A 57671-nucleotide genomic window follows, 5' to 3' on the forward strand; every position below is an offset into this window, starting at 1 on the left:
CCTTTACTTATACTGTTGACGATCAAAATGGAGCAACTTCTAATGTTGCTACCGTATTGGTTAACGTAACTGGGGTGAACGATTTACCCGTAGCTTTGGGTGACAGTGCGAGCTTGGATGAAGATGGCAGTGTAGAGGTGGATGTTCTAGCTAATGACTCCGATATAGATGGAACGATTGATCCCTCAACCGTGTCCGTTTTGAGCGACGCGAGTAACGGCGGAACAAGCGTAAATACCACCACTGGTGTAATTACATATACGCCTACAGCTAATTTTAATGGTAGCGATACTTTTACCTATGTTGTGCAAGACAATGATGGTGGTAGCTCGGCTGCAACAACAGTATCCGTTACCGTAGCAAGTATAAACGATGCGCCTAATGGCGTTGCGGATACTGCAGCTTTGATGGAAGACAACCCTACAACCATAAATGTACTCGGCAACGACAGTGATGTTGATGGCAGTATTGTTGTAACCAGTGTGCAAATTGTAACGGGCCCAGCAGACGGTACTGTTGAGGTGCTGGCAAACGGGTCGATTACCTACTCACCCGACACTAACTATTATGGCGATGATAGTTTTACTTACCAAGTACAAGATAACGAAGGTGCATGGTCGAGTGAAACCAGTGTAAACGTAACAGTGAGCAGCGTGAATGACGCACCGTTAGCCAATAACGACAGTGTTTCGACAGACGAAGATACCGCAGTGAGTATTGATCTAATAGCGAATGATAGCGATGCTGATGGATTGTTAGATAGTAGTTCTTTGGTAATCGTGTCAGCTCCAGCCAATGGGGCGCTTGTGGATAATCTCGACGGTACGGTTACCTACACACCCAGCGCGGATTACTTTGGAAGCGACAGCTTCACCTATCAAATCGATGATGACAGTGGTGATAGTTCAAACACGGCAGCAGTGACAATTACGATTAATCCTGTGAATGATGCTCCGCAAATATCTGGCACTCCTGCAGCATCTGTAAATGAAGATTCGGTGTATTCCTACACGCCTATTAGTTCAGATATAGAAGCTGACGACCTAAGCTTCAGTATTGAAAATATGCCTAGTTGGGCGAGCTTTGACACTTCAAATGGAGCACTTACTGGTACACCGAATAATGATGCTGTGGGTATCTATGGCGCTATTGTCATCAGTGTGAGCGACGGTGTAAGTACCACAAGTACTTCTGCATTTGAAATTGAAGTTATAAATACTAACGATCTACCTGTGTTAGGTGGTACTCCAACCCCTTCGGTTAGCCAAGATCAAGAGTTTAACTTTATTCCAACAGCCGTTGATGTGGACGCAGGAGATACACTTACCTTTAGCATTAATTCTTTACCAGGTTGGGCGAGCTTCGATCCGCTCACGGGGCAACTAAGTGGATCACCCAATAATGCAGCGGTAGGTTTTTACACTGGTATTGTTATAAGTGTAAGTGATGGCACGAGTACGGTTGCGCTTCCTGCTTTCGATATTACAGTCGATAACGTGAATGACGCACCTGTAGCAATTGCCGACCTTTATAGTGTTGCGGAAGGAGGGGTGCTAAATGGCGTAAATGTATTGGCTAACGATTTTGATATTGATGCAGACGGATTAACTGTTACTTTGATTTCTGGCCCAGATTCCGCAAATTCATTCAGCTTAAGTACGAGTGGTGCAGTAAGCTATATGCACGACGGATCGGAAAGTATATTTGATCAGTTCAGTTACCAAATTAGTGACGGGGCTTTGCTAAGCGCAGTAGTGACAGTGGATATTGATATTGATGCTGTGAATGATGCTCCCGTGTTCGTAACTGCGCCTAATGTATTGAGTTTGTCTCAAGGGCAGTCATATCTCTACGATATTGGCGTTGTCGATCCTGATAGTGTTACAAATTTACAATTGGTAAGTGGTCCATCGTGGTTAACTTTAAATGGCAGCGAGTTGAGCGGGGAGGTGCCTTTAGATGAGAGTGTAGGGCTTACAAGTGTTGTTCTACGTGCATCAGACAGCGAGTTTACTGTCGATCAAAATTTTGATTTGAGTGTTGTTGAGCGGGAAACCTCGGTTGTTAGTTTGTCTGCGTCGTGGATCGGGTTACCTTCAGTAGTGGATGAGTTACTTACTCTAAAAATTGCGCTTAACCACCAACAGGGCCCAGCTATAGCTGATGGAAACTTGTTTGTTGTATTAACGGGAAGCAATTTTGACGCTAGCATGAAAAACTGTACGGCGCTTGCCAGTAACGAGTTTGATTGCCCTGTTACGCTTAACTCGTCCGGTAACTTAAGCTTTAACCTGAAATTAACGCCGCATAGTGAGGGTGATGTGGTTGTTAACCTAGACGTAAGTGATTTTGCTGGAGATCTCGTTACTTCAAAAATAATAGATGTAAGCCCCAGCAGGCGTACAGTTAATCAAGGGGATAACGCCTTTCCGCTAGATAATGCTACCGCAATAGCGAGTATTGAAATGAAAGCCGATGGCAACAGGGAAATAGCCGCCGGCACGGGGCTTGGTGATACCGTCAAATTGCTAGATTACGAAACGGGTAGTGATGATGCAACAGTACTCGGCGAGATAGAAAACAGGGGGGCAACAAAAGCCCTTGGCGTGGCCGATATTGATCTTGATGGCTCGGAAGACTTACTCGTTGTTAATACAGCGGGTGACGCGACAGCAGTTTACTATCAACGTGGCGAGCTAAATTTCGTAGAAGATAGCGCAACAGTTTCGCTTCCGTATGCAAATCAAGGAGTACTACAAGATTTAAACTCAGATAACTACCCAGAGCTTATTCTTGGGGGAAGTGGGTTCAATTTATATATTTATGAAAATATTCTTGGCGTATATAGTCAATCGCCGTATGTATTTACTTCTCAAAAATCTATTAAGAAATTTGCCAAGTTAAAACAAAAACCAGATCAAGCCCCAATGAGTGGCACCTTAGTGCTGGCTAGTTCTGATGCGCTAGTGCTTATTGATTTTGCCATTGCCGCAGGTAAAGTCACTAAGGTTGGTGTAAAAGAATCTGGTGAAGTGCAATCGCGCAATAAGCTTCAAGGTTATCTGCGTTCTGAGCTTAGTATCCCTGGTATAACATCAATACGGGTTGCAGACTTAGATGGTGACGGCTTAGAAGAGTTAATTGTGAGTACTCGTCATGAGAACAATTCTTCTTCTAAATCTGGTGTAACAATTATCGAAGTAAGTGGTACCGGCCAGATGACAGAAGTGCGCAAGCTGGGCAATGCAAGTGCAGAAAATGTAGAGATTGCAGATTTCAATGGCGATGGTTTGCCGGATTTGCTCATTGCCAATGAGAATAACACCTACCAATTCTACCATGGCGATGGAACCGTCTCTGGTTTCAGTCTAAAAGACACTGTTATTTACAATGAATCAGATTTGGTTTTGCCTAATGACGTGAATGACGATGGGCTTTCAGATCTACTAATTTATGTTGCAGAAAGTGATAGGGTAGATTTATACATAAGTCACAGTGACGGTGATTTAGGCGCTAGAGCGGATTTAGCTATGAACTCACAAGTCGAAACCGTTAGCAGTACATCGTACGACATTCGTCAGCTGGTTAGCGTAACCAATAGTGGCAATCAGACGGCGCAGGATGTGATAGTGACTATTGATATCCCTCTCCATTTTAATGTCGTTTCACTGCCTGATGCATGTCTATTTGGCGATGCTCAAATTATCTGTGACTTAGGTGATTTGGCCGCAAATCAAAATGAAACACTTACGTTTGTGTTGAACGGAGATGCTGATGTAAATGATGAGGTACTTCAAAGTCGTGTTACTTCCGCAGCGCTAGAGGTCGCTCCAGAGAATAACAAGTCCACGAATTCATTGAATGGTTTATTTGAAAGTACGTCTGCTGGGGTTAAGGGTGGAGCAAGTGGCAGTGGCGCAATTAATTTTGGTTTACTTGGCCTGTTGCTTATTCTTGGCATGCAGCAAAAAATGAAGTATTGGAGGCAGCTTACGGTTGTCTCTTTATTGTTATTAATGTGTGGGCAAAGTCATGGTGAGCCCTTGCTGAACTCGGAACGTGTGTCCGTCGAAATGGGCATTGGCTCAACCAGTAGTAATTGGAGTGAGTCTTCATTTTTGGCCGAACTTCAAGCTGTTACACAAGATGTTGAAATTACACGAGTAAAAACAACTAGAACCTCTTGGCAATTAGTAGGCGGCTATGAACTTAATAACTGGTTGAGCGCAGAAGCCGGTTACCAGAGCTGGGGGGATGTAGATGTGGAGCTGTCGTTGACAACTAACGACCCAGACGGCGTAAGAGACGTACTGGCTAAAGACTATCCTGTTTCTGGGGCTGGCCCATATTTAGGCGCGCGGATTCAATATGATGTAAGCGAAGGAATAACTATATATGCGCGAGCTGGCGTACTTGCGTGGCAAGGTGAGTACGATGTTCGAGTTGGTGAAAGTGTGCAATCTATTAAGCGAGATGGTGTAGACTTGGCCGCCTCTTTTGGGGTGAATAAAAGTCTAACTGATAATGTAGCTTTTGGCTTGGGTTTAAACTTGGTCGAACTTGCAGGTGAAACTCAAACTCAAGTAGGCCTACAGGTACGTTATAAATTTTTAGGAAAGAAAGACTAGTTTTATTGTATCTGAATAAATGCATAGATTTTTATATAACTAACAAAGACAGCTCTATAAGCTGGCTTTGTTAGTAAGTGAGATGTAACCTCTCACATCTGTATTCGAATATCTATCTTACTGCTTGAGAAAAAATAAACGCTACCTTCACACACGAATTCGTCTAGTTGTATTAATTTTTTCGTCCGCAGTGGGATTGTTGCTCGCAATTACCGCGGCCGGTTGCTTCAAATTCGGCTGTTCGTCGCCAAAATAAATCGTGCATAACTTTGCTAACGCCACTATCTAAATTCACCGTGCGAATGAGTTTAATTCGCTCGTCTAAATTATCGATGGTGTCTGTTTTTTCGTGTGCGCTGTTGCTGCTGGCCATGCGCAGGCCTTTACATTGATAGCACACACCGTTTTTATTAACCAGCGAGCACAGGCTGTCAAATGCTGTTGTCATTGTTTTGCGGGCGGCGCTAAGGTGATGTTTGAAAACGGACTCTGTGAGCGCAAGAGCCTCGGCTGCTTCCTTGGCAGAAAGTTCGAGCACTTCGCGCAATACCAGTGCCGCTTGTTGCTCCGCGGGTAGTGAGCGGCCCACGCAGGCAAAGCAATAAGCAATATGTTCGTGTACATCAAAGGTAAAGCTCGGCTCCGAAAGCGTCGCCAGCACTTCTGCACCTAGGTCGGGGTCGGTTGCGCATTCATTGCCATAGGCTATTTGGGCGCGTTCTCGCCAAGGTTTTTGCGCCCGTAAAAAGTCGAGGGCTGTACGAGCGCCAATAGCGCAAAGCCATGTACTAAACGAAGCATCTGCGCGATAGCTGGCTATTTTTTGCCAAGCTTTTAGCAGGGTATCTTGGTAGAGCTCTTCGGTATCGTCTGGGTGACCAACCATGCGCCGAATAACCGCTCGCAAAGGGGTGGCACTTTCTGCAATAAGTTGGCTGAAGGCGGCTCGGTCACCCGCTTGCGCAGATGCGATTGTTTGGGCGTTACTCATCGTTCAATATCTCCATGTAGCCTGCTTTACCCTTGAGGGTATCCAGCCAATTATCCAAGTGTTTGAAGGGGCGTTCGCCATTACAGGGGGCCTGTTTCTCAATAAACGTAACCATAGGCAGAATAAATAAATCTGCCAAACTAAGTTCTGGGCCTGCAAGGTAGGGCGATACGCTTAATGTTTTTTCGAGTATGCCCAAAAGGTTGCCGCATTTGTCCATATCAACTGTGTTTTCTACTGCTGCAGTGACCAGCGCCGGGTAGTAATAGTCTATAGCAGCGCTCACCCAACTAAGCATATGGCACTTATATTCTAGCTTACCTGGTATAAGGCCATGGCTGGGCACTTGCTCGTTCAGGTAAGTGGCAATGGCCAAAGTCTCAAACAAGGTGATGTTACCGTGCTTCATGGCAGGCATCTTCATAAAAGGGTGCAGCTCAGCGTGGCTAGCTTGGCGAAACGCCAATGGGGCAAGTGTGATAGGAAGGTTTAGGGTAAGGGCTACAAGACGCACGGTTTGCACGTAAGTACTGCGGGGAAAGCCGAATATCTGGATATTGTTCATAATTTGCCTCTAAGTTTATGTTGCTTGTACTTAGTTAGACGTAAGTGCCTAGAAGGAAGGCCAAGCTAGCTACTGTCATTCTATTCAGCATGCTGGATTAGGTGTTGCCACCAATAAAATCTTATTGTAATATAATAGCAACTTAATCGAATTGTCCGTATGTATTGGTTTTGATGTAGTTGTTTCTTTGTTCCTCAGTGAGTTTAGGTCGGTTGGTTACCGTATTTATGCTCTGAATAATGCTGCCGATTTCGCAGCTTTTAGGTGGTCACCCTTCTATAGGTGCAGGTGGCCGCCTTTTTTTCTCCCTTCGCGCTTGTTCCTTTATTAGTTTGCTGATTACTTGTGGTTTATCTAAGCCAATGTAGATCTGTGTCTAACTTTTTATCAGCGTCATATTCTTTTCACTAAACCCGCAAAAAAACGCAACAGTTTGGTTCTAAGTTGAACGTCTCTTTAAACCATTCATCCAATGGAGTAGACGTAATGATAATAAACCCTTCCAAAATATTGAGCACGTGTGGTGTTGCTGTAGCGTTAGTTCTTGCCGCGCAGAGTTTCGCTGGTGGTAAAGATCACAAGCATCGCGATCACCACTCTTGGGGGAAGCACCACTCAAGTAATGTACAAGTTGGTCCGCGTCCTTATTTCTTAATTGATGATATGGATGAGTCTTGGCTTAAACGCAAGCTTCAGCGTTGCGAAAACAAACCGTTGCGTGCAAGCGACTTTTCTATTGGTCATCGCGGTGCGGCATTACAATTCCCCGAGCACACTAAAGAATCTTACGAAGCTGCTGCACGGATGGGGGCCGGTATTGTAGAGTGCGACGTTACTTTCACCCAAGATAAAGAACTAGTATGCCGTCACTCGCAGTGTGATTTGCACACAACCACCAATATTTTAGAAACGCCATTGGCAAGCAAATGCTCTACGCCTTTTACCCCAGCGGAGTACGATGAAGCAGGTAATATGGTTCGCCCAGCAAGTGCCCGTTGCTGCACAAGTGATATAACCGTAGCAGAATTTAAAACACTAAAAGGTAAAATGGACGCGGCCAACCCAAGAGCGACCAATGTGCAAGAGTATTTAGATGCAACTGCAAATTATCGCACCGATTTATACGCTAGCCGTGGTACTTTGCTTACCCATAAAGAAAGTATTGAGCTATTTAAAAAGCTTAATGTAAAAATGACCCCCGAACTAAAATCTGCCAGCGTTGCAATGCCTTTTGATGGATTTTCACAACAGGATTACGCGCAAAAAATGGTAGACGAATATAAGCAAGCGGGCGTACCTGCACGCAAGGTGTGGGCACAATCTTTTAATATAGAAGATGTAAGATATTGGGTGGCAAACGAACCGCGCTTTGGCCGCCAAGCGGTATATTTAGATGGCCGTTACGACGACTCAAGCTTTGATCACCGCGACCCTGCAACTTGGCAGCCATCTATGGCGGAACTTGCCGCTGAAGGTGTGCAAATTATTGCACCGCCAACATGGATGCTACTAGAAGTAGAAAATGGAAAAATAGTACCAAGCTTATATGCAGACTCGGCCAAACAAGCGGGCTTAGATATTATTACTTGGACAATGGAGCGGTCTGGTTTGTTGGTTGATGGCGGTGGTTGGTACTTCCAAACGGTAAATGGCTTAAACCCCAATCCCGTTAACCCAGAGCCAGGTGTAATAAATAACGAAGGCGATATGGTTGATGTACTAGATGTACTCGCTCAGGATGTAGGTGTAATCGGTGTATTTAGTGATTGGCCAGCAATGACTACCTACTACGCTAACTGTATGGATTTGTAAGGCTAAGGTTACATAAATCGAATAGCTGCTCGCAATTACAGGGAGTAAGTTGCGAGCATTTTTCCTAATGAATGTTAATAGTCGCCATAGTGAGTTTTAGTTGGTTTGCTAAGTGTTATATATGCACTGCGGCGATTACGCTTTGGCGACTAGGTTTTTTATTACAGGGCTCTTTTCACAGGCCTCTTATCACACGGCTTTTATTTGCTGTGCTCGCGTCGAAATTGGCTAGGGGTTTGGCCAACAAGGCTTTTAAACAGCGTGTTAAACGTGGCTTTGCTATTGAAACCTACCTTGGCCATTACTTCCAGCATGGTGAGATCTGCTTTGCTGGGGTCGGCTAGTAGGTTTTTACTCTCTTGAATACGGTAGCTGTTTATAAACTCAAAGAAGTTTTTACCAAAATGGCGGTTTATTACAAACGATACTCGGCGTGGTGACAGGCTTGTACCTTTTGCGAATGTCTCTAGGCGCAAGCGGTGATTTAAATACGGCTTTTGGGTTGCCATATATAGGGTTATTTCTTCAATTTCTTTTGTGGTAGGTGGTGGCGGTGCGTTGGCAAGCTCTTCGTGTTTGGCTTCTATACCGCTAAAGACCTGTGTACTATTTAAACTAAAATAAATAAGCAGGCTTAACAACAGTAAAAAGACATAATTGCCCGTTAGTCCCATAAGCTCGGTGTTGAGTGGAATATGAAACTCATATAAAGATATTAACGAAAGGCTCACAACAACGGCGCTAATACGCAAACCTAAAAAACCTACCACTAATAGCTTAAGCCATTTTAGGTCTATGTCTTCTACGTCTGCGTATTCATTTTTTATATGTGCTTGATAACGACGAATTTCGATTAGGCACATTACGCCCAATGCTGTGCGAAAAACCTCTCTAAATAGATAGACTAGCCGCGACTGAATCGACTCGGTGGATAGTGAGTAGTTGGCAAGAAAGTTGTCTTTCAGTTCTGGGCTGAGAATAAACCAATTAAATATGTAATCTAAAAGTGCGATTGCAAACGGAATAAAATAGAGGTAGTCGGTTTTTTTGAAAAAAGGCCCTTTATAAACTAACGAGCGAACATAAAATAGTAATAACGGTGCCTCAGCCCAGTGACCAATACGCAAAATGAAAAACGCATTCGGTAGGTGCTGCTCTATAAAGCTATGAAACGCTGCGCCAAACCACACCAAAATATCCAGTGAAATAGCCGCATGAGCTAATAGAAATAACGCCAATAAATTGTTGCTTACGCGCCTACCTTTTTTAAAGGTAATTAAAAAGAGCGCGAACAAAAGGCATTGGTAAATAGTAATTACCAACACTAAATCATGTGTATTAAACAATACAGATTTCACGTTGCTTCTCTTTATATATTTGGTTATTTATTTTTTTTGTTAACTTAGCTGTACAAGCGCTATTTATAGTCTTTACGACTTATATCGTGCTGGTGCAATGTGTTCGATACAGCTGCTTATTTTACAGATGTGCGGGTGAGCTTGTGGTTAATGATGAGAACGCGCAATAACAGTGTATTGCGCGTATAGAGTGCAGGGGGTAGATACAAATACTGGTGTTAAGGCTGTTGTATATTTGCGCGAGGAATAAGGTACAGGTTGTTGGTTGAATCAATCTTACCGTGCAGTTCTTCTGTAACCACTCTATCTACAATACTAATGCCTTCTTCGGCCATGCGGGTGAACGTGTCTAAGCCTTGGTTAGCAAAGCCGCCACGGGTGCGGTGAATATTAAACACTTCCGAAAAGGTGCGGTTAAAGGCTTGTTCTACGCCATCTTTACCCAATATAAAGCCAAGCATTCCACCCCACGTTGCGGCGGGGTTATCGGAATCCCATCCTGCTAAGGTTGCAATTTTTATGGTTTGCTTTAAGTCGCCGTCACCATAAAGCAGGCTTACAATACTTGCGGCAAAGTTTATACCGGATGCAAAGCAGCCGTTACAGTACAGGTTTTGGCTGCTAATGTTGTAGTCATCTGCTTGCTCTACTTGGTAGCGCCGGTAGAGCTCATCGCGCACGGCTTCCCACTTCGCCCCTTGTTGGTAGCGCTGCTTTACATAGTCGTACATTTTGGCGGTGTAAGATGAATCGGGTAAATAAGTGCGTGCAATATCTGCGTTGTTTCGCAGCTGCGGGCCAATAGGTTGCTGCGTATTTACCGTGGCGGCGAGGGAATACATCACCACATAAAACTCCGCCGCCCATGCAGCGTTTGTGCGTGCCGTGGTGCGAATAGGCAAGTGCGCCATTGCAAGCGCGGTGTTCGGAGCGCCGGGTGCGTATAGGCCAAAAATTTCAGTTGTTAATTGAGCGTCTATCATCGCGTAGTGAGGGTTGTTTTCTGGCGCGCTGGTATCTGGCGGCAGCATATTTTTGTTGCGCATTAAATCAAATGCTTGCTGGTTGGATACCCACAGGAAATTCTCGGGTTTGCTTTCGTTATTAACAAACGGTGTATTGCTGTCGTCGTATATATGGATAAGCCAGCCCTGCTGGATGTGCTGCGGTGTTAGGCGTGTGGTTTGATGTTTGGCCAAGAGGTGCTGATAAATATACTCAATATCGGTATCGTCATCACTGCCCCAAATACCCTCTGGGTTTTCGAACACAAAGTCGATGGTGGCGGAGAGGTTACTGGGTATGCCTTGGCCCCATATGCTGGGCTGATCGGGCTTGCCCCAGTCATCACGGGTATAAAATTCACCGTGCGGGCCAGTGCCACCTATTTTATCCATTTCCGTTACTAGCCCAGTCCAATTTGCTATGCACTGCCCAAGCCAAAAGCCGTGCAGTTTATTGGCGTATTCGCTCCGCGAAATAACAAGCTCTGTTTGTGGTTGAAAAGTAGAACATGAACTAAGTAGTAAGCAAAAAATAGAACTCAGCATTAAGTGTGGCAGAGCCTTAGTGATAAAGCTGTGTGGGGGCATAGCAATAACCTATCTATATAAGGGGTAATAAGTATTTAGTCTTAACTATTTAATGCTTGTGCGTGAAACATGTCGTCCCACTTGGCGATAATAAAATGTGGCGGGTTGGTGAAGTGGTTGCTATTTAGGTGCATGTTTGTAAAAGAGGTACGTCTATTTATTTATCTGTGCCTCTTTGTTGCTTTATTTTCATGAAAAGTGGGTACAAGTAAGCCTACGTTATAGGGTCGCCAAGTAGCGCGGCACATATAGTAAGCATTGGTTTGCATATAAACTATCGATTGATATGCGCAATCATTAGTGTAAGAGCTGCAATACGCTAAAAAGGCTAATAGCATGAATGGGTTAGAGTGTTATTTATGCGAAATCGTCTGTAGAATTTAGCGCAATGTTTGCGTGATGTGCGCGCAACCATGCTATTATAGGACGAAATATAGCCATAATTCGGGGAATGGACTGATTCACCCAAAACAAGAGCGTGTATAAACAATGCCGGTATTTGAACGAAATTTTAATTTATCCCACCGCATGACCCACGAGTTGGGAAAGTCGATAGTGTGTGGTGAATTTGGCCCAAACGATAGCCTGCCCACCGAGGCAGAGCTGTGTGAAAGATTTGGTGTTAGCCGCACAGCGGTGCGCGAAGCGGTAAAAATGCTTTCTGCCAAAGGGCTTATTTCGAGTAAGCCGCGCCAAGGTATACGGGTTATGCCGCAGGAAGACTGGAACATATTTGATTCCGATTTACTGCGCTGGTCGTTAGAGGGTAACCCCTCTATGCGCGTACTGCGCGAGTTTTTGCAAATGCGCATTGCAATAGAACCAGAAGCTGCTGCCCTAGGTGCCCAATTTGCGCGGCCAGAGCGTATTAAAGCTGTTGGTGATGCGTTGGAAAGAATGCGCAATGCCAAAGCCGATACCGATGAGGCATTGCAGGCGGATATCGATTTTCATATTAGTATTTTGTACACCAGTGAAAACCGTTTTTATATTCGCATGCGCGATTTTATTCGCACTGCGCTTAGCGTAAGTATTCGCCATACAAACGTAATTAAAGGCAATCCCGATGCGGTAATTGCCGATCACGCAAAAGTGTATAACGCCATTGAAAGCCGCGACCCGGTTGCTGCAAAAAGTGCGATGCTGGCTTTAATTGAAGAGGCATTGGGTTTTATCGAGCAAGAGCTGGCTAACAGCGGCGAAGAGATGTAATTGCTGGTGAGAGTGGTGGTGTGAGTACTGATGTAAGCATAGCCATTACAAATAAAACCGAGAATAAATAAAACCGAAAAAACAAAAAAAGCCCCGCTAGGTTCATACCAGTGGGGCTTTTTATTGTGGGGCTATAAACTGTGTGGGAGCAATAAATACTTAGTAATTAAGCCTATTTATATTGCTCTTTATATTTGCCTTTATTTTGCGTCTTGTTCTCTTGCAATGGCGCGGTAGGCGATATCGTTGCGCATATATACGTCTTTCCAGCTTATTTTCTTGGCTTGTTCGTAGGCGGCAGCTTGCGCTTCGGTCACGCTGTTGCCTAGTGCTGTTGCGCATAATACACGGCCGCCGTTAGTTACTACTTGGCCATCTTTTAGTGTTGTACCGGCGTGGAAAACTTTAGCTGTGTCGGTATCGGCAACGTCTAAGCCAGAAATAACATCCCCTTTAGGGTAGCTACCTGGGTAGCCGCCTGCAGCAAGTACTACACCAACGGCTGGGCGCGGGTCCCACTCGGTAGTTTTTTCTGCAAGTTTTTTATCCAGTGCTGCTTGGCAAAGTTCCACAAGGTCTGATTGCAAACGCATCATAATAGGTTGCGTTTCTGGGTCGCCAAATCGGCAGTTGTACTCAATAACTTTTGGTGTGCCGTCTGCCGCAATCATTAAGCCCGCGTATAAAAAGCCGGTGTAGTCATTGCCTTCGGCGGCCATGCCGCGAATGGTTGGCATAATAACTTCATCCATTACGCGCTTGTATACTTCATCGGTAACCACGGGTGCTGGTGAGTATGCGCCCATGCCGCCAGTGTTTAGGCCGGTGTCGCCGTCGCCAGCGCGTTTGTGATCTTGACTGGTGGCCATAGGTAAAACATTTTCGCCGTCGGCAATTACAATAAAGCTTGCTTCTTCACCGGTTAAAAACTCTTCGATTACCACGCGACAACCTGCATCGCCAAAAGCGTTGCCAGAAAGCATATCTTTTACTGCTTCTTCGGCGGTTGCTAAATCTTCGGCAACTATTACACCTTTACCTGCAGCTAAGCCGTCGGCTTTTACAACAATGGGGGCACCCATTTCTTTTAGGTAGGCTAAGGCGGGTTCTACTTCGGTAAAGCTTTGGTAGGCGCCGGTGGGTATATTGTGGCGAGCGAGAAAGTCTTTAGTGAACGCTTTAGAGCCTTCTAGTTGAGCTGCACCTTGCGATGGCCCAAAGCATGCTAAGCCTTCTGCAGTAAATCGGTTTACAACGCCTTCAACTAAAGGCGCTTCTGGGCCGATAATTGTGAGCGCGATATTGTTTTCTTTAGCAAAAGCTATTTGTTTATCAAATTCTAAAACATCGATAGCGATGTTTTCCATTTTAGGTTCGGTTGCCGTACCCGCGTTACCTGGGGCAACAAACACTTTAGCCACGGTTGGGTTTTGTGCGGCTTTCCATGCAAGCGCGTGTTCGCGCCCACCACTACCAATAATTAAAATATTCATATTAGAGTCTTTTGCTTTTACATTTGTTAAATACAAGGGGCGAGATGTAAAAACCCGCAAGTAAGTGAATTACTTGCGGGCTATAGGCCGTAACTTAGTGACGGAAGTGGCGCATACCGGTAAACACCATGGCCATGCCGTGCTCGTCGGCAGCTGCGATGGTTTCTTCATCGCGCATAGAGCCACCAGGTTGAATAACGGCAGCAATACCAACGGCTGCTGCGTTATCTATGCCGTCGCGGAACGGGAAGAACGCGTCTGATGCCATTACCGAGCCTTTAACTTCTAAGCCTGCGTGCTCGGCTTTGATTGCGGCAATACGGGCAGAGTTAACGCGACTCATTTGGCCAGCGCCTACACCAATGGTACGGCTGTCTTTGCCGTAAACAATTGCGTTGGACTTAACCATTTTTGCCACTTTCCAAGCGAATAATAAATCGCGTATTTCGTCTTCAGTAGGCTGGCGTTTGGTAACAACTTTTAAGTCGGCTGTTTCAATCATGCCGTTGTCGCGATCTTGTACCAGTAGGCCACCGTTAACGCGCTTGTAGTCAAATGCGTGTTCGCTAGCTGCAGACCATTGGCCGCAAGAAAGTAGACGGACATTTTTCTTAGCGCTAACAATATCGGAAGCTGCTTGAGAAACAGAGGGCGCGATAATAACTTCTACGAATTGCTTTTCTACAATAGCTTCTGCAGTTTTTGCATCTAGCTCGCGGTTAAAAGCAATGATGCCGCCAAATGCAGATTCTGGGTCTGTTTCAAACGCTTTTTGATAAGCATCTAACAAGTTATCTGCTTGCGCTACGCCGCAAGGGTTGGCGTGTTTTACAATTACACATGCAGGCTCGCTAAACAATTTAACGGTTTCTAATGCGGCATCGGTATCGGCAACGTTGTTAAACGAAAGCTCTTTTCCTTGCAATTGAATAGCCGTTGAAATGCTTGCTTCGCGAGAATTCTTTTCTACATAAAAAGCCGCTTGTTGGTGCGGGTTTTCGCCGTAGCGCATAGTTTGGGCTTTAACAAACTGGGTGTTAAAGGTGCGCGGGAATTTGTCTTCCGCTTTTTCAACTTTAGCGCCTAAGTAGTTGGCAATTGCGCCATCGTACGCGGCTGTATGTTCGTAAGCTTGTACACATAAGTCGAAACGTGTAGCTAGCGATAGTGCACCGTTGTTCATTTCCATTTCTGTAAGCACAGAAGCGTAACTGTGGCTGTTTACAACTATCGCTACGTGATTGTGGTTTTTAGCCGCTGCGCGAACCATGGTTGGGCCGCCGATGTCGATATTTTCGATGGCATCTACTAATTCGCAGTCTGGTTGGGCAACGGTTTTTTCAAACGGGTAAAGATTAACAACAACCATGTCGATTGGCTTAATGCCGTGTTCCTGCATTACTTCGTCGTCTATGCCTCTGCGCCCTAAAATGCCACCGTGGACTTTGGGGTGTAAGGTTTTTACACGTCCACTCATCATTTCTGGGAAGCCGGTATAGTCTGAAATTTCTGTTGCCGCGATGTTGTTTTCGCTTAGCAAGCGGAAGGTTCCACCGGTGGAAAAAATTTCTACACCTTGGCGCGCTAGCGCTTGGGCAAATTCGATAATGCCAGTTTTGTCCGAAACGCTAATAAGAGCGCGTTTAACTTGAACATAATCTGCAACATTGGGCATGGTTGAGAATCCTGTACTTAAACTAGTGAGTTAATTCAGTGTTTAACGGCTTTGGCAGCCTGCGAATTAAAAGGTGTTAAAACAACAAAGGGAACGATTAAGTTCCCTTTAGTGGCTTGGTGGCGAGAGAGGTATCTCGCTTACAGTAGCCCGTATTGCTTTAATTTTTTACGCAGCGTGCCGCGGTTCAAGCCTAATACCTGCGCGGCTTTGGTTTGATTGTGGCGAGTGTATTTCATTACAACTTCTAGCATGGGGGCTTCTACTTCCGCGAGTACCATTTCGTATACGTCGGAAACATCCTGGCCGTCTAGGTGCTGGAAGTAATTGTTAACGGATTTCTCTACACAATCACGCAAGGATTGTCCTTGTGGCAATTGAGTGCTTTCCTCGGCAGGTTGAGCAGGTGCGCTGAAAGGGTTGGCTCGTTCTGTCATTAGCGTGTCCGCTGTGTTCATGCTGCTTTTTCCTCGTATGAATTTGGCCCCTCAAAATAAGCGCGAAGGGCCTCGAATTGCGTCTGTGGTGTTTCTAGCGCGTTAAAGTGTCGCGTGTCGAAATTCCCAGCCCCTAGAGAGGCTAGGGTTTGTGCGTACCAAGACAAGTGTTTTCGCGCAATGCGCACGCCTTGATATTCACCGTAGAACTTGTGTAACTCCCCTAAATGGGCAGTTATTACCTCGTTTAGTTCTATCCACGAGGGTGCCTTTTTCTCGACGGACTCTGTATTGCCACCTTCAAGGGTGTGCGCAATAGACTGTAACAACCATGGGTTGCCCAAAGCAGCGCGACCTACCATTACCGCTTGGGCGCCGGTGTAGTCGAGCACATGCTTGGCTTTGTCAGTCGAGTCGATATCTCCGTTTGCAATAACCGGGATCGATACGTTTTGAACAATGTCTGCGAGTGTGTCGTACTCCGCTTGGCCCTTGAATCGGCATTCTCGCGTTCTACCGTGTACGGTGAGCGCGGCTATACCTATATTTTCGGCCATGCGGGCGATGGTTACGCCGTTTCTGTTTTCTGGTGACCACCCTGTTCGGGTTTTAAGGGTAACCGGTACATCTACAGCGTTAACCACGGCGGTAAGTATTTCGGCAACACGCTTTTCGTCTTGCAGTAGTGCCGAACCTGCCAGTTTTTTACACACTTTTTTTGCTGGGCAACCCATATTGATATCAACTATCTGGGCGCCCAGTTTTACGCACTCAATCGCTGCTTGGGCCATCATGTCAGGTTCGCTACCCGCTATTTGAACGCTTACAGGTGCAAGTTCGGCACTGTATGTAAGGCGTAAGCGGCTTTTATCTGACTGCCAGAGTCGAGTGTCGCTAGTAACCATTTCCGATGTGGCTAGCCCTACGCCGTAGTGGCGACAGATTTGCCTAAAGGGTAAGTCAGTCACTCCCGCCATTGGCGCCAGCAATACTCGACTGCGCACGGCAAAAGGTCCGATAGAAAACAAACGATTCCCCCCAAAGGATGGCTTGTTATGGCTACTTGAGACGCCCCAAGTTGTGTGCGGCTAGGTGCTCCTACACGGTTAGGGTCGTCCCGAAAAAGGGTGGCTATGATACCCGTTGTTGCAAAGGAAGGGAACTTAGAATTTGAGCAGATTGGTTAAAAAAGTAGCTATTTTTGCAATTAATCTGGGATGGTTATGAAATAACTCACTGCCTCTTCACCTGGATCGGCTATTTCTATGGCGATGTGAACCGGTTGCCTAACTGGCATCTGGGTTTTTCCGGTGAGTTCGCCGCCAAGGTATTCTTTGGCAGAAATGCGTCGCGCAGCAACCGGGTTGTTTTGTAAGTCGGTAAATACTAAGTCCAGCGAGGGGAATGATTGCTGGAAGTTGGCGTTGTTTTGAATAATGGCATCTACTAGTAAGGCGCCTGCGGCCTCGGGGTGCGAGCGCACCACTAAGTTGGTGGCCTTTATTTTGCTTCGGTCCACCAATGGCGGCAGCGAGCAGCCAATTACCGAACAGGCTTGGCCGTACATATCTCTGTAGGGTTGCACAGTGCTTAGTTCGTCAAACTTGTACCAAGCTATTTGTGCTACTAGCGCGCAGCTTGCCAGCGCTATAAGCGGTAGCCAAAGCAGTTTGGATTGGCTCCAGTTGCGGCTAGTTTTATAGGAGAATTCAACGGGCTCGGGTTCTATCGAGTGGATAAACTGATAGTTACCCGCATCGTTATCTTCGTCATCTAGGTCGTCGTAATGCGCAGTTTGCGCGTAGTGATTGGCCGCTGCATCCTCATCTTCGTCGAGATCGATGGTAAACGTGGGCTTACGTTTCGCCGGTGGCTCGTCTTCTTCAATTATTTGAAAGGGCGATGTGCGTGCTGGCGGCTGCTCTTTGGGCGTGCTGTTCGACGGCTTATTTTCGTCGCCGAAGTCGCGCTCGTTGGTCGGGCCCTTGCGAAGTACGTAGTTGTCGCTTTCGTTATTTGAATCGCTGCTGGGGTGGGTGTCGTCTAAGAGGTTTAGTGCCCAGCTTTCGTCATCGGAGCTTTCTTGATCGTTTTCATCTTGAGCTAGTTCGCGCTCGAAGAGGTTGGTTTCGTGCTGGCCGGCAGACTTGGCGAAAAAGAAGGTATCTTCAAATTCGCTTTGAGATTCGTCTGTAATTTCGTCCTCGACGCCCATGTCGTCGCTTATCAAGATATCATCTTCATCATCAACGGGTGCCGCGGGTTTAGGTTCGGGCTTGGGTTGAGAGATAAGGTTTTCTTTCGCGTTAAAAATATTTAAGCATGAGCCACAGCGCACCGCACCTTTTGCCGACTTTAAGTGGGCTTCGGTGATGCGAAAGGAGGTTGTGCATTTTGGGCAGCGCGTAATCGCGTCAGACATGCCTTAACAGTCCTTTTTAGCTGTAATGGTGGTGGTTCCTTGTGTGCTCATCTTAATTTTTTGTTGCCGCTCTAAATGTAATGGGCGCTAATGTTATTCCGAGTGCCAATGCCAAGTATAGGGGCTGCGCACAATTGTTGAAATAACGACGCTATTTTTTTATACCTGCTAAACAGATCCACTCGTCTTTTTCGCGCACTTCTGTGAACTCAATCGCGTGTTCATAGGCGCTAATAATGCTGGTGCGCTGGGTGCCAAGTACGCCAGATAAGCAGATTTTACCGCCACTTTTAACCAGTGCTATAAGTGCGGGGGCAAGCTCTACGAGGGGGCCGGCAAGAATATTTGCCAATACCATGTCTACCGGCTCTTTCGGTGCGCGCTGTGGCATAAATACTGGGAAAGCTTCTTTGGCTAATCCGTTGCGCACGGCGTTTTCTTGGGTGGCCAATAGTGCTTGCGGGTCTATATCTACACCCACGGCGCTGTTTGCGCCCATAAGCAGGCCGGCAATACCTAATATACCAGAGCCGCAACCGTAATCGATAAGCTCTAGGTTTTTCACATCTTGTTGCGCCAGCCACTCTAAACACATAAATGTTGTGGGGTGGGTGCCTGTGCCAAACGCTAGGCCCGGGTCGAGCAGTAAGTTAATCGCGTTGGGGTCGGGGGGCGAAAGCCAGCTCGGGCAAATCCAAAAGTGCGGCCCACATTGAATGGGGTGATAATTCTTTATCCACTCGCGCTCCCAGTCTTTATCTTCTAGTACATGCCAGTGGTGGTGGGGTAGCTCTTCACCGTAGTGGTTTTGTACTTTTTGCCAGGTTTCATCGGTGCTAATGTCTGCTTCGAACAGCGCGGTAATGCGGGTGTCGCTCCACAATGGTGTTTCGCCTAAGGCAGGCTCAAAGATAGGTTGGTCTGCGTTATCTTCAAGTGTTACGGCCTGTGCGCCAGCGGCAAGCGCTGCGGATTCTACGGCGGGTGCCTGTTCTGGGGTGACATTAATGCGAAGTTGCAACCAAGGCATAAATTGGGTTCTCTGAATAAAATAAGCCGCAAGGTGCGTTAGCAGGCTTGCGGCTGGAGCAGAAGCCCGCAGGCTCCGCTTTGTGGTGTGGCTTGGTGTTAACTTTAAGTGTTACAGCCCAAGCTTTTTCTCTAAGTAGTGAATGTTTACACCGCCTTTGGCGAACTCACTGTCACGGACCAAGTCTTTTTGCAGGTCTGTGTTGGTTTTAATTCCACCTACCACGAGCTCATCTAAGGCAACACGCATACGACGCAGTGCAATATCACGGGTTTCGCCGTGGGTAATGATTTTGGCAATCATTGAATCGTAGTAAGGCGGTACGCTGTAGCCACCGTAAAGGTGAGAATCTACACGTACACCCAAGCCGCCTGGCGCGTGGAATTTTTCCACTTTACCTGGGCAAGGCATAAAGGTTTTTGGGTCTTCAGCGTTAATGCGGCACTCAAATGCGTGACCGTTAAGCTTAATGTCCGCTTGGGTTACGCTTAATTTGTGGCCTGCGCACACGCGAATTTGCTCTTTAATAAGGTCGAAACCAGTAATCATTTCTGTTACAGGGTGTTCAACCTGAATACGGGTGTTCATTTCAATGAAATAGAAGTTGCCGTCTTCGTAAAGGAATTCAAATGTACCGGCACCGCGATAGCCAATTTCGATACAGGCTTTAACGCATGCTGCGTAAACTTCTTCGCGGATGGCCATATCTATGCCAGGCGCTGGAGCTTCTTCCAATACTTTTTGGTGGCGACGTTGCAGTGAGCAGTCGCGGTCAAAAAAGTGCACGGCGTTGCCTTGGCCATCGGACATTACCTGAACTTCCACGTGACGTGGGTTTTGCAGGTATTTCTCCATGTATACGGTGTCGTCGCCAAAGGCTGCGCCCGCTTCTGCTTTGGTTAGCTGGATGGAGTTCCAAAGTGCGGATTCGGTGTGTACAACACGCATACCGCGACCACCGCCACCGGCAGCAGCTTTAATAATTACAGGGAAGCCAATGCGGTTGCCAATGCGAATGCATTCTTCGCGGTCGTCGGGCAGGGCGCCCCCAGAGCCGGGTACAGTTGGTACGCCTGCTTTTTTCATGGCTTCAATTGCGCACACTTTGTCGCCCATCATGCGAATTACGTCTGGGTCTGGCCCTATAAACGTAAAACCACTTTTTTGCACTTGCTCTGCAAAGTCGGCGTTTTCAGCTAGAAAACCATAGCCTGGGTGCACGGCAACAGAATCGGTGATTTCCATGGCCGCAATAATAGCGGGGATGTTTAAGTAGCTGGCGGTAGAAGGGTGTGGGCCAATGCATACAGATTCATCGGCAAGGCGCACGTGCTTCAGGTCGCGGTCGGCTTTGGAGTATACCGCCACGGTTTTTATATCCAGCTCCTTACATGCACGCAGAATACGCAGCGCAATTTCGCCGCGGTTTGCGATAAGGACTTTATCGAACATAAGTTATATTCCCGAGTCGGTTATACGATGGTTACGAGTGGTTGATCGAATTCGACAGGCTCGCCATCTTTTACTAGAACGGCTTCAATGGTGCCGGACTTGTCCGCTTCTATTTGGTTCATCATCTTCATGGCTTCGATAATGCAGATAACGTCACCTTCTTTAACGCTTTGGCCAACGGTTACGAATGGTGCGGCGCCAGGGCTTGGGCAGCTGTAGTAGGTGCCTACCATTGGCGATTTAACTTCGTGGCCAGAGCTAGCCGGTGCGGCAGCAGGTTCTGCTGGTGCAGCCGCTGGAGCGGCGGCAACGGGTGCAGCAGCAACTGGTGCAGGTTGTACTGCCGCTGCAGCTTGTACCACAGTGCGTGAACCGCGGCTGATGCGTACTGATTCTTCGCCTTCACGGATCTCCAATTCTTCTACGTTGGATTCCTCGAGCAGCTCTATTAATTTTTTGATTTTGCGAATGTCCATTAAACCCTCTCGTTTGCAAGCGCTAACTAATGTAGTTGGTTGATTGTTCGTTTGTTTATTAACTGTCTAGCTTGGCAAAAGCCGCCTGTAGGGCTAGCTCGTAACTTTGAGCACCAAAGCCACAAATAACGCCTTGTGCCAAGTCAGAAAAATAAGAATGATGCCGGAATGCTTCGCGAGTATGCACATTGGAAAGGTGGCATTCGATAAATGGAATATCCACCGCGGCAAGTGCGTCGCGCAGCGCAACACTGGTGTGGGTAAAGGCAGCTGGGTTGATAATAATAAAATTAATACCTTCACCCTTGGCATCGTGAATACGGTTAATTAGCTCGTATTCGGCGTTGCTTTGTAGGGCTTGGAGGTGGTGACCTTTGGCGATGCACATTTCAGTTAACGTGCTATTGATGTCAGCCAGCGTGGTGGCGCCGTATATTTCTGGCTCGCGGGTGCCCAGTAGGTTGAGGTTGGGGCCGTGTAATACCAGAATGGTTGCCATCGCTTTTTCCTGCCCGTGTTGAAACTGTTAGGATTAGCGAGCCTTGAGTGAATGCTCAATGACTGCATAGCCTGAGTTGGGTGGCCACCGGCTGTTTTCAGCAATGGCCACCAATGGGTCGGGATTGTGCCTAAAATGAATGGCTATGTCTATGACCCGCTAACAATTTAGCGGGATTTCTCTGCAGTTTGCTTAATTTTGCCGAAGTTTAAGGCACTGCCTTCTGCATGGCTTCTAAAACGAGCGATTTGGATAGGAACTGAGGTAGTACTACAGGCGGCGTATCTGGCGTGGCGGGGTACATTAAATACAGCGGTACGCTGTTGCGACCAAACTGCTCTAAGTATTGGGTGATTGCCTCTTCGCCATTGGTCCAATCACCTTGCATCATCACTATACCTAATTCTTCTGCCTTGTTCTGTACCTCTTCGGTATTTAGCGCCACAAATTCGTTTACTTTGCAGGTAGTGCACCAGTCGGCCGTTAAATCTACAAATACAGGGGTGCCTTCTTTTCTATATGCGGCTAAGTCGCGTGCAGAGTAGGGTTCCCATTCGTATTGTGTGGGTGCGGCAAACCACTTGGCTGCTATCGCAATGCCCAGTGCAATAACTAGACTTGCAATTGCCGTAGCCAGTCTTATGACATTCCATGTTTTACTTTGGGTGGTTTGCTTAAATAGCCAAAAGCTAAAAGCGATGAGTACGGCGCCCATTACCAGTGCGGCGGCGGCATCGCTGTTTACTTGGTGGCCAAGCACCCACAGCAACCATACGCCGGTTAAATAAAGCGGGAAGGCGAAAAATTGTTTGAGGGTATCCATCCATACGCCCGGAGCGGGCAAGCGGTTGGTCAGTTTGGGGTTGTAGCTTAATAGCAAGAATGGCAGTGCCATACCAAAGCCTAAGCAGGCGAAAATAATGATGGCTATTGCTGCGTGCTGGGTAATGGCAATACCTAAAGCTGTGGCCATAAAAGGGCCAGAGCATGGGCTTGCTACAACGGCGGCGAGTACACCGGTAAAAAACGACGATTTAATGCCTTCGCCAGAGGTAAGGTTTTGGCCCATACCCATCCAGCCGCCACCCAACTCTACAAAGCCCGATAAAACCAAGCCCATAAAAAAGAACAGGTAAACCATAAAGGCAACGAATACGGGGTTTGTGAGTTGAAACCCCCAACCAAGCTGCTCACCCGCTTCGCGAGCGACGAGCATTATTACTGCGAAGCCTACAAATGACAGAACTGCCCCTAGGGTATAAGCCCAGCCGTGCGCGTGTTGTTTATGAGGCGTGACATGGGAGGAGGCAAAGCTAAGCGCTTTTAATGAAAGCACAGGAAATACGCAGGGCATAAGGTTTAGGATTAAACCGCCTAAAATTGCGCTTAACATAACAAGGGGTAAAAACGGCGCGGCTTCTGCGTGCTTTGGCGCCAGTGTGGCTTCAGCTGATTCGGGCAGAGTAAGTGTGGTGAGGGTTGCATCGCTAAAGCTTGCGGCTTCCATTGGCAGTATGGTGCCGTCGGCCTCTACCATAAAATAATGTTTATAAGGGGGGTAGCACAAACCCGCATCGGCGCAGCCCTGAGAGGTGATCATTAGCTCGTAAGGGGGGGCTAAATTGGGGAATTCAGCCTGCATAAATGCTCTGTTGTAAAAAACCTCTAGCTCTTTCTCTAAATACTCATCGTATTTCATTATGCCCGGTTCGATTTGCAGGGCGAGCTTGTAGCCTTCGGTTGCATTGCGGGCCACGGCTTTAAATTGGTGTTGGTATAAATAGTAACCGTCGGCAGCTTTCCATTCGAGGTTAAGGGCAGTGGTTGTGTCGGTTTGTCTGGTTTGCGGTTGCACTTGGTAGGCGTCGTAAACCTTTAAAAAGCCGTCGTCCACAGAGGACAAAAAGCCTTGAGCCTGAGTGCTGGCAGCAGAAAGTAGTAATACGCTAACAAAAATGGCGCACACATAGCGGTACAAAAGCTTTAATGTCATTATATTCATTGCCGAAATCGTTCATTTAATGGAAAGCTTTTGAGCCGCTGTGGTCGAAGAGGTTCCACGCTGTTTGGCAGCTTTCGCGTTTGGTGTCTTAGCGGGCTAGTGTAACTTAGTGTTGTAGATTGGTGCTATTCACCAAAAGGCCTACCGCTATGTGTTTTGTTACGTCTATCTAGGCCATTTTTTGGCCAGTAGGGTAATGTCTAATTCCATTATTATTAGAGTATAAGGGGGATAAGCTTGAACGTGCTTGATGTTCGTGTGATTCGTGTCGCGAATTTGGCGGTTGTTTTCGCGTTTTTAACCGCGTGTGGCAGTCAGCAGGTAAAGCCCAGCGAGCAGCCAGTTGCTGCGGCCGCGCAAATCTCAAAGCCAGTAGCGAGTGCCGCGAAAGCTAAAAGTGCCAAAGAGCGCGTCATAGACGAGCTATTGGCTTCTGCTCAGCAAGCATTTAGGGACGATAAGCTAACCACGCCTAGCCACGATAACGCCTACGACCAATTTCAGTCTGTACTGGCGCTAGACCCCGCAAATTCGAGTGCGCGAGCAGGTGTGCAGGCCATATTAATTAGCTATGCGGAGTGGGCGCGCAACGCGATTGCCAGCGGCGATTACGCCGGCGCACAGGGTTATTTAAATCAAGCGCAGCTCTACTTTCCTGCCAACCCGCTATTGATGGAGCTGCAGCAAACAATCGCCAAAGCCAAGCAGCAGCGCAAGCAGCAAGAGCAGGTGGTGTTGGCCCAGGAGCCACCCGCAGAGCGCACGGAATTTAGCTTGCCTGGCTTGGCGCTTAGTAAAAAATCCCCTGCGGTGGCGAGCTACTTGGCTCGTATTGCCGCTCGGGTGAAAGAATCTGGCGAGAGTGTGATGATCTACGCCCGCAGCGATGCCGAAGGCCGCTGGATTTATCAACAAATGAACAATGCCACCCAGGGCTACCGCGTACGCGGTGATATTCGTGTTGCAAGCGCCCCTAAAATTGTGTTGCTGCCACCACTATAATTAGCTTTTTACCATTAAGCGTGGCCGCGGCGGTGTTTAAAACGGCGAACAGGATTCGCCTGACTATACTTAAGGGTAAGTGCCGCGTTGGTTGCGCGGCGGGCTTAAATTACCAATAAGGGTTCCTGTTCTGTGTCTCTTCTGCGTCGGCTAGTTCTAGCCATTACTGTAATGATTATTGCCCTGCTGGCTGCCAATGTGGTGGTGGGGGTGTACAACGCTCGCAGCTATTTCTCTCACCAGTTACAGGCTTTGGCAGAAGATACCGCCACCTCGCTTGGTTTAACTATTTCCCATGCCGCAAAAGATAAAGATCTCGCTCAAGTAGAGCTGATGATTAACGTAATTTTTGATCGCGGCTACTACCAATCTATTACCTACAGCGATATGCAAGGCAAGGTTGTGGTGTCGCGCTCGCGTGAAATTCGCATTGAAGGTGTGCCACAGTGGTTTATAGACTGGATTGTGATTCCGCAGCGCGCGGGCACCGCCGAGGTGGTGTCGGGCTGGTTTAGGTTGGGGGAGCTGCGCGTGCAAACGCACCCCGGCTACGCCTACCGCGATTTGTGGCGGGTGTTTACCGAGCAGTTGTGGTTGTTCTTTTTTACCGCCGTGCTGTGTTATGGCTTGGCCGGCTTGGGGTTAAAGTATTTACTGCGCCCGTTAAAGCGGTTGGAAGATCAGGCCGACGCTATTTGCCGCAAGGAATTCCCTGTGCAGGAAACGTTGCCCAATACGCCGGAGTTGCGCCGAATGGTTGTGGCCATGAATCGCATGGTGAGCAAAATAAAAGATATGTTTCAGCAGCAGGTAAACCTTACCGAAGAGCTGCGCCGAGAGGCGTCTATTGATGCGCTTACCGGCTTGCCAAATAGGGATGAATTTAACGCTCAGCTAAAGGCGTGGTTGGAATCGGACCACGGTGGCGGTATGGCTGCATTGGTAATAGTGCACGTGGCGGACTTGCAAAGCTTGAACGACACGCATGGCCGCGAAAAAAGCGATGGTTGGTTGCAGCAAATAGCAAAAGTCATAGAGCATTGCTCGTCTGCTTGGCCCAGCAGTATTTTGGCGCGCCGCACCGGCTGCGATTTTTGCTGGTTTGTACCCAGCGTAGCCGAGCGAGAGTTAAACGCACTCGCAACCGATTTAGTTACCCGCATTAAATTGCTGGAGTTTGCCGAAGTTGGCAAATTTAATGTGGGTATAGCCGTGAGCGCGCAAGTGGATTCGTTACCTGCATTGCTGGGCACCGCAGATGCGGCATTGCGCCAAAGTACCAGTTTGGGCGACGGTGAATGGGTGGTTATGCCGCTGGGCAATAAAACGATTCAGCGCGCAGCCGGTGACTGGCGCCCCTTCTTAGAAAACGTAATAAATAACCAATTGCTTTCACTGCACGCCCAGCCCATTGTGGCTCGCAGTGGAGAAAGCCCGATTTACGCAGAAGTGTTATCGCGCATTCAAGATGGCGATGATCTAATCAATGCGGGTGTTTTCTGGCCGCTTGTAGAGCGATTTAAATTAGAAGCTGCAATGGATCGCTCGGTACTGCTTGCGCTTACTCAGCACTTAGCGCAATCTGATCCTCAGTCGCGGCGCTGTTTTGGTGTGAATTTGTCGCCCATGTCGCTTTTCAACCTTGAGTTTACCGAGTGGTTGGAACGAGAAATACTGGCGTCACCTTGTGCATCAAGACTAGTTATAGAAATACCCGAGCGCGCACTTAAGCGCACTGGTGGCTTGCCCGAAATTGTATTCAAACTGGCCGCTGGGGGTGTGCGCATTGCACTGGATAGGTTCGGCTTAATGCCTGCGGCGTTGGGTAGTTTGCAGAATTTGCCGTTAACTTATGTAAAAATAGATCGGCGTTTTATTTCCGGTATTGATAGCCACAAGCAAAATCAGTTTTATGTACGCAATCTGGTACAAATTGCACAAAGTTGTGATATTGAAGTGATTGCCGAAGGGGTGGAAACCTCCGCGGAATGGCGCGTACTTGGGGAACTTGGCGTTGGAGTGGGGCAGGGTTACCTGTTTGCCGAGCCTACAAAAATTTAGCGGTGCACGCCTGTGTTGCACTGCGCAACTCATTGGGGTGTTATGTTTCGTTTAATTGGCGTGTGTATTTTGGTTCTTGTGGGTTTTACCGGCTGCGGACAAAAGCCTAACCCAGAAAGTGTTATTGTTAAAAATGCGTTTATGTATCCCCCCGTACCGGGCAGCCAAGTGGGGGCTATTTATATGGTATTGGAAAACCAAACCTCGTCCCCCATTGTAGTGAACTATATCCATACAACCATTGCGGATAGAGTTGAAGTTCATCAGCACATACATGAAGATGGCATGATGAAAATGCGTCAGGCGAAGCATTTAAAAATTCCCGCCAAGCAAAAACAGCTATTTGAACCCGGCGGCTACCACCTAATGGTGTTTGATTTTTATGAACCCATCACTGCCGGCAGCCGGTTTACGCTCGTAATAGAGTTTGAGGGTGGCCAGCGCGTTGAAGCGCCAGTAGATGTGCGACCACAAGGATAGGAGTAAACATGTTAAATAAAGTTGTACAGTGGCCCGTTAAAATTAAAGATCGGGTAGTGGGTTTATGGCAAGGCTCTGGTGACGAAGCTGTAGAATCCAAAAGTTGGATTAAACTCGGTGTGGCTGCACTGGTATCGCTGCTAGTAATAGCGCTTATTACCGGTATTTTTTGGAGCACCGAACCTGCCCCGTTTTCTGTTCACGATAACGCACTAGAAAGCGTTGCTGGCGACGAAACTAAACTTGTTACCGGTGTAGCGACAACGGCAACGCTTATTCGCATATCCGATACCTTGCTGTCTAAGCGCGGCGGTTATCTTTCTAACGATGCTATTCCGCCCGGTGTTTGGTTAGACAATATTCCCAGTTGGGAGTTTGGTGTACTTGTACAAGTGCGCGATATGAACAAAGCGATGCGCGAAGCCTTCTCTCGCTCGCAATCACAGTCCACGGAAGATAAAGACTTAGCGCTAGCCGAATCGCGCTTTAATTTTGATAACCGCAGTTGGTTGCTGCCGCCCACAGAGGGGCAGTACAAAGAAGGTATCGAGTATCTGCAAGCTTATTTAGATAGGTTGGTGGATGAAGATCAGCAAAATGCTCAGTTTTATGCCCGTGCCGACAACTTGCGCTATTGGTTGTCTACTGTCGAGTCTCGTTTGGGCAGTCTTTCCCAGCGTTTAAGTGCCAGTGTTGGCCAAAAGCGATTAAATACCGATTTAGCCGGCGACTCTGAAGCAACTCAAGCCACCAGTGCACCGAGCGAGATGGTTGTAAAAACACCGTGGAACAGAATTGATAACGAATTCTACGAGGCGCGCGGCAGTGCTTGGGCATTAATTCACATGTTAAAAGCAATAGAAGTGGATTTTGCCGATGTGCTAGAAAAGAAAAATGCGCGGGTAAGCATCCAGCAAATTATTCGCGAATTAGAAGCCACTCAGCAAACGGTATATAGCCCTATGATATTGAATGGTAGCGGCTTTGGCGTATTGACCAATCACTCATTGGTTATGGCCTCCTATATCTCGCGTGCCAATGCAGCCATTATTGATTTACGCGAGTTGTTGTCGCAAGGTTAGCGTTTAATTTATTCGCAAGCGTTAAAATTAAAAGCCCCTGTTAGTTAAGCTATCAGGGGCTTTTTTATGAGGCCTAAAGTTTTAGTGCCAGTATAGGGTTTAGCCTAGCAGCTCTTTGTGTTGTTCTGGGCGCAGGCGCGGCCCAAATTGAGATACAACTACCGAGGCCGCTTTGCTAGCAAGGTCGCCAGCTTGTTGGAAGCTCATGTTGTTGGTTAAGCCATATAAAAAAGCACCGGCAAACATATCGCCTGCTCCGTTGGTATCCACTGGGGTAACCTTGTGTGCCGCAACCGTTATAAACTGCTCGCCATCAAATAGCAGTGCGCCTTTGGCGCCTTGGGTAATGGCAAAGGCCTTGGCGCATTGCTTAAGCGCTTCTGCGGCTGTTTCTACGGTATCGCAGCCGGTGTATTGCAGCGCTTCGGCTTCGTTGCAAAACAGCATGTCTACGCCGTCGCCAATCATCTCTACTAGTCCATCTTTAAAGAAATTAACAATGGCGGGGTCGGAAAGGCTTAGTGCTGTTTTAACGCCTTTGGCCTCGGCGAGTTCGCGCAGCTTGATTGCGGCTGGGCGGCCGGTTGCCGATGTTACTAGGTAACCTTCTATATAAGCCCACTCAGACTCAGCCAGTGCCTGCTCATCAATATCATCTACCGATAGTGTTTCGCTAATGCCCAAGAAGGTGTTCATAGTGCGCTCGGCGTCTGGGGTAATAAACACTAAGCATTTACCGGTGGTGCCACTCGGTTCACCATTCTTTTCGTAATAGCTCACACCGGCTTCGGCTAAGTCGTTAAGGTAAAACTTGCCGTTCTCGTCATTGGCGACGCGGCAGCTATAAAACGTTTTAGCGCCAAAATAGCTTGCCGCAATAATGCTGTTGGCAGCCGAACCACCGCTTGCGCGCTTAGATGCGGCAACATGCTTGGAAAGGGTGCGTATAAGCTGCGCTTGTCTGGCTTCATCAACCAAGGTCATTACACCCTTATCAATGCGTAAATCCTTTAGGTCTAGGTCTGTTACTTCAATTTCAGTATCTACTAGCGCTGCGCCTAGGCCGTATATTTGGTATGTGGGCATGAATAAGGTTTCCTGCGTTTAAAACTTTCAATGGTTATTTTGTGAGAATAGGTGTCACTTTCTTACATCTAAGGTATTATTTTTGCACTAAAGTATGAGTAGTGGCAGTGAATTAGCTAGAAGTTGGTTCAATTGTGGCCGAAATATAATCAGAGCCGCGGAATTCCAGCTATATTCACTATACTGCTTAAAAACGATAAGAAAGGTGCAATTCTAACCACCTAGCTTTTATTTACTAGCGTTTTAAGTATTCAAGCTGCTGTTTGGCTCGCCAAGGCTGTTATGCCGCGAGCAAATAGGGGCCACCAGAGGGGTTTTATGTCTAGGCTGATACGTGATAAAAACAATGGCACGACTACCACGTCGGATGATGGCGAGACCGCGCATTTGCTATTGCCTCTTTCCAGCTCTGCTGTGGTATCCCACCTAAAAGCCTGCCAAAGCTTAGCTGCTAACCATTCTAAAGAAGCCTTTCACAACTATTTAAAAGTGTTAGACGACGCCCTCTCGGTTGAAATCAAAAATGCTAAAACTAACCAAGAAGCACAAGAATTGGGCGAGGTGCAGCGTCAGTTGCGCCAAAATCACGCAGATTTAGAGCGCTACTTTTGCGGCTATTTGGCCGAGGGCTTCGTAAAGTTTAAAAAGCGCGAGTTAAATACCAATATTGGCGTGGCCGATGAGGCGGACTTAGAGAACTTATCCCTTGTAGGTAATGAAGAGCTTGAAGAGACGATTGCTATTTCGGCTATCACTCAGCGCGCAGAATCTTACTTTGCCGAACCGCTGTGGGCGTTGAACCAGCGCTTTGCAGTGTTGAACGGCGGTGAACATGTTACGGAATCTAACAACCCTGCATCCCCCATTCAGTTTTGCGAGTCGCTGCGTAAAGCTATTCGCTTAATACCTATGGATGGCCAAGTGAAGAACTTGGCGTACAAGCTGTACGACGATCAGCTTATTACGCTTATGCGCCAAATAAGTGAAGACTTAAACCTTTATTTAAAGCAGCAGGGCATTCTGCCGCATTTAAAGTTTACTGCGCCGCAAGGGGCCGCGCCCAAGTCGGCACTGGCGGATGATCAAGATTCCGCCGCACCAAGCCCACAAGAGCAAGTGCAAGATGCCCAAGGGCGCTCTGGCCAAGAAGCGGAGTTATCGCCAGAGGATTACCAAAACAATTTACTCTATGCCATTCGCGGTTTGCAAAACCAAATGCTGATGGCCGGCGCTGCCGGTGCGCAAGCGCAACCTGGGCAAGCAGGGCTGGCCCCAGAAACTATATTGCAAGCCCTTGGCGCTCTACAGGCTCGCACTGGCGGTACACCTGCGGTGCAGGGCGAAAACGGCATGATTATACCTGTCGATATAAGTATGTTTTCCCAGCAGCTAGCCCAAGAGCTAGAAGAAGAGGGGGAAGACGGCGCCTTCGATCAGAACAGTATGCAAACAATCGACTTGGTGGGCATGTTGTTTGAGTACATGTTAAATGACGAGAATTTGCCCGATAACGTCAAAGCGATGTTGAGCTATTTACACACGCCATTTTTAAAAATAGCGTTTGTGGACCCAGGCTTTTTCGAACAAGCCGAGCATCCCGCGCGGGTATTGCTTAACAGCCTTGCCGAAGCTGGTGCCCGCTGGGTAGGTAACGACGGCACCTCACAGTACGGCATTTACAACAAAATTAAAGATACGGTTGATCGCATAGTTAAAGATTTCGATAACGATGTGCGCATTATTACCGAGCTGTTAATGGAATTTAGCAGCTACACCAAAAATATTACTCGTCGCCAAGAGCTTATGGAGCGGCGCGCCACCGAAAAGGCCCAAGGCGAAGAAAAGCTGCGCGAAGTAAAGCTTAAAGTAAACGAAGAAGTGCGTTCGCGCACAGAAGGTAAAGAGCTGCCATCTGCTGTGCTGTTGTTCTTACTGCAACCTTGGAGTGATTACCTTTCGTTTGCACTACTGCGCTATGGCGATCGCTCCGAGAAATGGCAGCGTGCTATTACATTAGTCGACGATTTACTGTGGTGTATCGAGCATGAACATGCCGACGCCGATAAAGTGCGTCAAAAGGCTATGATTCCCGATATTACCGCAACCGTGGAAAACGGTTTAGAAACCATAGGCTATGATCAAGCCAAGGGTAAAAAATTACTCGATGCGTTAGTGCAACTTATTCGCCACGCACTACAGAGTAAAAAGGCCGAGCCTGCGCCCGCGCCAATGCGCGATAAGCTAGAAAAAATAGCGGCCGAAAAAGCGGGTACAAAACAAGAGAGCAAAGCCGATTGCACTCCAGAAGAAGCGCAAATGGTTGAAAGCCTAAAAATGATTGAGTTTGGTACTTGGTTTGAATTTGAAGGTGGCAAACGTTTAAAAGTGGCCTGGTACAACGCGCGCACGTCTCATTACATGCTGGTAGATCAAATGGGTAAGCGTGTAGATATGATGTCTGGTTTGAACATGGCCCGCCAAATGATTATAGGCAAAGCAAAAATTATTTCGGGTAGCTCTAAACCTTTTTTCGAGCGTGCGCTTGAGAATATTTACCACAAGCTAAACGAGCAGGCGGAATCCAAAAAGCAGGAAGAGCCAGATGATAAATAAAGAACAGAATAGTCGCCGCTTAGACAGAGTGGGCGTACAGCAGGAAGTGGTTGTACGCGATAGCCTTACTGGCCAAAAGCTGGGCCAGTTGGCTAATATTCACTGCGAAGGTTTTATGCTGTTTGGCGATGAAAATGTACAAGAAAACCACATTTATCAACTGCACTTAGAGCTTAGCCAGCCAATAAATAATGTAAGCAACCTCTCTATAGGCGCAGAATGTTTATGGCTAAATGCCTCGGGGGACAACAGTCAATGTTGGGCTGGGTTCCATATAATCGATATTAGTGATTCAGATAAAACCGTAGTCAACCTAATTGGCAACGACTTAAGCAGTTAGCTCCTTTGTACTGAGGCTACTGCTGGCGTCTCTGTTCTAGCTGTGCCGTATAGCACGCACCCATCTACTATCTCAATGCAAGCCTCCTTCTTGTTCTTGCTCCTGCTTTCGATACGGCCCGTATTGCGGGGCACATATACTTGTCGATCAGTTTTCGTAGACAAAGAGATTTATTTATAGTAATTTTGACTATTACTAAGTGTTGCCGCTCATTTCACCTACACCATGCAACATTAAACGGGTGAGAGGGAGTACGGTAGCCAACAATAAAACAGGTGGAGAGCTAAACCATGCCAGAACATACGCGTAAGCGCTTACTATCAACCTTAGGCCTAGCTTTATCGGGCACAGCTATAACCCTAACGCTTGTGGGGTGCGGTAAAGACAACCCCGCAACTCAAACAGAAGGCAGCCACAGCGCTGGCCATACAGAAGTTGCCGCAGAACAAACACACGACATAGGCGGCCCAGGCCCTGAGGGCAAGCCAATTAACGACCCGCTTGTTACCCACATATACACCGCAGACCCTTCTGCCCATGTGTTTGACGGCAAACTTTATATTTACCCATCGCACGATGTGGAAGCGGGTATTCCGCAAAACGATAACGGCGATCACTTCGATATGCGCGATTATCACGTGCTTTCCATGGAAGAGCCTGGTGGCAAAGTCACCGATCACGGCGTAGCCCTTGCGCGCGAAGATGTAGCTTGGGCTGGTCGCCAACTGTGGGCGCCCGATGCGGCTGAAAAAGACGGCACTTACTACCTGTATTTCCCCATGAAAGATAAGGATGACATCTTCCGCATTGGTGTCGCCAGTGGCAGTACCCCTTATGGCCCATTTAAAGCCGAGCCAGAGCCAATGCCCGGCAGCTATAGCATAGACCCAAGCGTATTTCAGGATGGCGACGACTACTACATGTACATAGGTGGTATTTGGGGCGGCCAGTTGCAGCGTTGGACAACCGGTGAGTACAACCCAGAAGATGTATACCCAGCGGATGACGAGCCTGCGCTATTACCTAAAATGGCCAAGCTAAGTGCAGATATGAAAAGCTTTGCCGAGCCATTAAGAGACATTCAAATTTTGGATGAAAATGGCGAGCTAATTAAAGCTGGCGATAACGACCGACGTTTCTTCGAAGCCGCGTGGGTACACAAATATAACGGCAAGTATTACTTGAGCTATTCAACCGGTGACACCCACTATATTGTGTATGCCATTGGCGATAACCCATACGGCCCGTTTACTTACCAGGGTGTAGTGCTCAACCCCGTTATTGGTTGGACTAACCATCACTCAATTGCTGAATTTAAAGGTAAGTGGTATTTGTTCTACCACGATAGTTCGCTTTCCGGTGGTGTAACACATTTGCGCAGCGTGAAAATGACAGAGCTAACTCACAACCCAGATGGCACTATCCAAACCATTAATGCCTATAAGTAACATGAATTTATAGCCTTAATGGCATTGCTAGCCTTTTACTAGCCGCCGCTCGGCGGCTAGTACCCGCTTACTTCTCGCACTATTTTATTTTTTACCCAAGGAATTCACGCTGGGTGTCGTCCTACTTTTAAACCATGGTGGAACGATACTGGGATTAGGGTAAATGCTGTGCGCACGCTACAATACCGATTACGAAAATAACAATGCGATACTAAGCATGGATGTTGCTCACCAACAGGAAATGATTCGTCAGGCGCAAGCCGGCAATGCAGCCGCTTTCGAAAGCCTGTTAGATCATCACTACGACCTAATTTATCGCTTTGCCTACAAATGGTGTGGCAATGCTGCAGCCGCAGAAGATGTAGCGCAATTGGTGTGTATTAAACTGGCTAAACGCTTAGCTCAGTTTCGGTTTGAGTCGGCCTTTACCAGCTGGTTGTATCGCATAGTGATTAACTGCGCGAAAGATTGGCAAAAAGCCGAGCAGCGTCACACCCATGCTGCCGATGAGCACGCACACGTCGATGCAGAACCCAGTGCAAACGCCCCCAATGCAGAGCATCATATTTACCTTTCTCAGCTACTAAGCCGCATCGACCAGATGGGGGAAGGCTTTCGCGAAACCGCCTTACTTGTGCACAGCGAAGGCTTTAACCATCGCGAGGCCGCCGATATTTTGGGGGTGAAAGAATCCACCATTTCTTGGCGAATACATGAAATACGCAAAAGGCTCACATCTGAAGATGGGGGGCAATCATCATGACTGATTTTGAAAAAGACCTAAATCAATTCGACCCGCCCGCGCCCAGCCCACAGGCCAAGCGCCGCGCTATAAGCGCTGCTATGCAAGCTTTTGAAACTGCCCAGAGCAGCTCTCAAACTGCCCAGAGCAACTTGGAAACAGCCCAGAGCGCGTCGCAAACGGCTGCGCCAGAAACGGCGCAAACTAAAAAAAGTAAAATTAATTCACCTTTGCTCCAAGGATTATTGTTTTGGCGTCGTCCTACCGACAAACAAAACAACAGGAGCAATATTATGTCGCGATTAACCCAGCGCAGTTTTACCATGGGCTTAGCATCAGCCTGTGTACTTACCTTCGGTTTGGTACTTGTATTTCCGCTATTTTGGCAGCGTAGCGACGAGCAAATAATTGTAGATAATAGCGTGCAAGTACCATCGGTTACGATAAAAGAGAAAGCCGAAACCAAAATAGCCGACGTTGCAGAGTCTGAGATGGCTGTGCCGCCCTCCGCGGCGTTGGAAGAAGTTGTGGTAACAGGTATGCGCAGCTCGGCTGCAGAATCTGCAAAACTAAGTAAAAAGCCTGCCGCTAGCCAGAGGCAGGTGAGCGCTATTCGCGCGCAAGACATTGGTGCCTTACCGGATCAGTCTAATGCAGTAGCACTCCAGCGTATTGCTGGTATGCCAGTGGATGGCGACACAATTGTCGCACCTGCGCCACAAGGCAATGACAAATTTGAGCACGTAGAAGAAAACAGCGTAAAAAGTGTTGCTGAAGCACCTGTTTCTACTTTTTCTATCGATGTAGATACAGCCTCTTACTCGTTTGTGCGCCGCCAACTTAACAGCGGCTATTTGCCAGAAAAAGATGCGATTCGCGCAGAAGAATTAATCAATTATTTTGATTACAACTACCCATTGCCTAGCGATAGTACTGCACCGTTCAAGCCAAACATTACCGTTATAGATTCGCCTTGGGCGAAGGGCAAAAAACTTGTGCATATTGGCCTTAAAGGTTACGACATTGCACCCGACCAAAAGCCGCGCACCAACCTCGTGTTTTTATTGGATGTGTCTGGCTCTATGAATTCGCAAGATAAACTGCCCTTAGTAAAGCAATCTATGGAGATGTTGCTATCTACCCTTAACCCCGACGACACCGTAGCCATTGTTGTTTATGCGGGGGCAGCTGGTACGGTGCTTGAACCAACACCCGCGAAAGATAAACAAAAAATACTGTCTGCCATGCAACGCCTGCAAGCGGGGGGCTCTACAGCGGGTGGCGCTGGCATAGCGCTGGCCTACGACTTAGCAGAAGCTAACTTTGATAAAAAAGCCGTTAACCGAGTAATTTTAGCTACCGATGGTGATTTTAATGTTGGCTCAACCAATAACGAAACGTTGCAGGGCTTTGTAGAGCGCAAGCGCGAAAAAGGCATATTTTTAAGCGTGTTAGGTTTTGGCCAAGGCAATTATAACGATCACTTAATGCAAACCTTGGCGCAAAATGGCAACGGCGTAGCTGCGTATATAGATACCGTAAGCGAAGCGCAAAAAGTGTTGGTGCAAGAAGCGTCTTCGTCGCTGTTTCCTATTGCCAAAGATGTAAAAATTCAAGTGGAGTTTAACCCCGCCACCGTGGCCGAATACCGTTTAATAGGCTACGAAACGCGCGCATTAAACCGCGAAGATTTTAACAACGACGCCGTAGACGCCGGTGATATAGGCGCAGGCCATACCGTAACCGCAATTTACGAGATAACCCCAGTGGGCTCGTCAGCAGTATTAATTGATGAATCGCGCTATGCACAAAAAGAAAAAGCCAAAGCGCCGACCAATGCTGAGTACGGTTTCTTTAAATTGCGCTACAAGCTACCCAGCGAAGATACCTCGCGTTTAATCGAGGCGCCCATCCTGCAACAGCAACCGCTAGTACCCGCCGAACTTATGCAAGAGGTTAATTTTTCGGTAGCTGTAGCCGCCTATGCGCAAAAACTAAAGGGCAGTAACTTTTTAAACAAATACAGCTACCACGACATCATTGCTCTTGCACAAGCCAGCAAAGGCAGCGATGAATATGGCTACAGAACAGAATTTGTACAGCTGGTGCGCAAAGCAGAACTAGCAGACGACCTACTACGCTAAGCAAACCCCATTGACGATAAACCTAAACGCCCGAGTATCGTTTCGGGCGTTTAGGCCAGCAAGCCACCCTTCATCACAAAACCAATTAAATTAATACCAGCTATTTACAAACCCACCAACGCATACTGTAAGCTTCACCCTGTTAGCTGTTAGCTGTTAGCTGTTAGCTGTTAGCTGTTAGCTGTTAGCTGTTAGCTGTTAGCTGTTAGCTGTTAGCTGTTAGCTGTTAGCTGTTAGCTGTTAGCTGTTAGCTGTTAGCTGTTAGCTATAACTACACCTACTGACCTTGGAGTTACTTTGCCCCGTAAAACCTCGCCCCGTAAGGCCCAACCTCGTAAAACCCACCGCCGTCCGCTTTGGCGTCGCTTATTGCGCATTGTCTTTTTGCTTGGTGTGGGTTTCTCTATACCTTTTAGTATTTACTTGGTTTATCTCGATCGCATTGTGGTGCAACAATTTGAGGGCAAGCGCTTTGCTTTGCCTGCCAAGGTGTATGCTCGGCCGTTAGAGTTGTATGTGGGGCAAAAAATAAATGCCGATGTGCTGCAGGCAGAATTAAAAGAGTTAGGCTACAAACCGGTAGAAAATGTAGTTTTAGCGGGGCAGTTTAGCCGCACGCGCGATCAGTTTGATATATACATACGCCCTTTTACCTTTTGGGATGGCGAGCAGCAAGCAAGTCATATACAGCTCACCCTTAATAATGGGCAAGTGCGCAGTTTAAAAAATAAAAGCGAGCTAGCACCGCTTAACCTTGTGCGTTTAGACCCAATAACCATCGGCGGTATTTACCCCAATCACGGTGAAGATAGAGAACTTGTACGCCTGCACCAAGTGCCACAAGTGCTTATTGATGCGCTAATAGCCGTGGAAGACAGACGCTATTATCAGCATCACGGGGTGGACCCCAAAGCCATATTGCGCGCTGCAACCACGTTAATTACCAGTGAGCGCGTGCAGGGCGGCAGCACCATTACCCAGCAGCTAATCAAAAACTTTTTCTTAACACGCGAGCGCACCATAGAGCGCAAAGTAAAAGAAATGCTTATGGCAATCTTGCTAGAGCTGCATTTTAGTAAAGACGATATTTTAGAAACCTATCTCAACGAAGTGTACTTTGGGCAAGATCGCAACCGCGCTATTCACGGCTTTGGTTTGGCGAGCCAGTTTTATTTCTCGCGCCCTATTGAACATTTAGAACCTCATCAAGCAGCGCTGTTGGTGGGAATGCTAAAAGGGCCAGCCTATTACAACCCGCGCCAGCACCCTAAGCGCGCAACTGAGCGCCGCAACTTGGTGTTAAATGCGCTGGCCGATCAAAATTACATTAGCGATAGCACCTACAGGCAACAAGTTTTGCAGCCCTTAGTCATAAGTGAATTGCCGGGCTTGGGGCAATCGCGTCACCCCGCATTTATGCAATTGGTGGTGCGTCAGTTAAAACGCGATTACCGCGAAACCGATTTGCAATCTGAAGGCTTGCGCATTTTCACTACGCTCGACCCTTACGAGCAAAAAGTCGCCGAGCAACAATTAACGAAGAATTTGCAGCAGCTAGAAAAAGCGCGCAGCTTGCCGCATAGCCATTTGCAGGGCGCGGTGATAATAGCCAACGTGCACGACGGCGAAGTAAAAGCCGTTGTGGGCGGTCGCGATAGTCATTACCAAGGTTTTAATCGCGCGTTAGATGCGTCCCGTCAAATTGGCTCGCTTATAAAGCCCGCCATTTATTTAACCGCACTGGCAGATATTGAACACTACAACTTGGCAACGCCATTAGATGACAGCCCCTTCGAGTGGAGTGAGCCGGGCATAGAACCTTGGCGCCCGCAAAACTACGATCACGAGTTTCACGGTACGGTGCCGCTCTGGTTGGCACTGGCTAAATCGTACAATGTGTCGGCGGCGCGTTTGGGTACGCAAATAGGTGTAGATAACGTTATGCGCACCGTGGCCAACCTTGGGGTAGAAAAGTCACTGCCTACCTATGCTTCTAGTTTGCTGGGTACCGTGCACCTTACGCCTTACGAAATAACACAGATGTACCACACCATAGCGAGTGGGGGCTTTAAAACTCCGTTTCGCGCAATTCGCGAGGTAACCACAGTAAATGGTGCGCCGCTTAATCGTTACAACCTTAGCGTAGAGCAAGTGGTAACCCCCACCGCCAACCACTTAATTGTGGCAGGTTTACAGCAGGTGGTTGCGCGCGGTACCGGCACCGGCGTGCTGAATTATATTGCTGATGATATACACGCAGCCGGCAAAACCGGTACAACGGATGACTTGCGCGATAGTTGGTTTGCGGGTTTTACCGGTAATCGCGTAGCGGTGGTGTGGGTTGGTAACGATAAAAACGAGCCGATAAAACTTACCGGTGCCAGCGGCGCACTAAGAATTTGGGGCGACATTATGAAAAATTTGTCGCTCGAACCCCTTAACGCTGCGGCACCAGAAAATGTAGACTACGTGCCCATCAGTCATCGCGACGGGTTTGTTGCGCGCGATAACTGCAATAATACTTTTACTTTGCCTTTTCACACTAAATCGCTGCCCGATGCCGACTACTGCGGTGCTAAAACTGGGCGCAAGGTAAAGTCTTGGTTTAACAAATTATTTGGAAAAGATTAATGCGAAAAGCATGGTGCATATTAACCTTAACGGCAATGTTAGGCGCATCGGGGTGCGCTAACTACAACACCATTAATGCCGGTGTGCATGAGCCTGAATCTAATAACCAAGCGGTTATGGATTTACTCGCTCAGGCAAAACAAAATAATGAATATGGCGAATATGCGCTGGCAGAATCTGCCCTAGAGCGCGCTTTGCGCATCGAGCCGCGCAACCCGTATTTGTGGTTTGAATTAGCCGTAGTGCACAAATGGCAAGGGCAATCATCCCAAGCCAAAAGCTTCGCCCAACGCGCGCGCTCCTACGCCAGCACCGATAAAATGCGCGCGCAAATAGATAGGTTTATTGATGGCTTGGTGCTTTAAGTTTTAAGCAGTGTGGGAGCATATAAAAAGGGGCGCAGATTATATGGGCCCCTTTTTTAGTTTACAGCTTGCAGTCTACAGTTCGCAGGTATCTCTTAAATACGTGCAAACACATTTTTTGCGGCTTGCAGGGTGAAGTCTATATCTGCGTCTGTGTGTGCGGCAGATAGGAAGCCTGCTTCGTAAGAGGCGGGTGCAATATAAACGCCTTCTTCTAGTAAGCCGTGGAAAAACTTATTAAAGCGTGGAATATCGCAAGCCATTACCTGTTGGTAGTTGGTTACTTTTTCTTCCTCTGTAAAAAATAAACCCCACATGGTGCCAACGTAATTGCCGGTAAGTGGAATGCCTGCTTCTTTCGCCAAGGTTTGAATACCTTCGCATAGGGTTTTGGTTTTTGCGAAAAGTGGGGCGTAGAAATCTGGGTTTTCTAATTTCTGTACGGTGGCTAGGCCTGCCGCCATGGCAACAGGGTTGCCCGAAAGGGTGCCTGCTTGGTACACGGGGCCTGTTGGTGCTATGTAGTCCATCACCTCTTTGCTGCCGCCAAACGCCCCTACAGGCATACCGCCGCCCATTACTTTACCTAGGGTGGTAATGTCTGGTTGCACGCCGTAGTAACCCTGTGCGCCGGTAATACCTAAGCGAAAGCCGGTCATTACTTCATCTAAAATTAATAGGCTGCCTGCCTTGGTGCACTCTTCGCGCAGCGTTTCTAAAAAGCCAGCAATAGGTGGAATGCAGTTCATGTTACCGGCAACGGGCTCCACAATTACACAGGCAATTTGGTCACCTATTTCAGCAAACGCTTGTTTCACTTGTTCAATGTTGTTGTAGGTAAGCGTCACTGTGTGTTCGGCTAAGCAGGCAGGTACACCTGGCGAGCTAGGTACGCCAAAAGTGAGCGCGCCGCTGCCCGCTTTAATAAGAAGCGAATCTGAATGGCCGTGATAGCAGCCCTCAAATTTAATGATTTTATCGCGGCCCGTATAACCGCGGGCCAAGCGAATGGCGCTCATGGTGGCTTCGGTGCCAGAGCTAACAAAGCGCACCTTGTCCATGCCCGGCATAATGTTGCAGATTTTCTTGGCTAATTCGGTTTCTATTTCGGTAGGGGCGCCAAAGCTTAAGCCGTATTGTAGTTTTTCTGTTACGGCGGCCAGTACGTCGTCATCCGCGTGACCTAAAATCATTGGCCCCCAAGACAACACATAGTCCACATAGCGCTTATCGTTTATATCGTAAAGGTAGGCGCCTTTTGCGCGCTTAATAAACACTGGCTCGCCGCCCACGGCTTTAAATGCGCGTACCGGTGAATTTACTCCGCCTGGAATATATTGCTGGGCGTTCTCAAATGCTTGTGACATAGCACTACCTTATTGTGTAAATGGAATAATTGGGTGGGCGGAGAGCGGTGTCTAGCTGGTTACAAGCGCGTCTTCCGCATTAGGCGTTAAGCCTAATAAACATTTTGCGCGGTATTCTACATTATCGTCGGCGAAAAGACTGTGGCATACGGCGAGGGTGGTTGCACCTGCGTGCAAAAGTTGCGCACCATTACTGGGGGTTATGCCGCCTATGGCCACTATTGGGCAAGTGAATTTCTGCTGTGCGTGTGCCAGTAAGCTAAGTTGTGCAGGAGCGGCGTTGGGTTTGGTGTTAGATGCAAAAAAACGACCGAAAGCTACGTAACTTGAGCCTTGTGCGAGTGCGCGCTCGGCGAGTTCGAGCGAAGCGTGACAGGTTGAGCCAATAATGGCCTGCGGCCCCAGTAATTCGCGGGCGCTGACAATACAGCCGTCGGTTTGCCCTAGGTGCACGCCATCTGCGCCCACTTGTTTTGCCAGTGCTGTGTCGTCGTTAATAATTAATTTTGCATTATAGGTTTGGCACAGGGCTTTAAGCGCTTGGGCTTGTTCGCTGCGTTTTGACGTATTGCTGCTTTTGTCGCGGTACTGCAGCCATGTAACGCCACTTCGCAGCGCCAACTCTACGCGGTGGCATAGGCTGGCGGTGGTGGGCATAAGGGTGGCGTCGGTAATTGCGTAAACGGTGTGTTTGTTGTGGGGCATTAGTGTTTTGCGTTCTCTGCGGGCCATTCTTCTGGGCTATCTATATTGGGGTCGGCCCAATATAAGCGGTGCGGAGTGCGTTTGCCAAACCCTAATTGGCGCGAAGTGCGCATCGCTTGCCAAGTAAAGTTTTGCGCTTGTTCTATCGCCTGAGTAAGGCTGCTGCCGTGAGCGAGGTAAGCCGCCACTGCAGATGCCAATGTGCTGCTGGCGCCGTGGCAGGAGGGCGGCTCTTGCTCCCAGCGGTAATGCCGAACTAAACCGCGCTCGTTGTACAAACTGTTTTGAAATTGCTGGTGCTCTTTACCTGTGCCGCTAATAAAAACTTCACCGGCTGCATCGGCAGCGATAAAAGCGTGAGCGGCGGCATCCACCGTGTCGGCCTGCGGTACAAGGGTGCGTACTTCATGGAGTGTAAGGTTAACGATATCGGCGAACGGGGCAATTAAGGTGCTAAAGGCTTCGTCTAAGCCAGCTTGCTCGGGCGCGTCGGGTTGCCATAGGCAAAGAGCAGGGTGAGCAATAACGGGAATATCGGGGTAGTCGCGAATAATGGTGTGAATGGCTTCGGCGTTTGCTACCGAGCCTAAGTAGCCTATTTTAATGGCTTTCACATCCATGTTTTCCAATATGGAGCGCGCCTGTTCAATAAGCAGTGGCGCTTCAACGGGGAGCACATCGAGCTCATCGGAAAACCCAGATGTACACATAGATGTTGCCACGGGGGCGCAGTGGCAGCCTAAGCTAATGGCGGTTTCTATATCGGCTTGAATGCCCCCGCAACCGGATGGGTCTAGGGTAGAAAACGTAAGTATTACGGGCGGATTGGCGCTAGTTGAATACTGCATCATTATCGTTATTCCCTTATACATGCTTAAGTACAGAGTCTAGCACAGGGTGAGTTTTGCCTGCAGCTAACACGTCGCACTTGTGTATAGTTAAACTCTATTGCCTGCTTTAATAATATTGTTTTTATTGTTTGGTAGCTTTTACCTACACTGTCTGCGTTGGTTAAGAAAATTTACTACGCTTAACGAGATGTAATTCAGTGCACGCAAGTCACTCACTATAAAAAGAGGTTAATTATGAGCAAGTGTCCGTACCAAACAACCTCTGCTGGCAGCCCAGTAGCAGATAACCAAAATAGTCAAACCGCTGGCCCACGTGGCCCAGTATTAATGCAAGACTATCAATTACTAGAAAAGCTCGCCCATCAAAATCGTGAGCGCATTCCCGAGCGCGTGGTGCACGCAAAAGGCTGGGGTGCCTTTGGTACTTTCACCGTAACCAAAGATATTAGCAAATATACTCGCGCCAAAATTTTTGACACCGTAGGCAAGCAAACACCTTTATTGACGCGTTTTTCTACCGTTGCCGGTGAATTGGGCGCTGCGGACGCCGAGCGCGATGTGCGCGGTTTTGCGGTAAAGTTTTACACCGAAGAAGGCAACTGGGATTTAGTAGGCAATAACACGCCAGTGTTTTTTATTCGCGACCCGTTAAAGTTCCCCGACTTTATTCACACGCAAAAGCGTCACCCAAAAACGAATTTACGTTCGCCAACGGCGATGTGGGATTTCTGGTCACAGTCGCCTGAATCATTACATCAAATAACCATTTTGATGAGCGACCGCGGCTTGCCAACCGATGTGCGTCACATTAATGGTTATGGTTCACACACGTTTTCTTTCTGGAATAATGACGGCGAGCGTTTTTGGGTGAAATTTCACTTTAAAACCCAGCAGGGCCATAGGCATTGGACAAACGAAGAAGCAGAAAAGGTGGTGGGTAAAACGCGCGAATCTACGCAAGAAGATTTGTTCAGTGCGATAGAAAACGGCAATTACCCCAAGTGGACGGTAAATGTGCAAATTATGCCTGAAGCGGATGCAGAGAAAACATCCTACAACCCGTTCGACCTTACCAAAGTATGGCCGCACAGCGAGTACCCGTTAATCGAAGTAGGTGAAATGGAGTTAAATCGCAATGCCGAAAACTATTTTGCCGAAATAGAGCAAGCTGCGTTTTCGCCATCGAATGTGGTACCGGGCATTGGCTTTTCGCCCGACAAAGTATTACAGGCGCGTATTTTTAGTTATGCCGATGCGCACCGTTATAGAATAGGCACTCACTACGAAGCGCTACCGGTTAACGCCCCTAAATGCCCAGTGCACCATTACCATAAAGATGGCTCGATGAATTTCTTTGGTAATAAAAGTGGCAGCACCGATGCATACTACGAACCCAATTCATTTGGTGGCGCAGTACAAAACCCAGATGTGGCCGAGCCACCACTAAAAATAAGTGGCGATGCCGACAGGTATAACCACCGTGAAGGTAACGACGATTTTAGTCAGCCAGCGGCATTGTTTAATTTGTTTGACGATGGGCAGAAGCAGCGTTTATTTAATAATATTGCCGGTGCTATGCAAGGTGTGCCACAAAATATTATCGATAAGCAATTAGCCCTATTCGATAAAGTAGACCCAGCCTATGGCGCAGGTATTCGAGCAGCGTTAAAGGCCTAGTGGCAATTTAATGATTAGCTAAAAACTGGCTAACTTTCTAAGTAAACAAAAGGGTGCAATTTGCACCCTCAGTTTATTGATAAACCCCACTTTAAATTTTGCGGAGAGTTTAATCCTTCGAAATCCGTAAATTCTTAGGGTGAAAGCTCAAAAAACGTATGAATATGTCCCTATAACTTGCTCAATTCGTCTCGGCAACTGCTCCTGCGTTGCTCTAACATCGCCATCCATGGCGAAGCATGAATTGAGCATTTTTGATCTTTCACCCTAAAAATTTACTTGCTGTGTTGCTTGGGTCAGGTTTGTCATCACTCTGAGGGTGAAATTTGCACCCTTTTTTATGCCTTTATACCGGCTGCTTAACCACCGCGAGTATTACTACAGCAATAAGTAGCAGTACCGGGAATTCATTGAACCATCTAAAAAAAACATGCCCGGGTACGGCTTTGTCATCTCTAAATGCGCGCATGTATTTTGCGCACATGTGGTGGTAGCCAATCAGTAAAACCACCAGCGCCATTTTTATCCAAAACCAGGTGCTGCCGCTGTAGTAATCCCACGCGTAGCTTGCTGTCCAGCCGCCAAAAATAATGGTGGCAATCATCGAGGGCGTGGCAATACCGCGGTATAGCTTGCGTTCCATTGTTTTAAATCGTTCTTTGCTAATGGTGTCTTCACTCATGGCGTGATACACAAAAAGCCGTGGCAGATAAAATAAGGCTGCAAACCAGCAAATAACAGAAACAATATGTAAGGCTTTAACCCACAGCATTAGGCTTTCCTAAATTCTTTTGGTTGGTAGAAGTTTTCTATATCTATTAGCCGCACCAAGCCAAACACATCGCTAATAAGTGGTGAGCGATGGCGGGCAATATAAAGCATATCGGTATCTTTTGCGCGCATGGCCTTTAGTGCTTCGTAGAGCGTCGCAGTTTCGTGAATAGGATGCAACCTGTGACGGCGACCGGGAATATCCATTAGGTCTATATCTTTTTCAAGACTAAGCACCTCTACGGGCGCCTCCTCGAGGTATTTTGCTAAGTCTGCCGCTTGCAGCGCAAATTTTTTATCTTCGTTTTCAATAATTATCCAGCGCGGTTTGTCTTGCAGTAACAGCTTGGCTTGTTCGTAATCGTGTATTTGGGCGCAGGGTTTTACTTTTTTATCCAAAATACTGCCTACACCTGCACGGCGCAAAGCGGAATTTGCGGGGCCTTCTTCTGGCAACCGATTCGTTAACCGCAGTTGCTCGGTAAAAATGCTGTCTAGCGAAAATAGCTGGCGAGTACTTAAGCAGCTAACCACAATGACAAGCATGGCAGGGAAGATCATATTCGGGTTGTAGCTCAGCTCTAAAACGGCCACTAAAGCTGCGAGCGGTGCATTTAAGGTGGCTGCCATCATGCCTGCCATGCCCAGCACAACGTAAAAGCCAGGGCTTGCGCCTAGGTTGGGGAATACCGCATCAAAAAAAGTGCCCAGCACCCCGCCCAAGCAAGCCCCTACAACTAACAACGGGCCTATTACACCGCCGGGCATTCCTAGGCCGATTACAACGGGGGTAAGAAATAACTTGGCTACGCCAATTATTAACAGGCTAAATAAAAGTACTTCACCAACAATAATGGCATTAACGGTATCGTAGCCCAGCCCCATAACTTCGGGCACGCCGCTGGCAATGGTGGCGGTAAGCAAGCCGGCTACAATCACGCGCAGTGCAACAGGGTATTTACTTAGGCGCATAGCGCCAAGGTTTAGCTTTATGTAGGCCGCTGCGCAAACAGATATAGCCAAGCCCATTACAATCATATAAGGCAACTCGAGTAGGCTGCCCATATCTACTGGGCCAATTTTGAAATTACTGGCTTCGCCAAATACCAGTTGGCTTACCATGGTGCCCATAACCGAAGCCAAAATTACCGGCACAAAGCCCACAACGGTGTATTCCAGTACCACGACCTCCATTGCGAAAATTACCCCCGCCATGGGGGTGTCGAAAGAGGCGGATATACCGGCGGCAACGCCGCAGGCAATGAGGGTAAGCAGGCTGTTGTTGGGCAGGTTTAGCCACTTGCCCAGCTTGCTGGCTACGCCGGCACCCAAGTGAACGGCGGGCCCTTCGCGGCCCACCGATTGCCCGCTTAACATACACAAGGCCGCGCCAAAAAATTGTACCATCCAGTTAGATGTGGGCAGTTGCCCTTGGTAGTTGTGCAGTCGGTCTATTACATGGCTAACACCGGTTTGGCTGCGCTTTTTACCGGCAAAGTGCAGCAAAATGGCGATAGGGATGGTGCCCCCCATAATGAGCAGCCAAATCATGTCGGTGGGCATGGCTTCGAAATTATCTGGGCGGGTGTCTAAAAAATAGCTAAGTGGTAGGTCTATAAGCAGGCGAAAAATAACAATAATTACGCCAGTAAATAAGCCAATAATTAAGCCCAGCAGGGTGAGTTGTGGCAGGGCATCTATATACGCAAGCGAGTGGCGAAAATTGGCAAGTAAGCGCTGCGTTCGTGTTTCTGGCATGAGGAGTCCTGTCGTCCTTAGTTTTTAATTAACCCAGTGCAATATAACTAAGGCAAAATGGCATCTTGTTAGCATAGCGGTTTGGCGCGGGTGTCGTTAATAGGAAATAGAATTTGGCGGCCTGCTAAACTAATCAACGCCAGCATGATTACTTCGGCGTTGAGTTTGCTATTATACGCGACCACCGTCAGGATCTAGCAAATATCGTGCAAGTCCATAATGTATGCGGTGACCATATTTGAAAGCTGCAGTGCACAAACACTGGGTTAAACAGGAGAAGGCAAGTGATTAAAGTAGGTATTGTTGGGGGCACCGGCTATACAGGTGTAGAGTTATTACGCATATTGGCAAGCCACCCACAGGCAGAAGTGACTGTGATCACCTCTCGTGCAGAGGCTGGGCGTCAAGTGTCTGAGCTTTTCCCAAACCTGCGCGGCCACTACGACTTAGCCTTTAGCGAGCCCTCCAAAGAAGTGCTGCTTGAGTGCGATGTGATCTTTTTTGCCACGCCCCATGGTGTAGCTCAGGCAATGATGGCTGAACTCATTGAGGGCGGTGCACGTGTTATCGATTTATCTGCCGATTTCCGTATCCGCGATATAGCCACGTGGGAGAAGTGGTACGGCCAAAAACACGGCTGCCCAGATTTGGTTGCGTCTGCCGTGTATGGCTTGCCAGAGGTAAACCGCGAAAAAATAAAATCGGCTCAGCTCATTGCGTGCCCAGGTTGTTACCCCACGTCTATTCAGTTGGGCTTTTTACCGCTGTTAGAAAAAGGCTTAATCGATGTGTCTTCGCTTATTGCTAACTCTGCATCAGGCACCACCGGTGCTGGAAAGCAGGCAAGCGTACCTAATTTGTTTTCGGAAGCGAGTGACAGCTTTAAAGCATACGGCGCAGCCGGCCACAGGCACTTGCCCGAAATAGAACAAGGCTTGGTGGATATAGGTGGCGAACACGCAAACGGCCTATCGCTTACGTTTGTGCCGCATTTGTTGCCCACTATTCGAGGTATTCACTCTACTCTTTACGCCAAATTAAAGGGCGATGCTGGAGACCTACAAGCCTTGTATGAGCAGCGTTATGCGAATGAGCCGTTTGTAGATGTGCTGCCTAAGGGCGATTTCCCGCAAACGCGAACGGTGAAAAGTACCAATATGTGCAGAATATCCGTGATAGAGCCGCAGGAAAGGGGTACCGTGGTCATTATGTCTGTTATCGACAACCTCACCAAAGGTGCTTCCGGCCAAGGCGTGCAAAACATGAATATAATGTTTGGCCTAGACGAAAACATGGGTATGTCTAGCCCAGCTATATTGCCTTAGGTTTTATCGATTGTACTAATGTGTGACCCATGCGCTTAAGGCGCATGGTGCGAAGAATAAAAAAGGAATCAAGCAAAGCATGACAGTTGTTAAAGGTAGCAAACAGCAAAATTTGCGCGTGGTGCCCCATCGGCCATGGCTGCGGGTGCTATACGTTTTTATAACTGTATTAATTACCGCGTCTGCAGCTGTTGGGGCCTATTATTTTGGCTTCAAACAGGGCATGGCTGAGCAAGAAGCGGCGTTAGCTCAAATTTCTTCGCTTAGTTCCGAGCTAGATAGCAAAAGTGCAGCCCTTAGAGCGGTCGAGCAAGAGTTGGCCAATATCCGCCTTGGGGCAGAGGTAGACCGACAGTCTAGTGAGGATGTTCGCCAAGAGGTCATTGCGCTTAAAGAGCAACTCGCCGCGCTTGAGGCCGACAATAGCTTCTACCGTAATTTAATGGCGCCAACAGAAAATAAGCGTGGCCTCACCTTTGGGGCAATTGAGCTTAGCGATACCGATGCTGGGCGCACGTATCACTACAAGTTTGTAATGCAGCAGCTAGCCACTAATCACGAGCTACTTAACGGTTCGCTAGAGGTGGTGGTTGTAGGTAAGCAAAATGATTTAGAAGCGCGTTATTATTTGAGTGATTTGTCCTCTTCTGTAAGCGATAAAACCGTTAAGCTGCGCTTCAAATATTTTCAAACAATAGAGGGCGATTTGGTTCTGCCCGTAGGGTTCGATCCAGAGCGCATAGAGCTTACAGCCCGATCCACGGGTAAAAATGCAGTAACCATAGAAAAACGATTTGGCTGGTTAGTAGAGGAGACTTAAAACCATGTTAGGTGGAAAAAATAAAGACAATCAATTTGCCACTGGTGGCACCACACTGCTGGCTAAATCGGTAGAGATTACTGGCGATATTAAATTCGGTGGTACGCTCGAAGTGGAGGGTAGCGTAAAAGGCAATGTATTTGCCGCTGCCGATTCCGATGCGCAAGTTAATGTGCGTGATAAAGGCTTAGTAGAAGGTGAAATTCGTGCCCCTAAAATTATGATTAACGGCCACGTTACTGGCGATGTATACTCCGACAAGCATTTGGAGCTAGCAGCCAAAGCCGTGGTAAACGGCAATGTGCACTATAAAGTGATCGAAATGGTTAAAGGCGCACAGGTAAACGGTAGTTTAGTGCATATCCCTGAGGGGGAAGTGGCCGTTCCAGCCCCAAAAGCCGCGCCAAAAGTTGCACCAACGCCAATAAAGGCGGAATCTGCGACTAATACTTGATTGTTTTAGTCGGTTAATTGGATAATTGCGCCCTATTGTCCAAAATTAGAGGTAGTTTATGAGTGCGCCACAAACATTTGTACCCGAACCCGTACAAGTGACGGAAAATGCGCTCGCCAAAGTTAAGGCGCTTATCGAGGAAGAAGGCAACCCAGACCTGAAGTTACGTGTATTTGTTACCGGCGGCGGCTGTTCTGGGTTTCAATACGGCTTCGCCTTCGATGAAGCTTGCGCAGAAGACGATGCCAAAATAGAGCGCGATGGGGTGACTGTAGTGGTAGATGCTATGAGCTACCCCTATTTAGTTGGCGCTCAAGTTGATTACGAAGAGGGCCTTAAGGGGTCTAAATTTGTAGTAGCCAACCCCAACGCCTCCACAACCTGTGGATGCGGTTCGTCATTTTCCATCTAAACATGTTGTATTGTAGTGGCGAGCGCAGGCACTTAACGCGTTCGCCGTTATATCTTTCCTCGTTTTTTCTTTTTGCCCTATTTTTCTCTATTAATACCTTTGCTCAGCCCGCGCTAGATTCGGGCGATGAATTAACGCAGCAAGGGCAGCCAATTACACCTTGGGTATATAGCGCAGATGAAAACCCGCAAATGTCGCCAAGCTACCCGCACGGCTTTTTAGCGCTATTAAATCAGCAGTCGCCCGACGATGTTGAGCAAGCATTGTTGCGCGCCGAGCAGTTATTTTTGCAAAACAATGCCTCCGCCAATATTCCCCCCATTGCTCTTGTTATACACGGCCCCGAAGTGGCTATTTTCTTTCGTGAAAATTATGCCCAATACAAAACCATTGTCGATTTAGCTGCGCGCTTGTCTGCATTACACGTAGTAGACCTAACCGTATGCGAAACCCGCATGGGCGTATTGGGCCGCAATAAATCTGAACTACTTCCCTTCGTAAATACCGTACCTTTCGGCCCAGCAGAAGAGCAGCGCTTGCTTGAAGAAAAGCGTTATAGGCATTTTTAATTAGGTTTTAATGAATTACACATTGCAGTGTTAGCAAGCTGTTGTGTAACGATTGATTATTCACTTTGTGTTGATGGTGTTACCCCAATAATGCGCAGGCGTAATTGCGACTAATTGTTGGGGGTGTATGTGTTCTGTTGGCGAAGTGTTGTTTTAAAAAATAATATATTGAATCGTTTGCTTGTGTGTTTTTTTGGCTGCGTTGTTTTTATAACTGTGCAAGCTAATCCCGCTTCTCCAAATATTAAAAATATCCCTCAGGTTTACCTCGAAGAACATAAAGGTTGGCAAGACCTTTACTATCGTACTTTTGAAATTGCATTTGAAAAAATACAGCGCGGAACGCCGCAAAATGGTTTTGTGGATTTTTATATGGACGAAGCCTTTAACCCTAATATTTTTCAGTGGGATACAAGCTTTATTATGATGTTTGCTCGTTATGGTAATAAAGAATTGCCGGGCATTGTATCGCTGGAAAATTTTTACCGTTATCAACATGCCGATGGTTGGATTGGTCGCGAGCTGCGGGAAAAAGATGGCTCGTCCTACTGGCCTAAGACAGGAAGTTTGGAGGCGAATTGTTCTATTAATCCGCCATTATTTTCTTGGGCCGAATGGCAAAGTTACGAAGTAAAAGGGGATGCAAGTAGGTTTGCCAAAAAAATAAATGGCAAATCTATTTTTAATATTCTGGTTGATTATTACGATTGGATAAAAGCTAATCGACGCTGGGATAACGGACTGTATTGGGCGACCAGCTATGCCAACGGTATGGATAGAAGCCCGCGCTTAGGTACTAAACATGTGTGCGAACACGCGGATGGAAGTTGGATAGATATAACCGCGCAGCAAGCGTTAAACGCCTACTACCTAGCTAAAATGGCGGAGGTGATTGGAGAGCAAAAAGCGCAGCAGCGTTTTGAGCAAGAGCATGCCGAGCTTGCGCAATTAATTAACGCTATTTTGTGGGATGAGCAAGACGGTATTTATTATGATTTGGATAAAAAAGGTAACTTTTATAAGGTTAAAACGCCAGCTTCCTTTTGGCCGTTTATAGCGCGGGTAACCTCTGATAAACAAGAATTGCGCATGTTAAACGAGCATATTCTTAACCCTCAACGCTTTTGGACCGAGCACCATTTGCCCACCGTTGCTAAAGATGAACAAACCTACATGAAAGATGGCGGTTATTGGGACGGAGCCGTTTGGGCGCCCACAACGTATCAAACCATTAAGGGGTTAGAGGTGAAGGGGTATCGCGAGGCTGCGCGTCGCATTGCGATTAACCATATCGAGCATATTTATTGGGTATATCGCAAAACAAATACTCTGTTTGAAAATTACAGGCCAGAGGAAGTTGCCGAAGGTGTGCACGCACGGGCCGACTTTGTGGGGTGGACTGGTGTTGGCCCAATTGCAGCGCTTATCGAAAACGTTATGGGTATTCAAGTTAACGGTGCCAATGATAGTGTGCATTGGGATTTAGCCTTGGCAGAAAAACACGGCATTAAAAATTTACATTTTGGCGATAATCGCATTGATCTAGAAGTGGATGACCGTCTAACGCCAGATTCGGGCGCACGTGTTCGAGTTAAAACAAATAGCCCGTTTACCTTGTTGGTGAGCATTGCTGGGGTTGAATATACGCAGGCCGTTGCAAAGGGTGAGCATGAATTTACGTTTGCCAATTTTGAGCAGGGCTTGTCGTCGCTAACTTTAATGCACGAAGGGTTATTGGGCGTGGATGTTGCCGGTGGCGATGCCGTGGCGCGATACCAAATGTTTACTGTTCCCCAGTCGCAAGCGCTTGCGGGTGTGGATGTAAAAATACAGCTGCATGGTAATGGCGAGGCTTCTCCTTTGCTTGCTAAGTTGTATCGAGTGGAAAACGGCGTGCCTGTTGGAGAAGCTCTTGCGCAGGCTCTTGTGCCCGCCGAGACCGTCGATAGCTTCTACTCTGTGGTGCACGTTCCTTTGCAGTATGAGCGCTTGAGTGCGCAGCAGCCCTATGCGATTGCGTTGTCGCAACAAGATGATAGCGGCAAGGGGTATTATCAGTGGTTGGCAGGCGGCAATGTTTATGCGGCTTTTGTGTCTGGGCGTAAACAAGCTGGGCAGTGGTTGGTGGATAAAAACGCTAAAAATGCTTGGCTCAAGCTTTATCTTCGTCCCTAGTTATTTGCGAATTAGCCTGTTTGCTTTGTTTTTGAGAGGTTGGTCTAATTTCTTGCCTTTAAACCGTGGTGTTTGCTATTGTTGCGCCCGAGCCAGCTAGACAATCGCTTCATCCTTGTGGTGGGGAGGAAAGTCCGGGCTCCATAGGGCAGAACGCCAGGTAACGCCTGGGGGGCGCGAGCCTACGGAAAGTGCAGCAGAGAGTAGACCGCCTGTGTTCTTGGCAACAAGAGCATCGGTAAGGGTGAAAGGGTGCGGTAAGAGCGCACCGCGCAGCTGGTAACAGTCTGTGGCGATGGTAAACCCCGTTCGGAGCAAGACCAAATAGGAATCCTACAGGTGCGGCCCGCACTGGATTCGGGTAGGTCGCTTGAGGCGTATGGTGACATACGTCCCAGATGAATGATTGTCCTCGACAGAACCCGGCTTATCGGCTGGCTCATCATTCCTTTTTTGATCGCTATATTCTTCGCGGGTATAGCAATCCCTTCTTTATAAGCCAAAACGGTCTTGAAGTTAAAGTAGATTCTAGCTTTAGAGTCTATCGTGCTGTTTTTACTTAACTTTCTTGTTGCTGCTTATTTTCACTACTGTATTTCGTAACAGTAAAAACCCTGCAGATTCAATAACTTACACCCCTTCCAAACCGGCTTTTTCCTTGACTTTGATTGAATCCGAAATATAGTGTGCAAAAGTGGTGTAAAGTGGTTTTAAGTGTACTTAAGTGGAGTTTCCTCCTAAAAAGTGGTGAAAACGAGTGTTTCAGGGTAGTCACGCTATAACAATGGATGCCAAAGGGCGCATGGCAATTCCGGCTAAATACCGGGATACGCTTGCTGACGCCTGTGAAGGCCGCATTGTAGTGACCGCTCACACACAAGATCGTTGCTTGTTGGTATACCCAGAAACCGAGTGGGCAGAAATATTGCCAAAGATTGAAGCATTGCCTTCGTTTAACAAAGCCGCATTGCGCGCGCAGCGTTTGCTAATTGGTTATGCCACCACCTTAGAGCTGGATGGAAACGGTCGTGTATTGCTTCCTCCTACACTGCGAGATTACGCCAACTTCGACAAAAAGCTAATGCTTGTAGGGTTGGGTAAGAAATTTGAGTTGTGGAGTGAAGAAGCGTGGTTTGCATCGATAGCCGATGTAGATGACGGCGATGAGTTGCCGCAAGAAATGCTGACCCTATCACTATAAGTGAGTGTTGAATGAATGAGTCCCCTCACTTTTCGGTTCTGTTACAGGAGTCGGTAGAGTCTTTAGTTGTCGACCCAGCGGGCACCTACGTAGATGGCACGTTTGGTCGCGGAGGTCACAGCCGCGCAATACTGGCCAAGCTTGGCCCAGAAGGTAAGTTGTTCGGTATAGATAAAGACCCAGAAGCGGTCGCTGTGGGTAAGGCGTTAGAGGCGGAAGACTCGCGCTTTCGTATTGTGCATGGTTCGTTTGCCGACTTAAAACACATTGATTTATTGCAGGCTGATTTTGCGGCCGGCGGCTTGAGTGGCGTGTTAGTGGATTTGGGTGTGTCTTCACCCCAGCTAGATGTAGCAGAGCGCGGTTTCAGTTTTATGAATGACGGCCCGCTCGATATGCGTATGAACACCGAAGCTGGTATGACGGCAGCGGAGTGGATTAACACCGCCAAGCAAGAAGATATAGCGCAAGTATTGTGGGAGTACGGGGAAGAGCGTTTTTCGCGACATATGGCAAAAGCCATTGTTGAGCGCAGAGAAATTAAGCCTTTCACGCGTACACACGATTTTGCTGAAGTGGTAAAGGCAGCCAATAGAAAATGGGAAAAGGGAAAGCACCCTGCAACCCGCGCTTTTCAGGCTGTACGAATTTTTATTAATCGCGAGCTAGAGGATTTACGCCAGCTGCTGGATGACAGTGTGAGCGTACTTGCCCCTGGTGGTCGTTTTGTTGTTATTAGTTTTCACTCACTTGAAGATCGCATGGTTAAACGTTTTTTTCGCGATCAATCAATGGGTAAGCAATTTCCAAAAGGGTTGCCCGTTACGGAAGAAATGAAAAAGCAAAATTTAAAAATAATAGGTAAGGCGTTAAAAGCAGGTGATACGGAATTAACACAGAATATTCGATCGCGTAGCGCTGTAATGCGTGTAGGCGAAAGATTGGGTTGAAAAACTGGGTTAAAGCAAAGTTTGAGCGCGAAGCTTACGGTTTAAACACGTTTCGCAAAAGGTAAAACGGAGACTTCACATTGGCTAAATTAGCTAAGCAAAACCAAGCAGACGTACAAAGCATAAAGTGGATCAAGCCATTGAGCTTTGTCGCCCTGTGGATGTTTACCTTAGTGACTGCCATCGGTGTTGTATTTAGTAGCTTTCAGTCGCGTATAGCTACTGATGAGTTGGAGTCTCTGCGTCGTGAGGCGAGCAGCTTGGAGGTTACCTCTGGGCAATATTTATTGGAAAAAAGTTCGTGGGCGGCCTATTCCCGGGTGGAAAAAATGGCCCACACAACATTAAAAATGAACGTACCTTCACCGGATAAAACCGTATTGGTTTATAGGCAATGAAGCAAACAAAGCAAATAGCTAAATGGCGAATGATGTTAATGGGTGGGGCGCTTTGCGCTCTGCCCATTTCGCTTATTTGGCACTTGGCAAATTTGCAGCTTATTCCCGGTGACGATAAGGATTTTCGCTTTTTGCAAAGCGCGGGTGATGCGCGCACTTTGCGCAGTCAGGTAATACCTGCGTACCGCGGTGTCATTACCGATCGCAATGGTGAATTGCTTGCGGTGAGCACGCCGTTAACGTCCATTTACGTTAACCCACAGCAGCTAAATAGCGAGCAGGGCCCTGCGTTGGCTAAAGCAATGGGTATTAGCCATAGCGAACTGAAAAAGCGTTTAAAAAATTACGAAAACAAACAATTTATGTATTTGGAGCGGCATCTGCCACCGCATAAAGCAGAGCCAATTCTTGCGCACAAATTTAAAGGGGTTTACTCCGAGCAGGAGTACCGTCGTTATTACCCCGCCGGTGAGGTAACTGCTCACATCATTGGCTTTACTGATATTGAAGATCAGGGCCAAGAGGGCGTAGAGCTAGCCTATAACCAATGGCTTGCTGGTGTGCCGGGTGAAAAGCGCCTAGTAAAAGATTTGAAAGGCAATGTAGTAAAAGAAGTGGGAATGGTGCGCGCGCCAGCCACGGGTAAACCATTGCAATTAAGTATCGATCTGCGTTTGCAATATCTGGCCTATCGCGAGCTTAAAGCTGCGGTAGCAGAGCAAAAAGCGCGTGCGGGTTCATTGGTAATGTTGGATGTGGAAACCGGCGAAATATTGGCCATGGTTAATCAGCCATCGTACAACCCAAACGATCGAACCAAATTAGTACCAGCGCAATTGCGTAATCGCGCTTTAACGGATGTGTTTGAGCCGGGCTCTACCATGAAGCCACTTACCATGATGGCGGCATTGGAAACGGGGCGCTACCCGTTTAATCACACAATCAATACCAGCCCTGGGTATATCCAAGTGGGCAGTAAAACATTGTTAGACCCGCGCGATTACGGCGTTATGGATCTAACCAAAATTATTACTAAATCCAGTCAAGTAGGTATAACCAAGCTGGCGTTAGAAATGGATGCAGAAACCATTCGCAATATGTTTGCGCGAGCAGGGCTTGGGCAAAGCACTGGGTTGGGGTTCCCCGGTGAAAGCGTGGGTGTTTTGCCGTCGCGCACAAAGTGGCGACCAATTGAGCACGCGAACTTATCGTTTGGCTACGGGTTAAATTTAAATGCGGTGCAACTAGCACAGGCTTACAACATGATTGCAGCAGGCGGGGAGTTCAAGCCTGTTAGTTTGGTTATGCAAAGCGAAGCTCCGTATTCGCAGCGAGTGGTGTCTGAGCGGGTAACGTCTCAAATAACCACAATGCTAAAAACGGTAACGCAGCAGGGTGGCACCGCAACGCGTGCGCAAATTCCAGCGTTCCCTGTTGCAGGCAAATCGGGTACCGCGCATAAAACTGAAAATGGCGGTTATGCGGATGATCGTTACCGAGGTTTTTTTGCTGGGTTCGCACCGGCAGATAACCCAAAAATTGTTGCGGTAGTGGTTATTGATGAGCCGTCCAACGGTAAATATTACGGTGGTGAATCTGCTGCGCCGGTATTTGCAAAGGCGGTTGGTGGTGCATTACAAGTTTTGCGCGTACCGCCGGTTAATCGCGAAGAATATTTAGCCGCTGTGGAGTTGCAGCCATGAGTGATATTGAAATCACTATTGCGCAATTACTTCAGGGTGTTTGGCTGGCCGAGGCGCCGCTAGATGCGAGCGTTGCCAACATAAAAGTAAGTGGGGTGTCTTTAGATAACCGTACTTTAAGCGCTGGCAGCGTATTTATTGCTGTACCTGGCGACAAAGTAGATGGACGCGCTTTTATTGAAAAATGTGACAGTGCAACCGCTGCAATATTGGCAGAGGCAGATACGTTCGGTGTCGACTTAACTGGTGCTGTACCTGTGGTACATATTCCACAGTTAAAACAAAAAATAAGTCGGGTGGCGGCTAATTTTTATGGTCACCCTTCGCGCTCTTTAACAATTATTGGCATTACTGGTACTAACGGTAAAACCACATGTGCCTATTTGCTCGCGCAATTGTTAAGCAAATTACAATTTTCGTGCGGCATGGTGGGCACGCTAGGTTTCGCAAAGTTTGATGAATGCGGTGCACCCGTTAATTTGACTGATACAGGCTTAACTACACCTTCTGCGCTAGATTGCCAAAAAATTCTAGCTGAACTACAGCAGCAGGTAGGTGCAGTGGCAATGGAAGTGTCTTCTCACGGCTTGGCGCAAGGGCGCGTGGCAGACGTGGATTTTAATGGCGCAATTTTTACCAATTTAAGTCGCGACCATTTGGATTACCACGCAAGCCTCGAAGAATATGCTGCCACCAAAGCTGCGTTATTTGCGCGAGAAGAGTTGAGCTTTGTAGTAATCAATGCCGATGACGCAGTGGGTGTGAATATTTTAACTAATGGCGTGGCGCCGCAAGCCATCACTTATAGCTACAGTCTTGGCGGTGAGCAAGCTTTGGTTGCTCAAAGTGAAAACACAATTGTTGCTCACTCTATTGAATGGGGTTCTAGCCAAACCG

General features: G+C 47.7%; 46 protein-coding genes and 1 other RNA gene (2 of these 47 only partly in view). 27 read left to right on the forward strand and 20 right to left on the reverse strand.

What is annotated here, in order from left to right; genetic code table 11:
- On the forward strand, nucleotides 1-4628 hold the end of the coding sequence (locus SDE_RS04225; protein WP_041324201.1) for a tandem-95 repeat protein. Its footprint begins 5800 nt before the window's first position; 4628 of the gene's 10428 nt are visible here — the last part of the coding sequence; its start codon lies off the left edge, out of view; the stop codon is at nucleotides 4626-4628.
- A 172-nt stretch (nucleotides 4629-4800) separates the two neighbouring features.
- On the opposite strand, the gene SDE_RS21150 is transcribed toward SDE_RS04225, so the two are convergent.
- Nucleotides 4801-5619 (reverse strand): RNA polymerase sigma factor, encoded by an 819-nt coding sequence (locus SDE_RS21150; RefSeq protein ID WP_011467282.1) that lies wholly within the window; start codon nucleotides 5617-5619, stop codon nucleotides 4801-4803.
- The gene (locus SDE_RS04235; RefSeq protein ID WP_011467283.1) at nucleotides 5612-6184 is read right to left on the reverse strand and encodes a glutathione S-transferase family protein; all 573 of its coding nucleotides are present in this window, start codon (nucleotides 6182-6184) and stop codon (nucleotides 5612-5614) included. The genes SDE_RS21150 and SDE_RS04235 overlap by 8 nt, the downstream gene beginning before the upstream one ends.
- 486 nt (nucleotides 6185-6670) lie before the next feature.
- Between SDE_RS04235 and SDE_RS04240 the strand changes: the two genes are divergently transcribed.
- Entirely contained in the window at nucleotides 6671-7996 is a 1326-nt protein-coding gene (locus SDE_RS04240; protein WP_011467284.1) for a glycerophosphodiester phosphodiesterase family protein, read from the forward strand.
- 200 nt (nucleotides 7997-8196) lie between these two features.
- Here SDE_RS04240 and SDE_RS04245 read toward each other — a convergent pair whose 3' ends face one another.
- Complete coding sequence (locus SDE_RS04245) at nucleotides 8197-9354, reverse strand: helix-turn-helix domain-containing protein (RefSeq protein ID WP_041324204.1); 1158 nt, start codon at nucleotides 9352-9354, stop codon at nucleotides 8197-8199.
- A 218-nt stretch (nucleotides 9355-9572) separates the two neighbouring features.
- A complete protein-coding gene (locus SDE_RS04250) occupies nucleotides 9573-10946 on the reverse strand; it encodes an ADP-ribosylglycohydrolase family protein (protein WP_011467286.1) in 1374 nt (457 codons plus the stop codon).
- Between the two features lie 489 nt (nucleotides 10947-11435).
- Here SDE_RS04250 and SDE_RS04255 point away from each other — a divergent pair, with 489 nt between their 5' ends.
- Complete coding sequence (locus SDE_RS04255; protein WP_011467287.1) at nucleotides 11436-12158, forward strand: FadR/GntR family transcriptional regulator; 723 nt, start codon at nucleotides 11436-11438, stop codon at nucleotides 12156-12158.
- A gap of 200 nt (nucleotides 12159-12358) precedes the next feature.
- Here SDE_RS04255 and purD read toward each other — a convergent pair whose 3' ends face one another.
- The 10 genes from purD to SDE_RS04305 form a co-directional block, all read right to left on the reverse strand.
- Nucleotides 12359-13651: a phosphoribosylamine--glycine ligase gene (purD, locus tag SDE_RS04260; protein WP_011467288.1), complete on the reverse strand. Its 1293-nt coding sequence runs from the start codon at nucleotides 13649-13651 to the stop codon at nucleotides 12359-12361.
- A gap of 94 nt (nucleotides 13652-13745) precedes the next feature.
- Nucleotides 13746-15326: a bifunctional phosphoribosylaminoimidazolecarboxamide formyltransferase/IMP cyclohydrolase gene (purH, locus tag SDE_RS04265; protein WP_011467289.1), complete on the reverse strand. Its 1581-nt coding sequence runs from the start codon at nucleotides 15324-15326 to the stop codon at nucleotides 13746-13748.
- Between the two features lie 140 nt (nucleotides 15327-15466).
- A complete protein-coding gene (gene fis, locus SDE_RS04270; RefSeq protein ID WP_011467290.1) occupies nucleotides 15467-15784 on the reverse strand; it encodes a DNA-binding transcriptional regulator Fis in 318 nt (105 codons plus the stop codon).
- Nucleotides 15781-16791, reverse strand: coding sequence for a tRNA dihydrouridine synthase DusB (dusB, locus tag SDE_RS04275; protein ID WP_011467291.1), 1011 nt, complete (start codon nucleotides 16789-16791; stop codon nucleotides 15781-15783). The genes fis and dusB overlap by 4 nt, the downstream gene beginning before the upstream one ends.
- A gap of 179 nt (nucleotides 16792-16970) precedes the next feature.
- The gene (locus tag SDE_RS04280; RefSeq protein ID WP_011467292.1) at nucleotides 16971-18185 is read right to left on the reverse strand and encodes a zinc-ribbon and DUF3426 domain-containing protein; all 1215 of its coding nucleotides are present in this window, start codon (nucleotides 18183-18185) and stop codon (nucleotides 16971-16973) included.
- Nucleotides 18186-18336: 151 nt separating this feature from the next.
- Nucleotides 18337-19215, reverse strand: coding sequence for a 50S ribosomal protein L11 methyltransferase (prmA, locus tag SDE_RS04285; RefSeq protein ID WP_011467293.1), 879 nt, complete (start codon nucleotides 19213-19215; stop codon nucleotides 18337-18339).
- A 111-nt stretch (nucleotides 19216-19326) separates the two neighbouring features.
- Nucleotides 19327-20667, reverse strand: coding sequence for an acetyl-CoA carboxylase biotin carboxylase subunit (gene accC, locus SDE_RS04290; RefSeq protein ID WP_011467294.1), 1341 nt, complete (start codon nucleotides 20665-20667; stop codon nucleotides 19327-19329).
- Between the two features lie 20 nt (nucleotides 20668-20687).
- Nucleotides 20688-21143, reverse strand: a complete 456-nt coding sequence (gene accB / locus SDE_RS04295) for an acetyl-CoA carboxylase biotin carboxyl carrier protein (protein WP_011467295.1) — start codon at nucleotides 21141-21143, stop codon at nucleotides 20688-20690.
- A 58-nt stretch (nucleotides 21144-21201) separates the two neighbouring features.
- Nucleotides 21202-21642: a type II 3-dehydroquinate dehydratase gene (aroQ, locus tag SDE_RS04300; protein ID WP_011467296.1), complete on the reverse strand. Its 441-nt coding sequence runs from the start codon at nucleotides 21640-21642 to the stop codon at nucleotides 21202-21204.
- Between the two features lie 208 nt (nucleotides 21643-21850).
- Nucleotides 21851-23644, reverse strand: a complete 1794-nt coding sequence (locus tag SDE_RS04305) for a protein-disulfide reductase DsbD family protein (protein WP_011467297.1) — start codon at nucleotides 23642-23644, stop codon at nucleotides 21851-21853.
- Nucleotides 23645-23881: 237 nt separating this feature from the next.
- On the opposite strand from SDE_RS04305, the gene SDE_RS04310 reads away from it, so the two are divergent.
- The 4 genes from SDE_RS04310 to SDE_RS04325 all read left to right on the forward strand — a co-directional run bounded on the left by SDE_RS04310 (nucleotide 23882) and on the right by SDE_RS04325 (nucleotide 28269).
- Entirely contained in the window at nucleotides 23882-24646 is a 765-nt protein-coding gene (locus tag SDE_RS04310; protein ID WP_049762581.1) for a hypothetical protein, read from the forward strand.
- 132 nt (nucleotides 24647-24778) lie between these two features.
- Entirely contained in the window at nucleotides 24779-26707 is a 1929-nt protein-coding gene (locus SDE_RS04315) for a bifunctional diguanylate cyclase/phosphodiesterase (protein WP_011467299.1), read from the forward strand.
- 42 nt (nucleotides 26708-26749) lie between these two features.
- Entirely contained in the window at nucleotides 26750-27187 is a 438-nt protein-coding gene (locus SDE_RS04320; RefSeq protein ID WP_011467300.1) for a copper chaperone PCu(A)C, read from the forward strand.
- Between the two features lie 8 nt (nucleotides 27188-27195).
- The gene (locus tag SDE_RS04325) at nucleotides 27196-28269 is read left to right on the forward strand and encodes a DUF2333 family protein (RefSeq protein WP_011467301.1); all 1074 of its coding nucleotides are present in this window, start codon (nucleotides 27196-27198) and stop codon (nucleotides 28267-28269) included.
- 99 nt (nucleotides 28270-28368) lie between these two features.
- On the opposite strand, the gene SDE_RS04330 is transcribed toward SDE_RS04325, so the two are convergent.
- Nucleotides 28369-29355 (reverse strand): adenosine kinase, encoded by a 987-nt coding sequence (locus SDE_RS04330; RefSeq protein ID WP_011467302.1) that lies wholly within the window; start codon nucleotides 29353-29355, stop codon nucleotides 28369-28371.
- Between the two features lie 318 nt (nucleotides 29356-29673).
- Between SDE_RS04330 and SDE_RS04335 the strand changes: the two genes are divergently transcribed.
- The 7 genes from SDE_RS04335 (at nucleotide 29674) to SDE_RS21155 (ending at nucleotide 39638) form a co-directional block, all read left to right on the forward strand.
- Nucleotides 29674-31968, forward strand: a complete 2295-nt coding sequence (locus SDE_RS04335) for a DUF1631 domain-containing protein (protein WP_011467303.1) — start codon at nucleotides 29674-29676, stop codon at nucleotides 31966-31968.
- On the forward strand, nucleotides 31958-32308 hold the full coding sequence (locus SDE_RS04340) for a UDP-3-0-acyl N-acetylglucosamine deacetylase (RefSeq protein ID WP_011467304.1): 351 nt from the start codon (nucleotides 31958-31960) through the stop codon (nucleotides 32306-32308). The genes SDE_RS04335 and SDE_RS04340 overlap by 11 nt, the downstream gene beginning before the upstream one ends.
- A gap of 290 nt (nucleotides 32309-32598) precedes the next feature.
- Complete coding sequence (locus SDE_RS04345; protein ID WP_011467305.1) at nucleotides 32599-33756, forward strand: glycoside hydrolase family 43 protein; 1158 nt, start codon at nucleotides 32599-32601, stop codon at nucleotides 33754-33756.
- 163 nt (nucleotides 33757-33919) lie between these two features.
- On the forward strand, nucleotides 33920-34519 hold the full coding sequence (locus tag SDE_RS04350; protein WP_011467306.1) for an RNA polymerase sigma factor: 600 nt from the start codon (nucleotides 33920-33922) through the stop codon (nucleotides 34517-34519).
- Nucleotides 34516-36642 carry a vWA domain-containing protein gene (locus SDE_RS04355; RefSeq protein ID WP_011467307.1) on the forward strand — a complete coding sequence of 709 codons (2127 nt, stop codon included), beginning with the start codon at nucleotides 34516-34518 and terminating at the stop codon, nucleotides 36640-36642. Before SDE_RS04350 ends, SDE_RS04355 begins: the two co-directional genes overlap by 4 nt.
- A gap of 297 nt (nucleotides 36643-36939) precedes the next feature.
- Nucleotides 36940-39273, forward strand: a complete 2334-nt coding sequence (mrcB, locus tag SDE_RS04360; RefSeq protein ID WP_011467308.1) for a penicillin-binding protein 1B — start codon at nucleotides 36940-36942, stop codon at nucleotides 39271-39273.
- Nucleotides 39273-39638, forward strand: coding sequence for a tetratricopeptide repeat protein (locus SDE_RS21155; protein WP_011467309.1), 366 nt, complete (start codon nucleotides 39273-39275; stop codon nucleotides 39636-39638). Before mrcB ends, SDE_RS21155 begins: the two co-directional genes overlap by 1 nt.
- A 95-nt stretch (nucleotides 39639-39733) precedes the next feature.
- Here SDE_RS21155 and hemL read toward each other — a convergent pair whose 3' ends face one another.
- From hemL to SDE_RS04380, 3 genes are read right to left on the reverse strand one after another with little or no spacing between them, the layout of a single operon-like run.
- On the reverse strand, nucleotides 39734-41005 hold the full coding sequence (hemL, locus tag SDE_RS04370) for a glutamate-1-semialdehyde 2,1-aminomutase (protein ID WP_011467310.1): 1272 nt from the start codon (nucleotides 41003-41005) through the stop codon (nucleotides 39734-39736).
- A gap of 51 nt (nucleotides 41006-41056) precedes the next feature.
- Complete coding sequence (gene thiE / locus SDE_RS04375) at nucleotides 41057-41710, reverse strand: thiamine phosphate synthase (protein ID WP_011467311.1); 654 nt, start codon at nucleotides 41708-41710, stop codon at nucleotides 41057-41059.
- On the reverse strand, nucleotides 41710-42561 hold the full coding sequence (locus SDE_RS04380) for a hydroxymethylpyrimidine/phosphomethylpyrimidine kinase (RefSeq protein ID WP_011467312.1): 852 nt from the start codon (nucleotides 42559-42561) through the stop codon (nucleotides 41710-41712). Before SDE_RS04380 ends, thiE begins: the two co-directional genes overlap by 1 nt.
- Before the next feature lie 234 nt (nucleotides 42562-42795).
- On the opposite strand from SDE_RS04380, the gene SDE_RS04385 reads away from it, so the two are divergent.
- Nucleotides 42796-44238 carry a catalase gene (locus SDE_RS04385; RefSeq protein ID WP_011467313.1) on the forward strand — a complete coding sequence of 481 codons (1443 nt, stop codon included), beginning with the start codon at nucleotides 42796-42798 and terminating at the stop codon, nucleotides 44236-44238.
- Between the two features lie 346 nt (nucleotides 44239-44584).
- On the opposite strand, the gene hemJ is transcribed toward SDE_RS04385, so the two are convergent.
- Nucleotides 44585-45010, reverse strand: a complete 426-nt coding sequence (hemJ, locus tag SDE_RS04390; RefSeq protein WP_011467314.1) for a protoporphyrinogen oxidase HemJ — start codon at nucleotides 45008-45010, stop codon at nucleotides 44585-44587.
- The gene (locus SDE_RS04395; protein WP_011467315.1) at nucleotides 45010-46767 is read right to left on the reverse strand and encodes a chloride channel protein; all 1758 of its coding nucleotides are present in this window, start codon (nucleotides 46765-46767) and stop codon (nucleotides 45010-45012) included. The genes hemJ and SDE_RS04395 overlap by 1 nt, the downstream gene beginning before the upstream one ends.
- Nucleotides 46768-47051: 284 nt before the next feature.
- Between SDE_RS04395 and argC the strand changes: the two genes are divergently transcribed.
- The 12 genes from argC to SDE_RS04450 all read left to right on the forward strand — a co-directional run.
- Entirely contained in the window at nucleotides 47052-48092 is a 1041-nt protein-coding gene (gene argC, locus SDE_RS04400; RefSeq protein WP_011467316.1) for an N-acetyl-gamma-glutamyl-phosphate reductase, read from the forward strand.
- 79 nt (nucleotides 48093-48171) lie between these two features.
- Complete coding sequence (locus SDE_RS04405) at nucleotides 48172-48912, forward strand: DUF6776 family protein (protein ID WP_011467317.1); 741 nt, start codon at nucleotides 48172-48174, stop codon at nucleotides 48910-48912.
- Nucleotides 48913-48916: 4 nt separating this feature from the next.
- Complete coding sequence (locus SDE_RS04410) at nucleotides 48917-49366, forward strand: bactofilin family protein (RefSeq protein ID WP_011467318.1); 450 nt, start codon at nucleotides 48917-48919, stop codon at nucleotides 49364-49366.
- 58 nt (nucleotides 49367-49424) lie between these two features.
- Entirely contained in the window at nucleotides 49425-49778 is a 354-nt protein-coding gene (gene erpA / locus SDE_RS04415; protein WP_011467319.1) for an iron-sulfur cluster insertion protein ErpA, read from the forward strand.
- Nucleotides 49779-49780: 2 nt separating this feature from the next.
- Nucleotides 49781-50347 (forward strand): hypothetical protein, encoded by a 567-nt coding sequence (locus SDE_RS04420; protein WP_011467320.1) that lies wholly within the window; start codon nucleotides 49781-49783, stop codon nucleotides 50345-50347.
- A gap of 216 nt (nucleotides 50348-50563) precedes the next feature.
- The gene (locus SDE_RS04425; RefSeq protein ID WP_143710846.1) at nucleotides 50564-52522 is read left to right on the forward strand and encodes an MGH1-like glycoside hydrolase domain-containing protein; all 1959 of its coding nucleotides are present in this window, start codon (nucleotides 50564-50566) and stop codon (nucleotides 52520-52522) included.
- Nucleotides 52523-52610: 88 nt separating this feature from the next.
- An RNA gene (gene rnpB / locus SDE_RS21720) (RNase P RNA component class A) lies at nucleotides 52611-52968 on the forward strand.
- Nucleotides 52969-53279: 311 nt separating this feature from the next.
- Entirely contained in the window at nucleotides 53280-53723 is a 444-nt protein-coding gene (mraZ, locus tag SDE_RS04430) for a division/cell wall cluster transcriptional repressor MraZ (RefSeq protein ID WP_011467322.1), read from the forward strand.
- Between the two features lie 11 nt (nucleotides 53724-53734).
- Complete coding sequence (gene rsmH / locus SDE_RS04435) at nucleotides 53735-54673, forward strand: 16S rRNA (cytosine(1402)-N(4))-methyltransferase RsmH (RefSeq protein WP_011467323.1); 939 nt, start codon at nucleotides 53735-53737, stop codon at nucleotides 54671-54673.
- A gap of 80 nt (nucleotides 54674-54753) precedes the next feature.
- Entirely contained in the window at nucleotides 54754-55071 is a 318-nt protein-coding gene (gene ftsL, locus SDE_RS04440) for a cell division protein FtsL (protein ID WP_011467324.1), read from the forward strand.
- Nucleotides 55068-56774, forward strand: a complete 1707-nt coding sequence (locus SDE_RS04445) for a peptidoglycan D,D-transpeptidase FtsI family protein (protein WP_011467325.1) — start codon at nucleotides 55068-55070, stop codon at nucleotides 56772-56774. Before ftsL ends, SDE_RS04445 begins: the two co-directional genes overlap by 4 nt.
- A protein-coding gene (locus SDE_RS04450) for a UDP-N-acetylmuramoyl-L-alanyl-D-glutamate--2,6-diaminopimelate ligase (RefSeq protein WP_011467326.1) crosses the window boundary here: on the forward strand, nucleotides 56771-57671 show its 5' portion. The gene runs 656 nt beyond the window's last position; the window shows 901 of its 1557 coding nt (coding positions 1-901); it begins with the start codon at nucleotides 56771-56773; its stop codon lies beyond the right edge, outside the window. The genes SDE_RS04445 and SDE_RS04450 overlap by 4 nt, the downstream gene beginning before the upstream one ends.

The organism is Saccharophagus degradans 2-40 (assembly GCF_000013665.1).
Classification (GTDB): domain Bacteria; phylum Pseudomonadota; class Gammaproteobacteria; order Pseudomonadales; family Cellvibrionaceae; genus Saccharophagus; species Saccharophagus degradans.

Coding starts and splice junctions, on each gene's coding strand:
- SDE_RS21150 (WP_011467282.1), bottom strand. CDS start 5,619: ATGAGTAACGCCCAAACAATCGCATCTGCGCAAGCGGGTGACCGAGCC.
- SDE_RS04235 (WP_011467283.1), bottom strand. CDS start 6,184: ATGAACAATATCCAGATATTCGGCTTTCCCCGCAGTACTTACGTGCAA.
- SDE_RS04240 (WP_011467284.1), top strand. CDS start 6,671: ATGATAATAAACCCTTCCAAAATATTGAGCACGTGTGGTGTTGCTGTA.
- SDE_RS04250 (WP_011467286.1), bottom strand. CDS start 10,946: ATGCCCCCACACAGCTTTATCACTAAGGCTCTGCCACACTTAATGCTG.
- SDE_RS04255 (WP_011467287.1), top strand. CDS start 11,436: ATGCCGGTATTTGAACGAAATTTTAATTTATCCCACCGCATGACCCAC.
- purD (WP_011467288.1), bottom strand. CDS start 13,651: ATGAATATTTTAATTATTGGTAGTGGTGGGCGCGAACACGCGCTTGCA.
- purH (WP_011467289.1), bottom strand. CDS start 15,326: ATGCCCAATGTTGCAGATTATGTTCAAGTTAAACGCGCTCTTATTAGC.
- fis (WP_011467290.1), bottom strand. CDS start 15,784: ATGAACACAGCGGACACGCTAATGACAGAACGAGCCAACCCTTTCAGC.
- SDE_RS04280 (WP_011467292.1), bottom strand. CDS start 18,185: ATGTCTGACGCGATTACGCGCTGCCCAAAATGCACAACCTCCTTTCGC.
- prmA (WP_011467293.1), bottom strand. CDS start 19,215: ATGCCTTGGTTGCAACTTCGCATTAATGTCACCCCAGAACAGGCACCC.
- accC (WP_011467294.1), bottom strand. CDS start 20,667: ATGTTCGATAAAGTCCTTATCGCAAACCGCGGCGAAATTGCGCTGCGT.
- accB (WP_011467295.1), bottom strand. CDS start 21,143: ATGGACATTCGCAAAATCAAAAAATTAATAGAGCTGCTCGAGGAATCC.
- aroQ (WP_011467296.1), bottom strand. CDS start 21,642: ATGGCAACCATTCTGGTATTACACGGCCCCAACCTCAACCTACTGGGC.
- SDE_RS04305 (WP_011467297.1), bottom strand. CDS start 23,644: ATGAATATAATGACATTAAAGCTTTTGTACCGCTATGTGTGCGCCATT.
- SDE_RS04320 (WP_011467300.1), top strand. CDS start 26,750: ATGTTTCGTTTAATTGGCGTGTGTATTTTGGTTCTTGTGGGTTTTACC.
- SDE_RS04325 (WP_011467301.1), top strand. CDS start 27,196: ATGTTAAATAAAGTTGTACAGTGGCCCGTTAAAATTAAAGATCGGGTA.
- SDE_RS04330 (WP_011467302.1), bottom strand. CDS start 29,355: ATGCCCACATACCAAATATACGGCCTAGGCGCAGCGCTAGTAGATACT.
- SDE_RS04335 (WP_011467303.1), top strand. CDS start 29,674: ATGTCTAGGCTGATACGTGATAAAAACAATGGCACGACTACCACGTCG.
- SDE_RS04340 (WP_011467304.1), top strand. CDS start 31,958: ATGATAAATAAAGAACAGAATAGTCGCCGCTTAGACAGAGTGGGCGTA.
- SDE_RS04345 (WP_011467305.1), top strand. CDS start 32,599: ATGCCAGAACATACGCGTAAGCGCTTACTATCAACCTTAGGCCTAGCT.
- SDE_RS04350 (WP_011467306.1), top strand. CDS start 33,920: ATGCTGTGCGCACGCTACAATACCGATTACGAAAATAACAATGCGATA.
- SDE_RS04355 (WP_011467307.1), top strand. CDS start 34,516: ATGACTGATTTTGAAAAAGACCTAAATCAATTCGACCCGCCCGCGCCC.
- SDE_RS21155 (WP_011467309.1), top strand. CDS start 39,273: ATGCGAAAAGCATGGTGCATATTAACCTTAACGGCAATGTTAGGCGCA.
- hemL (WP_011467310.1), bottom strand. CDS start 41,005: ATGTCACAAGCATTTGAGAACGCCCAGCAATATATTCCAGGCGGAGTA.
- thiE (WP_011467311.1), bottom strand. CDS start 41,710: ATGCCCCACAACAAACACACCGTTTACGCAATTACCGACGCCACCCTT.
- SDE_RS04380 (WP_011467312.1), bottom strand. CDS start 42,561: ATGATGCAGTATTCAACTAGCGCCAATCCGCCCGTAATACTTACGTTT.
- SDE_RS04385 (WP_011467313.1), top strand. CDS start 42,796: ATGAGCAAGTGTCCGTACCAAACAACCTCTGCTGGCAGCCCAGTAGCA.
- hemJ (WP_011467314.1), bottom strand. CDS start 45,010: ATGCTGTGGGTTAAAGCCTTACATATTGTTTCTGTTATTTGCTGGTTT.
- SDE_RS04395 (WP_011467315.1), bottom strand. CDS start 46,767: ATGCCAGAAACACGAACGCAGCGCTTACTTGCCAATTTTCGCCACTCG.
- SDE_RS04405 (WP_011467317.1), top strand. CDS start 48,172: ATGACAGTTGTTAAAGGTAGCAAACAGCAAAATTTGCGCGTGGTGCCC.
- SDE_RS04410 (WP_011467318.1), top strand. CDS start 48,917: ATGTTAGGTGGAAAAAATAAAGACAATCAATTTGCCACTGGTGGCACC.
- erpA (WP_011467319.1), top strand. CDS start 49,425: ATGAGTGCGCCACAAACATTTGTACCCGAACCCGTACAAGTGACGGAA.
- SDE_RS04420 (WP_011467320.1), top strand. CDS start 49,781: ATGTTGTATTGTAGTGGCGAGCGCAGGCACTTAACGCGTTCGCCGTTA.
- rsmH (WP_011467323.1), top strand. CDS start 53,735: ATGAATGAGTCCCCTCACTTTTCGGTTCTGTTACAGGAGTCGGTAGAG.
- SDE_RS04445 (WP_011467325.1), top strand. CDS start 55,068: ATGAAGCAAACAAAGCAAATAGCTAAATGGCGAATGATGTTAATGGGT.